At 61.9% G+C, this 56,170-nt stretch carries 55 protein-coding genes, 1 tRNA gene and 2 pseudogenes; 30 read left to right on the top strand and 28 right to left on the bottom strand.

All coding sequences use genetic code 11. From position 1 onward, the window contains the following. The first annotated feature begins 221 nt into the window (after positions 1-221). The gene (locus EFD56_RS28915) at positions 222-1,064 is read left to right on the top strand and encodes a dienelactone hydrolase family protein (protein WP_206513433.1); all 843 of its coding nucleotides are present in this window, start codon (positions 222-224) and stop codon (positions 1,062-1,064) included. Between the two features lie 84 nt (positions 1,065-1,148). Here EFD56_RS28915 and EFD56_RS28910 read toward each other — a convergent pair whose 3' ends face one another. From EFD56_RS28910 to EFD56_RS28895, 4 genes are all read right to left on the bottom strand, one after another. Then, positions 1,149-1,682, bottom strand: coding sequence for a YidB family protein (locus EFD56_RS28910; RefSeq protein WP_064827140.1), 534 nt, complete (start codon positions 1,680-1,682; stop codon positions 1,149-1,151). Between the two features lie 163 nt (positions 1,683-1,845). Continuing rightward, the gene (locus EFD56_RS28905; RefSeq protein WP_004679492.1) at positions 1,846-2,205 is read right to left on the bottom strand and encodes a hypothetical protein; all 360 of its coding nucleotides are present in this window, start codon (positions 2,203-2,205) and stop codon (positions 1,846-1,848) included. A gap of 117 nt (positions 2,206-2,322) precedes the next feature. Beyond that, positions 2,323-3,138: an aminoglycoside 3-N-acetyltransferase gene (gene aac(3) / locus EFD56_RS28900; RefSeq protein ID WP_206513432.1), complete on the bottom strand. Its 816-nt coding sequence runs from the start codon at positions 3,136-3,138 to the stop codon at positions 2,323-2,325. Between the two features lie 176 nt (positions 3,139-3,314). Beyond that, positions 3,315-4,211 carry an alpha/beta fold hydrolase gene (locus EFD56_RS28895; RefSeq protein ID WP_126906930.1) on the bottom strand — a complete coding sequence of 299 codons (897 nt, stop codon included), beginning with the start codon at positions 4,209-4,211 and terminating at the stop codon, positions 3,315-3,317. 262 nt (positions 4,212-4,473) lie between these two features. On the opposite strand from EFD56_RS28895, the gene EFD56_RS28890 reads away from it, so the two are divergent. After that, positions 4,474-5,355: an alpha/beta hydrolase gene (locus EFD56_RS28890; protein ID WP_126906929.1), complete on the top strand. Its 882-nt coding sequence runs from the start codon at positions 4,474-4,476 to the stop codon at positions 5,353-5,355. Here EFD56_RS28890 and EFD56_RS28885 read toward each other — a convergent pair. Beyond that, positions 5,319-5,663 (bottom strand): antibiotic biosynthesis monooxygenase family protein, encoded by a 345-nt coding sequence (locus tag EFD56_RS28885; protein ID WP_126906928.1) that lies wholly within the window; start codon positions 5,661-5,663, stop codon positions 5,319-5,321. The genes EFD56_RS28890 and EFD56_RS28885 overlap by 37 nt on opposite strands. Positions 5,664-6,651: 988 nt before the next feature. Then, complete coding sequence (locus EFD56_RS28880; protein ID WP_037137943.1) at positions 6,652-7,398, bottom strand: glucose 1-dehydrogenase; 747 nt, start codon at positions 7,396-7,398, stop codon at positions 6,652-6,654. Positions 7,399-7,504: 106 nt separating this feature from the next. Here EFD56_RS28880 and EFD56_RS28875 point away from each other — a divergent pair, with 106 nt between their 5' ends. Then, positions 7,505-7,849, top strand: a complete 345-nt coding sequence (locus EFD56_RS28875) for an ArsR/SmtB family transcription factor (RefSeq protein ID WP_126906927.1) — start codon at positions 7,505-7,507, stop codon at positions 7,847-7,849. A gap of 115 nt (positions 7,850-7,964) precedes the next feature. Here the strand turns inward: EFD56_RS28875 and EFD56_RS28870 are convergent, their stop codons facing one another. Then, positions 7,965-9,347: a tetratricopeptide repeat protein gene (locus EFD56_RS28870; protein ID WP_164736878.1), complete on the bottom strand. Its 1,383-nt coding sequence runs from the start codon at positions 9,345-9,347 to the stop codon at positions 7,965-7,967. Between the two features lie 80 nt (positions 9,348-9,427). Between EFD56_RS28870 and EFD56_RS28865 the strand changes: the two genes are divergently transcribed. Further along, positions 9,428-9,703 (top strand): DUF4242 domain-containing protein, encoded by a 276-nt coding sequence (locus tag EFD56_RS28865; protein WP_004676988.1) that lies wholly within the window; start codon positions 9,428-9,430, stop codon positions 9,701-9,703. Positions 9,704-9,924: 221 nt separating this feature from the next. Here the strand turns inward: EFD56_RS28865 and EFD56_RS28860 are convergent, their stop codons facing one another. From EFD56_RS28860 to EFD56_RS28850, 3 genes are all read right to left on the bottom strand, one after another. Beyond that, positions 9,925-10,182 (bottom strand): GlsB/YeaQ/YmgE family stress response membrane protein, encoded by a 258-nt coding sequence (locus EFD56_RS28860; RefSeq protein WP_064817679.1) that lies wholly within the window; start codon positions 10,180-10,182, stop codon positions 9,925-9,927. Between the two features lie 244 nt (positions 10,183-10,426). Continuing rightward, positions 10,427-10,921, bottom strand: coding sequence for a GFA family protein (locus EFD56_RS28855; protein WP_245440652.1), 495 nt, complete (start codon positions 10,919-10,921; stop codon positions 10,427-10,429). Positions 10,922-11,071: 150 nt separating this feature from the next. Beyond that, positions 11,072-11,338 carry a DUF2277 domain-containing protein gene (locus tag EFD56_RS28850; RefSeq protein WP_004676994.1) on the bottom strand — a complete coding sequence of 89 codons (267 nt, stop codon included), beginning with the start codon at positions 11,336-11,338 and terminating at the stop codon, positions 11,072-11,074. 669 nt (positions 11,339-12,007) lie between these two features. Here EFD56_RS28850 and EFD56_RS28845 point away from each other — a divergent pair. Beyond that, positions 12,008-13,162, top strand: a complete 1,155-nt coding sequence (locus EFD56_RS28845; protein ID WP_126906925.1) for an extracellular catalytic domain type 1 short-chain-length polyhydroxyalkanoate depolymerase — start codon at positions 12,008-12,010, stop codon at positions 13,160-13,162. A gap of 74 nt (positions 13,163-13,236) precedes the next feature. On the opposite strand, the gene EFD56_RS28840 is transcribed toward EFD56_RS28845, so the two are convergent. Next, positions 13,237-13,764 carry a c-type cytochrome gene (locus tag EFD56_RS28840; protein WP_126906924.1) on the bottom strand — a complete coding sequence of 176 codons (528 nt, stop codon included), beginning with the start codon at positions 13,762-13,764 and terminating at the stop codon, positions 13,237-13,239. A gap of 636 nt (positions 13,765-14,400) precedes the next feature. Between EFD56_RS28840 and EFD56_RS28830 the strand changes: the two genes are divergently transcribed. From EFD56_RS28830 to EFD56_RS28815, 4 genes are all read left to right on the top strand, one after another. Further along, positions 14,401-15,381: an AraC family transcriptional regulator gene (locus EFD56_RS28830; RefSeq protein ID WP_064827133.1), complete on the top strand. Its 981-nt coding sequence runs from the start codon at positions 14,401-14,403 to the stop codon at positions 15,379-15,381. Positions 15,382-15,440: 59 nt separating this feature from the next. After that, positions 15,441-16,649: an MFS transporter gene (locus tag EFD56_RS28825; RefSeq protein WP_126906923.1), complete on the top strand. Its 1,209-nt coding sequence runs from the start codon at positions 15,441-15,443 to the stop codon at positions 16,647-16,649. A 247-nt stretch (positions 16,650-16,896) separates the two neighbouring features. Then, a complete protein-coding gene (locus tag EFD56_RS28820) occupies positions 16,897-17,238 on the top strand; it encodes an NIPSNAP family protein (protein ID WP_037137388.1) in 342 nt (113 codons plus the stop codon). Positions 17,239-17,261: 23 nt separating this feature from the next. Further along, positions 17,262-17,552, top strand: a complete 291-nt coding sequence (locus EFD56_RS28815) for a CopG family transcriptional regulator (RefSeq protein WP_126906922.1) — start codon at positions 17,262-17,264, stop codon at positions 17,550-17,552. 365 nt (positions 17,553-17,917) lie between these two features. Here the strand turns inward: EFD56_RS28815 and EFD56_RS33300 are convergent. Then, positions 17,918-18,067: pseudogene (locus EFD56_RS33300) on the bottom strand (non-homologous end-joining DNA ligase); the annotation flags it as partial. A gap of 134 nt (positions 18,068-18,201) precedes the next feature. Here EFD56_RS33300 and EFD56_RS28800 point away from each other — a divergent pair. The 6 genes and pseudogenes from EFD56_RS28800 to EFD56_RS28775 all read left to right on the top strand — a co-directional run bounded on the left by EFD56_RS28800 (position 18,202) and on the right by EFD56_RS28775 (position 22,155). Then, the gene (locus EFD56_RS28800) at positions 18,202-18,402 is read left to right on the top strand and encodes a hypothetical protein (protein ID WP_010008245.1); all 201 of its coding nucleotides are present in this window, start codon (positions 18,202-18,204) and stop codon (positions 18,400-18,402) included. Positions 18,403-18,404: 2 nt separating this feature from the next. Further along, complete coding sequence (locus tag EFD56_RS28795; RefSeq protein WP_016735584.1) at positions 18,405-18,725, top strand: hypothetical protein; 321 nt, start codon at positions 18,405-18,407, stop codon at positions 18,723-18,725. Positions 18,726-19,045: 320 nt separating this feature from the next. Then, entirely contained in the window at positions 19,046-19,798 is a 753-nt protein-coding gene (locus EFD56_RS28790) for an SOS response-associated peptidase (RefSeq protein ID WP_126906936.1), read from the top strand. 4 nt (positions 19,799-19,802) lie between these two features. Then, positions 19,803-20,006, top strand: a pseudogene (locus EFD56_RS28785) (hypothetical protein); the annotation flags it as partial. A gap of 211 nt (positions 20,007-20,217) precedes the next feature. Then, entirely contained in the window at positions 20,218-21,339 is a 1,122-nt protein-coding gene (locus tag EFD56_RS28780; RefSeq protein ID WP_126906921.1) for a glycosyltransferase family 2 protein, read from the top strand. Positions 21,340-21,453: 114 nt separating this feature from the next. Next, complete coding sequence (locus tag EFD56_RS28775) at positions 21,454-22,155, top strand: SOS response-associated peptidase (RefSeq protein ID WP_126906920.1); 702 nt, start codon at positions 21,454-21,456, stop codon at positions 22,153-22,155. Between the two features lie 567 nt (positions 22,156-22,722). Here EFD56_RS28775 and EFD56_RS33530 read toward each other — a convergent pair. Beyond that, a complete protein-coding gene (locus tag EFD56_RS33530) occupies positions 22,723-22,929 on the bottom strand; it encodes a DUF1515 family protein (protein WP_281040062.1) in 207 nt (68 codons plus the stop codon). Positions 22,930-23,115: 186 nt separating this feature from the next. Here EFD56_RS33530 and EFD56_RS28765 point away from each other — a divergent pair, with 186 nt between their 5' ends. The 3 genes from EFD56_RS28765 (at position 23,116) to EFD56_RS28755 (ending at position 26,081) form a co-directional block, all read left to right on the top strand. Then, positions 23,116-23,820, top strand: a complete 705-nt coding sequence (locus EFD56_RS28765) for a carbonic anhydrase (RefSeq protein ID WP_126906919.1) — start codon at positions 23,116-23,118, stop codon at positions 23,818-23,820. Positions 23,821-23,824: 4 nt separating this feature from the next. Continuing rightward, positions 23,825-25,354, top strand: a complete 1,530-nt coding sequence (locus EFD56_RS28760) for a SulP family inorganic anion transporter (RefSeq protein ID WP_126906918.1) — start codon at positions 23,825-23,827, stop codon at positions 25,352-25,354. Between the two features lie 199 nt (positions 25,355-25,553). Then, entirely contained in the window at positions 25,554-26,081 is a 528-nt protein-coding gene (locus EFD56_RS28755) for an AAA family ATPase (RefSeq protein WP_126906917.1), read from the top strand. A 139-nt stretch (positions 26,082-26,220) separates the two neighbouring features. Here EFD56_RS28755 and EFD56_RS28750 read toward each other — a convergent pair whose 3' ends face one another. Together EFD56_RS28750 and EFD56_RS28745 are read right to left on the bottom strand one after the other, a co-directional pair. Further along, positions 26,221-27,993 (bottom strand): SLC13 family permease, encoded by a 1,773-nt coding sequence (locus tag EFD56_RS28750; protein WP_126906916.1) that lies wholly within the window; start codon positions 27,991-27,993, stop codon positions 26,221-26,223. 251 nt (positions 27,994-28,244) lie between these two features. After that, on the bottom strand, positions 28,245-28,745 hold the full coding sequence (locus tag EFD56_RS28745; RefSeq protein WP_126906915.1) for a GFA family protein: 501 nt from the start codon (positions 28,743-28,745) through the stop codon (positions 28,245-28,247). A gap of 419 nt (positions 28,746-29,164) precedes the next feature. Here EFD56_RS28745 and EFD56_RS28740 point away from each other — a divergent pair, with 419 nt between their 5' ends. The 3 genes from EFD56_RS28740 to EFD56_RS28730 all read left to right on the top strand — a co-directional run bounded on the left by EFD56_RS28740 (position 29,165) and on the right by EFD56_RS28730 (position 36,293). Beyond that, on the top strand, positions 29,165-34,384 hold the full coding sequence (locus EFD56_RS28740) for a cadherin-like domain-containing protein (RefSeq protein WP_164736877.1): 5,220 nt from the start codon (positions 29,165-29,167) through the stop codon (positions 34,382-34,384). 171 nt (positions 34,385-34,555) lie between these two features. Next, positions 34,556-35,848 carry a YncE family protein gene (locus tag EFD56_RS28735; protein WP_245440651.1) on the top strand — a complete coding sequence of 431 codons (1,293 nt, stop codon included), beginning with the start codon at positions 34,556-34,558 and terminating at the stop codon, positions 35,846-35,848. 7 nt (positions 35,849-35,855) lie between these two features. Next, positions 35,856-36,293, top strand: a complete 438-nt coding sequence (locus tag EFD56_RS28730; RefSeq protein WP_225881789.1) for a hypothetical protein — start codon at positions 35,856-35,858, stop codon at positions 36,291-36,293. Positions 36,294-36,518: 225 nt separating this feature from the next. Here the strand turns inward: EFD56_RS28730 and EFD56_RS28725 are convergent, their stop codons facing one another. The 8 genes from EFD56_RS28725 to EFD56_RS28685 form a co-directional block, all read right to left on the bottom strand. Then, positions 36,519-36,980 (bottom strand): DUF2231 domain-containing protein, encoded by a 462-nt coding sequence (locus EFD56_RS28725; protein ID WP_004675970.1) that lies wholly within the window; start codon positions 36,978-36,980, stop codon positions 36,519-36,521. 875 nt (positions 36,981-37,855) lie between these two features. Continuing rightward, positions 37,856-38,449: a hypothetical protein gene (locus tag EFD56_RS28715; protein ID WP_012483005.1), complete on the bottom strand. Its 594-nt coding sequence runs from the start codon at positions 38,447-38,449 to the stop codon at positions 37,856-37,858. A gap of 12 nt (positions 38,450-38,461) precedes the next feature. Further along, positions 38,462-38,659 carry a response regulator transcription factor gene (locus EFD56_RS28710; protein WP_004678189.1) on the bottom strand — a complete coding sequence of 66 codons (198 nt, stop codon included), beginning with the start codon at positions 38,657-38,659 and terminating at the stop codon, positions 38,462-38,464. Next, a complete protein-coding gene (locus EFD56_RS28705) occupies positions 38,656-38,949 on the bottom strand; it encodes a GcrA family cell cycle regulator (protein WP_016734508.1) in 294 nt (97 codons plus the stop codon). Before EFD56_RS28705 ends, EFD56_RS28710 begins: the two co-directional genes overlap by 4 nt. Further along, positions 38,946-39,344 (bottom strand): hypothetical protein, encoded by a 399-nt coding sequence (locus EFD56_RS28700; RefSeq protein ID WP_041683566.1) that lies wholly within the window; start codon positions 39,342-39,344, stop codon positions 38,946-38,948. Before EFD56_RS28700 ends, EFD56_RS28705 begins: the two co-directional genes overlap by 4 nt. Then, positions 39,310-39,678, bottom strand: a complete 369-nt coding sequence (locus tag EFD56_RS28695) for a hypothetical protein (protein ID WP_097603668.1) — start codon at positions 39,676-39,678, stop codon at positions 39,310-39,312. Before EFD56_RS28695 ends, EFD56_RS28700 begins: the two co-directional genes overlap by 35 nt. A gap of 24 nt (positions 39,679-39,702) precedes the next feature. Beyond that, entirely contained in the window at positions 39,703-39,969 is a 267-nt protein-coding gene (locus EFD56_RS28690; protein ID WP_126906913.1) for a hypothetical protein, read from the bottom strand. Positions 39,970-40,197: 228 nt separating this feature from the next. Then, the gene (locus EFD56_RS28685; RefSeq protein ID WP_097603666.1) at positions 40,198-40,431 is read right to left on the bottom strand and encodes a hypothetical protein; all 234 of its coding nucleotides are present in this window, start codon (positions 40,429-40,431) and stop codon (positions 40,198-40,200) included. Between the two features lie 83 nt (positions 40,432-40,514). On the opposite strand from EFD56_RS28685, the gene EFD56_RS28680 reads away from it, so the two are divergent. From EFD56_RS28680 to EFD56_RS28670, 3 genes are all read left to right on the top strand, one after another. Then, positions 40,515-41,162: a S24 family peptidase gene (locus EFD56_RS28680; RefSeq protein ID WP_126906912.1), complete on the top strand. Its 648-nt coding sequence runs from the start codon at positions 40,515-40,517 to the stop codon at positions 41,160-41,162. Between the two features lie 803 nt (positions 41,163-41,965). Continuing rightward, the gene (locus EFD56_RS28675) at positions 41,966-42,229 is read left to right on the top strand and encodes a hypothetical protein (protein WP_004673750.1); all 264 of its coding nucleotides are present in this window, start codon (positions 41,966-41,968) and stop codon (positions 42,227-42,229) included. An 11-nt stretch (positions 42,230-42,240) separates the two neighbouring features. After that, complete coding sequence (locus tag EFD56_RS28670) at positions 42,241-42,459, top strand: hypothetical protein (RefSeq protein ID WP_126906911.1); 219 nt, start codon at positions 42,241-42,243, stop codon at positions 42,457-42,459. 35 nt (positions 42,460-42,494) lie between these two features. Here EFD56_RS28670 and EFD56_RS28665 read toward each other — a convergent pair whose 3' ends face one another. From EFD56_RS28665 to EFD56_RS28655, 3 genes are all read right to left on the bottom strand, one after another. Continuing rightward, on the bottom strand, positions 42,495-42,734 hold the full coding sequence (locus tag EFD56_RS28665; RefSeq protein ID WP_010033943.1) for a DUF982 domain-containing protein: 240 nt from the start codon (positions 42,732-42,734) through the stop codon (positions 42,495-42,497). Positions 42,735-42,996: 262 nt separating this feature from the next. Continuing rightward, complete coding sequence (locus tag EFD56_RS28660; RefSeq protein ID WP_126906910.1) at positions 42,997-44,208, bottom strand: Fic family protein; 1,212 nt, start codon at positions 44,206-44,208, stop codon at positions 42,997-42,999. A gap of 490 nt (positions 44,209-44,698) precedes the next feature. Next, positions 44,699-44,775: transfer RNA gene (locus EFD56_RS28655), tRNA-Pro, on the bottom strand. 262 nt (positions 44,776-45,037) lie between these two features. On the opposite strand from EFD56_RS28655, the gene EFD56_RS28650 reads away from it, so the two are divergent. Next, positions 45,038-45,445, top strand: a complete 408-nt coding sequence (locus EFD56_RS28650; protein ID WP_004674119.1) for a hypothetical protein — start codon at positions 45,038-45,040, stop codon at positions 45,443-45,445. 379 nt (positions 45,446-45,824) lie between these two features. Here EFD56_RS28650 and EFD56_RS28645 read toward each other — a convergent pair whose 3' ends face one another. Further along, a complete protein-coding gene (locus tag EFD56_RS28645) occupies positions 45,825-48,800 on the bottom strand; it encodes an NAD(P)-dependent oxidoreductase (RefSeq protein ID WP_126906909.1) in 2,976 nt (991 codons plus the stop codon). A 480-nt stretch (positions 48,801-49,280) separates the two neighbouring features. On the opposite strand from EFD56_RS28645, the gene EFD56_RS28640 reads away from it, so the two are divergent. Both EFD56_RS28640 and EFD56_RS28635 read left to right on the top strand, forming a co-directional pair. Next, the gene (locus EFD56_RS28640; protein ID WP_245440650.1) at positions 49,281-49,634 is read left to right on the top strand and encodes a hypothetical protein; all 354 of its coding nucleotides are present in this window, start codon (positions 49,281-49,283) and stop codon (positions 49,632-49,634) included. Positions 49,635-49,932: 298 nt separating this feature from the next. Then, entirely contained in the window at positions 49,933-51,153 is a 1,221-nt protein-coding gene (locus EFD56_RS28635; RefSeq protein WP_342635164.1) for a TCR/Tet family MFS transporter, read from the top strand. A 165-nt stretch (positions 51,154-51,318) separates the two neighbouring features. On the opposite strand, the gene EFD56_RS28630 is transcribed toward EFD56_RS28635, so the two are convergent. Next, positions 51,319-52,257 carry a LysR substrate-binding domain-containing protein gene (locus EFD56_RS28630; RefSeq protein WP_126906907.1) on the bottom strand — a complete coding sequence of 313 codons (939 nt, stop codon included), beginning with the start codon at positions 52,255-52,257 and terminating at the stop codon, positions 51,319-51,321. 242 nt (positions 52,258-52,499) lie between these two features. Here EFD56_RS28630 and EFD56_RS28625 point away from each other — a divergent pair, with 242 nt between their 5' ends. From EFD56_RS28625 to EFD56_RS28615, 3 genes are read left to right on the top strand one after another with little or no spacing between them, the layout of a single operon-like run. Then, positions 52,500-53,627 carry an alcohol dehydrogenase family protein gene (locus EFD56_RS28625; protein WP_126906906.1) on the top strand — a complete coding sequence of 376 codons (1,128 nt, stop codon included), beginning with the start codon at positions 52,500-52,502 and terminating at the stop codon, positions 53,625-53,627. Between the two features lie 10 nt (positions 53,628-53,637). Beyond that, a complete protein-coding gene (locus EFD56_RS28620) occupies positions 53,638-54,753 on the top strand; it encodes a mandelate racemase/muconate lactonizing enzyme family protein (protein WP_126906905.1) in 1,116 nt (371 codons plus the stop codon). A gap of 52 nt (positions 54,754-54,805) precedes the next feature. Continuing rightward, complete coding sequence (locus EFD56_RS28615) at positions 54,806-55,807, top strand: glycine betaine ABC transporter substrate-binding protein (protein WP_126906904.1); 1,002 nt, start codon at positions 54,806-54,808, stop codon at positions 55,805-55,807. Positions 55,808-56,170: the final 363 nt, after the last annotated feature.

The following is a 56,170-nucleotide window of genomic DNA, read 5'->3' as shown; positions in this document are numbered from 1 at the left end:
GCTCATCAGGATTGCAATCACCGCAGCTGCCAGGAAACGCACTCGCCCACCCCAAATCATGCCATCAAATCCCACCGGCACCTTAGTCGGGGCGCAGAAGAAAACAAGGCAGTGAGCTTTGCTGCACAGCTCCTGAAATCAGGACTCGGGCGGCAAGCAATACCATCCATGATGATCGAGGATTATACTGGCAGCCGTCGATCACACGGGTGGAGAAGCCTGTGAAAACCGCGGGACTTTTTCTGTGCTTTGCCGCATTCGCCGTCACCGTGCCCGAGGCCCCGGCCAAGGCCGAGGAATTGGTGCGGTTCGAAAGCGTGCCGGTCAAGCTCAGCCCGTTTCGCATCCGCAAAGCCCGGGAACTGGGGGAAATTCTGCCTCAGCCGCAAGGCACGCCGCTGCTCGGATATTTGTCGCGGCCTCCGGGCGATGGCCCCTTCCCGGCGGTCGTCGTCATGCATGGATGCGACGGCTTGCGTGCGAGCGTCAGGGAGCTTTGGCCGAAACGGCTGGTCTCGTGGGGTTATGTCGTGCTTGTTGTCGACAGCTTTACCAGCCGCAACCTTGCCGACACGTGTCTATGCCGTGTTCCCGATCGCGTCTTCGACGCCTATGGCGCTTTGGATTTCCTGGCGCAATCAGGCTTCGTCGATATCGGGCGCGTCGCCTTGATGGGCTTTGCGGCGGGCGGCACCGCGACGCTGGATGCCACGAAAATCGAAGGCTACGAGCAGCTGGTCGAGCGCAAGTTCAAGGCAGCGATTGCCTATTATCCCGCCTGTGACGCAGACCGCGGCGACGCGACGGTGCCGAGCCTGATTTTAACAGGCGAGCGTGACAATTGGAGCCGGCCCGAACGATGCCAGAAGAGGCTTGCCCGCCTCGGCGACGATAGCCCGCCGATCGAACTCGATATCTACAAGGGCACGTATCACGGTTTCGATGCCCCGGAATTTGCGGTCGGAAAGCGGGTTTTGGGTCATATCGAAAAATACAATCCCGACGCTGCGGGAAAATCGATCCGCAGCGTTTACGCGTTTCTTCGCAGATATCTGGGAAGGTAGAACTCTTGGCGTGCGCGGGGCAGATCAGGGCCGACTGAGGCCATGTCCGCGACCCCGCGTGTCCGGCACCCATGCCTCCCCACACTAAACCCCGCTCGGCCGGCCGGAGCTTGTCGCCTGGCTCGCCGAAGACCGAAACGCCTCCTCGGCGCTCGGCACTTTCCCTTCCGGCGTCAGGTCGTCGACGGCCTTGGGCAGATCGCGGCTCAGCCGCCCGAGGATTTCCTCATGCGACAGGCCGGTGTTCCGGGCGATCTCGTTCAAGACATCGGGGCCGAGCGCTTCGGCGAGCTCGCCGTCATTGATCTCGGCATTCTGGCCGGGGCGCACCCAGGATTCCATCTTGTCGCCGTGGCCGTTCTGCTGGAACGTCTTCAGGAGATCGCCGAGACCGCCGCTGACGATGCCGCCGGAGGTCAGGCCGCCGAGCAGGCCACCCAGGCCGCCGGAACCGCCGAGCCTGCCGAGCATGCCGCCGAGACCGCCCGGCTGCTCGCCTCCCGCGCCGGATGGCTGCGGGTTCTGCAGGCCGCGCAGCAGTTCGCCGATCTTGTCCCTGTTCTGGTAGCCGGCAACGGCAAGAACGGCGAGAAGCGCCTTCAATTGACCACTCATCATGATGCATTCCTCCGGTGATTGTCAGCACGGCTCAGGCGAACCGCTGCATCTGTTGTTCGGCAATTCGGACGAGAAAACCGCCTCGGTCCACGCGGCCAGCCGGCTTTGCACGGAGCAATGCCGCGCCGAAGCGTCCGAGCGGTCGGTTTTATTTTTCGTACAGTCAGATTTCCGGGCAACCGCGCCGGTTGGCGAAGACCATGCGTTCCGGTCCGCGGCGCGTCATCCCCTGGACGACGATGCTGCGCGACGAGATGCGGACGATCTGGGCGCGGCGAAGGCCTTCGCTGCGGGCAATGTCGAGCGCGTCACCGGGATCGCAGCCGCGTGGGCCGCGGCGGTCGTAACGGTCATAGCGGCCGTAACGATCGTAGCGATCGCGGTCGCGGTCGCGGTCGTAGACGCCGACCCCGCCGGGGCCGATGCGCAATTCCATATCCTGCGCGGCGGCAATGGTCGGGGCGATGGTGAGGCCGCTCATGGCGGCCAGCCCGACCAGTATGAAGTGAAGAGACTTATGCATGGTTTCCTCCCATGGTCTTGTGCTTATCGCCATACCAACATCGCCATGGGGAATTTGTTCCGTGAGGAAAGAAGCCGGGGCGGAAGCGAGCGCCGCCGGCCACGGGGTGCCGGCCGCTCAGCGCTCGGGCCGAACATGCTGCTCCAGCCAGGCGACAGCGAAGCGGCAGATCGAAGCCGCATTGACCAGCACCGATGGCGCTTCGCCGACCAGCCCTTGCGCCCCATGCCCGCCGGCCAGGAATTCGGCGACGATGCCGGCGAAATAATCGCTTTCAAGCCCGGCCACAACAGGATCGCCGGTGTCGAATTCCTCCAGCATGCGCCAGACAGTGCCGGCCGGCGTTGCAAAGGGCACCTCATATCGGCGCAGGCGCTTGCCTGGAATTTGCGCGAGATGCTCGGCATGATGGAGCAGGGTCATGGTGTCGAGCGGCGCTCCGACCATCAGCACCTTGCCGCCCGCCTCCACCAGTTTGGCGAGCGGGGAGCCCTCGCCATAGCCATAGTCGAGCGGGTGGTCGGCGGTCAGCCAATCGGCCCCCGCGCCGACTGCCGCAATAGAGGCGCCGGGATTGCCGCTGCGCCGCGCTCCCGGCGTCGTTCGCAGGAATTCTGGGAACACGCCATTGTCGCGAATGGCCCTGGAGAGAGCCGGATCGAAGGGCGCGATATGGGGCCGCCACCCCTCGGGAACCCGTCCATCACCGTCGAGCAATTCGTCATAGGCGCCGTTCCAGTCGGTATAGGCGACGATCGTGCCGGAAAGCCCCACCACGTCGCGCAGCGCATCGATCAGCACGTCGGGGCCGCTCAGCAGAAGCCCGACCTTGCTCATTGCGGCGTGCACCATGACCATGTCGCCGGGGCGCAGGCCGAGCTCATGGAGATCCTGGCCGAGCGAGAGGCGCGTGTGAAAATGCGGGACGGTCATCGGCCGAAGATCATGGCGTCGCCGGCCGGAGTCAATCTCCTTCTCCCACGCGGCGGCAGACCCTTGCCGAAGAAAATCGATTGGTGAGCGGGACCGCATTGCAGCCTGAGTTACGGAGATCGTCGTCGACCCCTTAGGCCGATGGCCAAGGTGCAATTGCGGCGGATCTCCAGGCTCTACGCGACATCCGTCAATGGCCCAGGCTGGGCCGCCGGGAAGGGAGAAGGCTCCTCGACGATCGCGTTCAGCATCCGCACCACCACGGCCGGGGCGACGTGATGCGGCATATGGCCGACCCCTTCAAGGCGTTTCAAAAGAAGGCGGGGATATCGTTGCCGAAGCCAGCCGATGTGCCGGTCGGGATCGACGATAAGATCTTGCGAGCCGAAGAGCACATGGACGGGAAGCTGCCGGGGCTCGCCTGCCAGCAGCGCCATGTCCCGGTTGAAAGCGCGCAACTCGTCGGCCATCGCCTCGATCGCGCTTGCCCGGATCATATGGCCGGCGGGCAACATCTTCAGATGGGCGGGAAGAGCATTGGGCAATGATGATGACCGAAGTCCGTGCCGGAGAAAGAAGGAGGCCCAGCGGGGCATGATGTGGCGGCGGATCGCCGGCCCTATCAACGGCGCAACCGCGGCGCGCAACAAGATCAAGGGCCTCGGGGGAAGCGGACTGCAGCAAGGCGAGATCAACAGCAGCGCTTTTAAAAGCTCAGGTCTGCGGGTAGCCAGATGAAGGGCCGAAGCACTGCCGATCGAATGGGCGACGATCGTTACAGGTCCGGCCTCCAAGGTCTCGAGAAAGCGCTCAAGCCAGAAAGACTGTCCGAGCGGACCCCGTTCCTCAGGCGGCAGCGGGGAACTCAGTCCGTATCCAGGACGATCGATGGCAATCAGCCGGTGATGGCTGTTTTCGAGAGGAAGCAGCACCTCCTGCGCCAGACTGCCACAGCCATGCAGAACAACAACCGGGCTTCCGTTTGGCGAGCCGCTTTCAAGGAAATGAACCTGTTGGTCATCGATGACCTCGATCGTGCCCAGTCTGGGCTGGATGAAGTGCTTCTTCAACATGCGCAGCAAACCCGACAGGCCGGCAAAAGTTCCTGGGACCGATCGCGCAAGCGACTGATAATGTGTGATTTACGGGGTCGCGGGCGGACCCCAGCTCAATGGAAACGTCTGGGTCCTGTTGAGGACGGTGATCGTGTCTCGCCCCTTCTCTATCGGAACGCTTTGTGCCTATATTCGCGCTACGCTAAGTACAACACGCCGCAACGGCCGCGGTTGCTGCAAAGCGTTCGGGGGATTGGCCAACCGGCGGGTATAGTCAGTGGTGAGCGCTACAAGGTACTTGCTGATCTTGCCGCTGATGGCAGTCATCGCCTACATGGCGATCGTGGCTGTGGTCTATTTCTCGCAGCGATCCATGCTGTATCCCGGAGCCGGCGCCGCAGCTCTTCCGGAGCCGGCGAGCTGGGGCGAGACGGTCCACATCAGGACGCCCGACGGAGAGCTGCTGCAGGCACTCTACACCAGGGGCGACAGCGACAGGCCCTGCGTGCTCCTGTTTTTCGGAAACGGTGACCGCGTCGACAATTACGCCTTTCTCGCCCAGGCTCTGTCCGCGCGGAGGATTGGGTTGTTGGCGATTTCCTATCGCGGCTATCCCGGATCGACCGGCTCGCCCGGCGAGCAGGGCCTGCTGACAGACGGCATCGCCGCCTTCGACTGGCTTTCGGCACAGGCAAAAAGCGGGATCGTTGTGCTAGGCCGCTCACTTGGCACTGGCGTTGCGGTGAATACCGCCGGGCAGCGGCCGGCCGCGGGTGTCATTCTCGTCTCTCCTTACCTGTCGGTTCTGTCGGTTGCGCAGACGCGTTATCCGTTCCTTCCGGCCGAGCTCCTGCTCAAGGATCCCTTTCGCTCGGACCTCAGGATAGGCAAAGTCAAACAACCGAAGCTGTTCCTCCACGGCCGGCTCGATGACAGCATCCCGCTTTCATCAGGCGAGGCGCTGTACCGCCTCGCACCCGAGCCCAAGCGGATGGTGATCTATGACGGTGCGGGTCACAACGATATCCTCAACGATCGCATGGTCGGCGAGGTCATCGGTTTCGTGGAAGCGCTCAAAGAAAACCGGCCCCAAGATGCCGTCACGGACGGGACCGGGGGCGACGATCAGCGCAGTGTGACGGATTCGGCTTCGAATCCATAAGCGCGTTGCACGAGCGCGACCCGGATTTCATACCGCCTATACCAGTCCGCCCGGCCGCGGCGTTGCGCTTCGACGTGATCGACAACCGCTTTCCATGCCCGTATGCTGTCCTCGTCGCGCCAATAAGAGTTGATGATCCCGAACCCGTCAGCGCGGCGGGCGCTTTCGAAACCCAGAAATCCGGGCTGCTGCTGTGCCAGCTCCACCATCGCAGCACCGACATCGCCGTAACCGTCTTCGACCTCCGTTCGCTGCGATGAGAAACAGACGACGTAATAGGGTGGTGCAGGTAAGCTCGCGATCGACATGCCAACCTCTCGTTGCTGATAGACGGAGATCTTCGCAACCCGCCGCCGTGCGGTCAATTCCGTAACGTTGATAAGCGGCACCAGGGGACAGCCACCTCGCCGTCTTCCACCCCCAACGCAGTTGCGTCTCTTGCCGATGGCCCCTCCAACCTCCGGCATTTCAGGGCCTCGAACCTGGAATCCATGGCCGCAGCCGAGGAGACCGTCATGGGTCCTCGGGTCAAACCCGAGGACGACGGAGGGTGGGGTGAGCTCCGCGACAAATCCGGCGATGGTGCGAGAATAGCAGCGGCGTTGCAGCCCCTTGCCGATGGCCCTCCCCACCTCCGTCATTCCAGGCCTTGAGCCTGGAATCCATGGCCACAGCCGAGGAGGCCGGCGTGGGTCCTACGGTCAAGCCCGAGGACGACGGAGGGTGGGGCGAGCGCCGCGACAAATCCGGCGATTCTGAGGGAATAGCCCGGCGGAGCGCCTCTTGCCGATGGCCCTCCCTACCTCCGTCATTCCAGGCCTTGAGCCTGGAATCCATGACCACAGCCGACGAGGCCGGCGTGGGGCCTCCGGTCAAGCCCCGGTCAAGCCCGAGGACGACGGAGGGGTGGGGCGAGCTCCGCGACAAATCCAGCGATTGTGGGGGAATAGCCCGGCGTAGCGCCTCTTGCCGATGGCCCTCCCCACCCTCCGTCATTCCAGGCCTTGAGCCTGGAATCCATGGCCACAGCCGACGAGGCCGGCGTGGGTCCTCGGGTCAAGCTCGAGGACGACGGAGGGTGGGGTGAGCTCCGCGACAAATCCGCCGATTGTGAGGGAATAGCCCGGCGTTGCGCCTCTTGCCGATGGCCCTCCCCACCCTCCGTCATTCCAGGCCTTGAGCCTGGAATCCATGGCCGCAATGGACGAGGCCTGCGTAGGTCCTCGGGTCAAGCCGGAGGACGACGGAGGGTGGGGTGAAGCTGGTGCCGCCACGCGATGCGCAGGCGCAAGATTCTCAGCGGAAGCCGCCGCTGGCGGCCAGCCGTTCGCCGGTCATCCAGCGGGCGTCGTCGGAGGCGAGGAAGACGGCGACGCCGGCGATATCGTCCGGCTGGCCGACGCGGCCGAGCGGCGTCTGGCCGACGACGAGCTGCTCCAAATCCGAGCCGATGACGCCTGCCGTGTGCGCCCCCTCGGTCTCGACCATGCCCGGCAGGATGGCGTTGACGCGGATCTTGCGCGGGCCGAGCTCCTTGGCAAGCACGCTGTTGATGCCCTCGAGCGCACCCTTGGTGCCGGTGTAGACGGCACTGGCCGGCGGCGCCATGCTGGTGACCACCGAGGAGATGTTGATGACGCTGCCGCCCTCGCCGAGGTGCTTGACCGCCGCTTGGGTGGTCAGGAGAACGCCGAGAACGTTGACGTCGAAGATGCGGCGGTAATGTTCCTCGGTCACCTCCTCGATCGCGGCGAATTCATAGACGCCGGAGTTGTTGACCAGGACATCGAGTTTGCCGAACTCCTTGACGGCGGTATCGACCAGGCCCTGCGCCTGTTCGGCCTTGGACACATCGCCCTGAACCGCGATGGCCTTGCCGCCGGCCGCACCGATCGCCTCGACGACGGCATCGGCGCCGGCCTTGCTCGAGGCATAATTCACCACCACCTTTGCCCCTTCGGCCGCCAGCGCCTTGGCAATCGCCGCGCCGATCCCCTTGGAGGCCCCCGTGACGACCGCGACCTTTCCGGTGAGTTTTGCCATCTTCATTTCCTTCTGATCAGGACTGCCGCCGTTATTGGCGGCTTGTTCCATAGTTCAGAAATTCGGAACTGTTGATCTCGATGTCAAGGGTCGCTATATAAAATTCATGAGACCGCTGTTTCACCCTGCTTTGGAGGATATACGGCCGGAGGCGATCCTTTATGCGCTGTCCGATCCCGAGCGCGTCGCCATCTTCGCAAAGCTTGCCACCGCCGGCTGCGGCGGCACGTGCTCGGCGCTCGCCGACCTTGGCGACCGCATCATTCCAAAATCGTCGCTGTCGAACCATTTCAAGGTGCTGCGCGAATCCGGGCTGATCCGCAGCGAACGCCAGGGTGTCGAGATGCGCAACCAGACCCGCTGCGCCGAACTGGACGAACGCTTCCCGGGGCTGATCAGATCGATCCTGGTGGCGTATGGACAGCTTCCCGAGCAGCTGGCGACGAATTGATGGCTGAGGCAACAGGGGCATTGAGGCGGCGGCACAGTTGATCGGTTTTTTGCGAGGGCTGTTGAGTGGACAGGACGTCATGGTTCAGGGCCGGTTGCCTCGATTGAGCTTGAGGTCAGCCTGAGAAGAGCTCATTCGCTTTTCGGGCATAGAGATCGGCCTGCTCCTCCTCGCCCATCGCTGCCAGCAGCAGCGCCAGATTCCGATATGTTTGAGGGTCATCAGGACGCAATCTTATCGCCGTCAGGTAATGTGACCTTGCTTCTATGAGAGCGCCTTTCTCATGCAGGAGAACCCCTAGATTATTATGGGCTTCGGCGTACATCGGAAGCGAACTCAGTGCTGCACGATAGTGTGATTCTGCTGCCTCGACGTCTCGTCCCTCGAGAAGCATCGCATAATTGTAGTGGGCTTCGGGGTAATCCGGCCTCAACTGCAGCGCCTGTCGGTAATGCGATTCAGCTGCTTGCGCATCACCGTTCTTCTCGAGGAAGACCCCGAAATTATTGTGGGCTTCGGCAAAGCCCGGTCGAAGCCGCAGGGCCTCCCGGAAGTGATGATGCGCTTCGAACTGATCCCCCCATTCGTCGAAAAGACCAGCCAGACGCAAAAGCGCGTCCACATGATCCGGGCGACACTTCAGAGCCTGCCTGTAATGGGCGGCCGCTTCATCAGGGCGACCGGTTTCCTCGAGGAGAATTGCGAAATTGTAGTGAGCTTCCGGATATTGCGGCCAGAGACGAATGGCATCCAGGTAACGGGCTTGCGCGGCGGTTCTGTCGCCAGCGGCCTTCAAGATGACACCAAGATTATTGTGCGCCTCCGGATAATCCGCCCGTAGCTCCAATGCCTTCTCGTAACAACGTCGTTCCTCAGCCAACTCCTTCTCATCCGCCCCGGCCATTCCCGCCCCCTTCAGGAACCAGTCCTCGGCTGTCATCCGCTCTTCGGACCGTGCAGCAAGCGCTGTGCGGTCGACGGACACGACGCGATAGAGATGTCGTCTCGGCAGGAAGTCGCCTTTGAGTTCGAAGACATCGACCTCCTGGAAGAGATAGACCGGCAAATCGATAAGATCGAGGATTGTTTGGGTGACGAATAGGGTATCCGGCTCGGCACGTGATTCCACCCGCTTGGCGATGTTCAAGGCACGACCGACCCAGGCGTCGTCATCGTGCATTCGCGAACATTCGCCAAAGTGGCAGCCTACCCGGATTGGAAGGTCGTTCGCCTGACCACCCGTCAGGTGACGCCGCCGTTGCTTCCAATAGGCAATCAGTTTCAGCGAGAAATGGACGGCTACATCAGCAGATTCGAATAGATAAAGATGGCCGTCGCCTGTAAAATTCTCATGCCGCCGCCCGTATTGGCTGGCAAGCGTCTGAGACAGGTAACGATATTCCGCAATCGCGCTTGTGATCGTGTCGCGCGAAACCGTGTTCCAGACCGCTGAGTGTCGGACGAGGTCTGTGAATACGGCGGCAAAATAGATGTCCATTCGCAACGGCCGGAAGTTAACAGCGATTGCGCGACATGTCGAAACGCATGCTGTCATCGCTCAACACAAGGACAGTCATCATGCCACAGTACATGGTTGAAAGACACTTGCCGGGAATCACTCCCGATCAACTGAGTGCGGCTGCGTCTCGCGCGAAAAATGTCACTGCTGAGATGACCAGGCAAGGTAAGCCGGTGCGCTATCTTCGCTCGACATTTGTCCCGGCCGAGGAGCGATCATTCTGCCTGTTCGACGCCTCCTCGGAACAGGATGTGAAGGAGGCAAACGAACGCGCCGAAATCCCACTGGTGAGAATTACCGAAGTCAGACATATCTCGGCCGAGGACGTGGTCTAGGCCATCCAAAGCCTGCAAAGCGCGAACATTGCAACGACCGAGTCTGGCCGTCCGGGAAATGATCAAGAGATCGACCTCCGGCCGCCATCGGGTCAATCCCTCGGACGACGGAGTGTGGGGCGCTTTTGGCGGGCGCCGTGAACACGAGACGACCACACCTCAAGCCAGCTGGTGCGCGGCAGGAGGTCATGATGAAGGCCGGTTTGGCGCCTCCTGTTTCGTCAGGCCGGACGTCTGATCATTCTTGCAACAGCGATCAGGAGGCAGGCTCCGATGAAGCCCGCGATCAGATAACCCAGCCATCCGCCAAGGGTGACGCCGAAGAGGGACAGGATAAAGTTGGCGATGATGGCGCCGACAATACCGAGAAGAACGTTCATCAGCACGCCCATGTTGCTCTTCATGAACATCTCGGCGAGCCAGCCGGCGATGCCGCCGATGATGATTGCGGCGATCCAGCCGATACCTGCATTTTCCATGGCATTTCCCCATCGTGAATTATTGAGTAGCCGGCGCGCGCCATCGGTTTCGCGGGTCGAGCTAAACCGATGGCCAAGCGACATGACTATAACCTTCCGCCACGCGAGTTGGTTCCGTAAGGCCCCGCGCGCCCAAGGCGATGCGTGCTCTTGTCGATCTGGTTCAGCTCACTTGTCGGCCGCAGGCCAATCGTTCGCCGGCCCTCTATCACGGCAGCGTCGTCCGTCCGCACCGTCCGTCGCCTCATGCCGCTGGCCCTCCCCCACCCTCCGTCATTCCAGGCGGTGAGCCTGGAATCCACGGCCGCGGCCGCTCGGACGCCTCCCCCCACACGTTCAACCCATGACGCTCGATCGCCTCGGCGAGATCGATCCAGTGCGGGCGGTTGTTCCACCAGTGGACATGATCCGGCGCGGGAAAGGACGGATCGGCGAAGGTGCCGCCGGCGATGATGAGCGAGCCGGGAAAATAGTCGCCGGATTTCGAAAATCCGCCGCCGCCGCAGATCCGGCAGAAGGCTTTCATCACATCGGGCCTGTTTTCGCCTTGCGGAAACCAGGTCGAATAGTCCCCGGAAAGAACCCGGACATCTTCCTCGCGGAACCAGACATTGTGCGACAGCGCGCTGCCGGATGCACGTTGGCAACGCGTGCAGGTGCAGAGGTGGTTGTGCAAAGGATCGCCATCGACCTCCAGGCAAAGCGCGCCGCAGGGACACTTGGCATGAAAGATGGACATGTGGATCCTCCCGTGCTGACAAATCCTTGTCGATCTGGCCGCCTTGCAATCGATGGTTCCCGCAGAAATTTCTAAGACTCTCGAATGCGAGACTGCCAGAACAGCCCGCCGCCGCGACACGGGAGGGTGATTTTCGGTGATCGAGCTTTCCTACGCAAAGCGCATCGCTGATCGCGCCCGCGCCTTTGCAGCGACTTCAGCACGGTCGCGCGGCGGCTGCGAGGTCTCGAGCGAATGCAGCAGCTCGTGGGCGCATTGTGCGATCGCATTGACCGCCTGCTCGAATGCCGCCTCATTGCGCTTCGAGGGCTTGTTGGTTCCGCTCAGCTTGCGCACGAACTGCAGCGCGGCGTCATGGATCTCCGCGTCCGTCGCTGGCGGATCGAAATTGAAGAGAGGCTTGATATTTCGGCACATGACTTGCTCCCGGTCGTCTCCCCTCCCATCCAGGAGGATGATTGCTTCCCATAATCTAGTCGCGTGAGCGTAAATGACAAACGGGCTGGTCGTCAGCAACGCAATCCGCAAACAGCGCGGCAAGGCGAAGGTTGGCAGCAACAGCACCCCGCCCTCGATGCGGAGGAAATCGATACCGGCCGCCACGGCGTCGATGTCGTGCCGAATCTCGCGATGCAGGCTGCAGCGCTCGAAAACATCCTCACTGCCACCCGCGAGCAGGAGCAGCGCCATGAGCTGAAGGGCTCGACGGGGCCATATCCCCGAAATAGAAAAGCCTGCCGCGGGAGGAGGTGCGGCAGGCTTTCCTAAAAGAACCGAACAGCGACTTGGGAGGAGGAGTGCCGCTGTTCCAACAGACGTCCCTTCGGGAGGAGGAGTGGGCCATCTGAATCTCGAAGCGGTGCGGGAGGAGGAGCATCGCTTCGAATGAGATAATCATACTCGCGCCAGCGCCATCTGCCAGCCTCTATGTTGCACTGCAGCTATGCACTCGCCGCAACGATCCGCTGGACAGCTGGGCATTCCATACCCCTTATTTGTCGGCTTTCTGCCGCTCCTGATCGAATTTTCAGCGCCTCTAAAGGCTCACACAAATGTGCGCGGACGAATTAACCTTGGAATTCCATTGTGCGGCGCAGCAATCGTCCCCATATCAAGAGTTCAGACCGATTGGCGGCCAAGGAGACGACATTGCTCGACAAGCCCCCACAAAATCACAACTTGGTCGAAATTGGGAGGTTCGGCTCCAATCCGGGATCCTTAAAGGCGTGGTTGTATGCGCCTTCGATCATGGCCCCCGGGGCCCCGCTGGTCGTTGCGCTGCATGGCTGCACACAGACGGCAGAGGGCTACGCCGCAGGTTCCGGCTGGTCCCAACTCGCCGAGCGGCGCGGATTTGCGGTGCTTTATCCCGAGCAACAGCGGTCGAACAATGCCAATCTCTGCTTCAACTGGTTCGAGCCCGGCGACATCAGCCGGGATGCGGGTGAGGCATTGTCCATCCGGCAGATGATCGGCCATCTCGTCCAGTCGCAGGGCATCGATCCCAAGCGCATCTTTATCACAGGCCTGTCGGCAGGCGGTGCGATGGCGAACGTCATGCTGTCGACCTACCCTGAGATATTTGCAGGCGGCGCAATCATCGGCGGACTGCCCTATGGCGTGGCAGGCAGCGTGGCAGAGGCTTTCGAGCGCATGCAAGGCCGCAATCCGCCGACTGTCTCCAAGCTCCAATCGGCGCTCAAGCGCGCATCGAACCACCGCGGGCCCTGGCCGACGATTTCGATCTGGCACGGCACGCATGACCAGACGGTCAGGGCCAGGAATGCCGATCAGATCGCCCAGCAATGGAGCGGCGTGCACTCCCTTGCCATCGAGCCAACGCGGAGCGAGTTGATACGCGGCCATAACCGCAAAGTCTGGCTCGACGCGAAAGGCATGGAGGTCATCGAGATCTATCTCGTCAAGGGCATGGGCCACGGCGTTCCCCTGGCGACGGGCAGCGATCGCGCGATCGGCAGAGCCGGCCCGCATATGCTCGAGGCAGCGATTTCCTCGACCGTTCGTATCGCGCATGCATGGAATCTGGCGACCGAGGCAGACGTCGAGGAGGCTGAGTCAGCCGGAAGTTTTGTCCGTCGCGAAGAGCCCGACGTGGCTCCATCCACGATAGAAAGAGCATTGTCCTACGCCAGGTCGCGCGCCAACGTCGCTAGCGCCCCCGACGGCAAGATCGCCAAGGTCATAAACGATGCGCTTCGCGCGGCGGGGCTGATGCGATAGCCAGACATCTCCCCAAGCGGGAATGATCACCTATCAGTGCGAGAAAGACGCTGGCTGCCGTAGGGCCCACAGTGCTAGTTTGGCGCGGCAGCGGCGGTTTCGCCCGGCGGCAAGATCCGGAACATGAAGGTTGAAACCTTCTCCCCCGGCTGGAAAGGTCCGGGGACCTGATTGCTGACCGGTTTCAGGCTTTGCAGGAAGACGGCAATTGCTGTCACGTCTTCTTCCGTGAGTTGCGCCAGTGCATGCCACGGCATGATCGGCGCCAGCTGGCGGCCATCCGGCCGCTGCCCGGCCTGAAGCGCCGTCACAATCTGTTCCCGGGTCCAGCTGCCGATGCCGGTCTCCTTGTCAGGCGTAATATTGCGGCCGACGAAAACTCCCTGCCCCGGGATCTCGAAGCCGACATCCGATCCACCCAGAAATCGGGCGCTGTCCGGTTTGCCGAAGAAATATCCCGGCGTGTGGCAGTCGTTGCAGCCGCCGATGGTGACGAGATATTCGCCGCGCGCAACCTGCGCATCGTCGGCCGCTGCCATACTGGATTGCAACGCCAATGCTGACGCGGCCAGAAATGCCAACCGAACGCTCAATCGAAACATCGTTCCCCTCCAAGATACAGAAGCTCGCAACGGCCAGCGACCTGAATATCACCATTAACCCCCTCGATATATTAGCCATTCTGAATTAACGAGGATGGCGGAGAGGATAACCGTCGGACGGCCGGCAGCGCGCGCAGGCTCTGCACAATGGTAGGCTTCGGTGTTTTCACGAGGGCTCGCGGCGATTATTGCCTCATATTATTCTTTGGTTCCAAACTCACTGCTTTGAATGATGCGCAAAGGCTTGCGACAGCAGCCGCACGGCTCCGACAAGCGGGGCCTGTCTGGCCATTGCTTTGAAGCCTGGCCAAGGAAAAGGCAAAGGGCACATGAGGCCTGCGGAGACTCAGTCTAGTCCATCTTCTTTGCCGCGCGCTTTGCCCACAAGATCGCGCTCACCGGTCTCGTGAGTGGCCGTCATCGTCATATGTGTGATTTTCCATCTCTCGACAGATTTCTCCAGCCCGTAGCGATAAACGCCTTTGCTATCGCGCCATTCAGCTTCTCGATCAGCACGCGCCGAGCAAGCGTTCTTACCTCAGTCTTAAGGGCAGTCGTTGCATTCCCATTGATGACCTCCGAGCCTGACACTGATGCCCACTTGCAGTCCGGACGGTCGGCATATAAATTGACGCAATGCTTGATCGTTCATCCCAGTCTCCGACGCAAATTCCTACGGACGCACTCAGCGAAATTCTACGGGACTTTCGCCTGAGTGGAGTCAACTACGGCCGCTGCGAGCTACGTCATCCATGGAGCATCGCCTTCGCGCAGCAACCGCTGCTTCGCTTTCATTTCGTCAGCGAGGGTCCATGCTGGATCCATACCGAAGCCCAGGGATGGCAGGAGTTGCAGGACGGCGATCTGGTGTTGTTGCCACAAGGTGTCGAACACCGGCTGGCCAGCAAGCCCGATGTTGTCGGCGACTCGCTCAAGAGCTGCCAGGTCACCAAGCTGGGGGGCAATGTCTGCGACGTGGTGCAGGAAGGAACAGGAGCGACGAGCACCTTGTTCTGCGGTTCCATGGCTTTGGGTGCGAATGCCCTCAATCCGTTGATTGCTTTGATGCCACCGATCATCAAGGGTTGTGATGTTGCCGGCAATGATCCGATCGTCGGCCCCCTCCTCGCCGCCATGACGGCAGAGGCGTCGCAGCCGCAGATCGGCAGCGCCACGGTCTTGTCACGCATGGCGGATGTACTCGTCGCGCGGCTCATTCGCTGCTGGGTCAATTGCAGCGGCGCCTCGACCAGCGGCTGGCTCGCCGCGATCCGTGATCCGCATATCGGCCGTGCGCTGGCAGCCATGCACCGAGATCCCGGCCATGACTGGACGCTTGAGACCCTTGCCGGCGTGGCAGGTCAATCGCGCTCGATCTTCGCGGAACGCTTCAGCGCCATCTTGGGGGAAGGCGCGGCACGCTATCTCGCCCGTCTGCGCATGCAGCTTGCACGAGAGCTGCTCAGTCAAAACATGTCGGTTGCCGCGGTCGCTTCGCAACTGGGCTATGAATCTGAAGCTTCTTTCGCTCGCGCCTTCAAGCGCATCACCAGCGTCTCGCCTGGCGTTGTGCGTCGCACCATTTCCGGACGAACGGATATGGAATTCGGACTTTAGGACACATATCATCCTGAAAAACTCCGCTATTAAGACCTCCAAACCTTGGAGGTACTTCAATGACGGACACAACATCACAGCTTGACGGCGCCGCGATCGGCCTCGATTCTACCGTTCCGAGTTCATGGAGCCCAACAACCTGGTTTGCCGTTATTTCCATGGCAGCCACAAGCTTTGCGCTCGTCTCAGCTGAATTTCTGCCGGCAGGTCTGTTGACGCCAATGGCGCGTGACCTTGGCGTCAGCGAGGGAACCGCCGGCCAGGTTGTCACCGCCACCGCATCTGTTGGCGCGGTGACGGCCTTGTTGAGCAATGTTCTCATCGGCAAACTGAACCGGAAGACTGTCCTGGTCGGCCTAAGCGCCTTGGCTATCGGCTCCAATCTCCTGGCCGCGCTGGCGACGGATTTTTGGCTGTTGTTGTTGGGCCGGGCCGGGCTGGGCGTCGCGCTCAGTGGTTTCTGGGCGCTTTCGGTTGCCGTCGTGGCGAGACTGGTTGGCACCAATGCGACAGGTCGCGGTATGGCCATCGTCACCCTCGGTGTCTCGCTTGCCACCATAGCTGCACCATCCATGGGTGCCTTGATCAGCGATTGGCTGGGCTGGCGTGCCGCCACCGCCATGACCGCAGGGCTCGCAGCGATTGCGATGCTGCTGCAGATACTCAGCTTGCCGACGCTACCTGCAAGCACAAGCAATCGTCTTTCCGACGTCTTCCGGCTGACGAAACGGCGCACTGTGCAACTCGGAATGCTTGCCATCCTCTTGCTGATGACGGGGCATTTTGCCGGCTCGGTCTATGTGCGACCCTTCCTCGAACAGGTGACGCTGCTTGGCACCGGGCCGATTGCCCTGGCGCTCCTCGGGTTTGGCATCGCCTCTGTGATCGGCAATGTCGCCGGCGGCCGACTGGCAGACGCGAATATCCACGTGGCGCTCGCTGTCACCGGCGTATTGATGGCGTTTTCGGCGCTTGCTCTCGTCCTCTGGGGTGCACAGAGCGGCATCGCGTTTGCCCTGGTGACACTTTGGGGTTTCGCTTTCGGGATGGCTCCTGTTGTACTGCCCACCAACTTGTCCCGGGGCGCGACAGACGCCTTGGAGGCTGCCGGCAGCCTGATGGTCGTTTCGTTCCAGGTCGCCATCAGCATCGGTGCGCTGTTCGGCGGCTATGTGGTCGATCACTTCGGTGCCTCAGCGCCATTGACATTTACAGCCGTCCTGGCGGCATCGACTATCGTTCTGGCGTTGCTTCAGCCCCGCAGCTGACTTTTGGAGCTCAAGGTGAGCAGATCGCCCGATTTCAAAAAAGGACATAGCTATCACGCGACCAGGGGCCCTCGGCGAAGGGCCCCGCATGCCACAAACTATCGGATAGAACTGAAGCTCAACGCCCCCCGGCGGCAATTTTGATACGCATGGGAATAGATGTGGAGCAAATCGGCAGATCTATCGCGCTCTCTCGATATGAGGATATGATCTCCCTTAAAAGGGCATCCGGCATGAGGAGCATCCGATGATCCACGAATTGCGCGTCTATACATGTCTGCCGGAGAGGCTGCCGGCACTGCAACAGCGTTTCGAGACCGCGACGCTGGCGATCTGGGAACGCCTCGGCATCCGCTCACTCGGCTTCTGGACGACGATGATCGGTTCTTCCAGCAACGATCTGACCTACCTGATCGAATGGCGGTCGCTGGCGGAGCGCGAGCAGAAATGGGCCGAGTTCATCGCCGATCCGGAGTGGCAGGAAGCGAAGGCGAAGAGCGAGGCGGATGGGCCGATCGTCGCCAACATCGTCAGTTCGCTGCTGAAGCCGACACGCTTCTACCGCGGCTTCTCCAACCTGTCGGAATAACGGTTACGGCCGGCCGAGACCCCATGACCATGCCCGACACCGCCGCCCTCCTTGAAGACGCCGCCGATCGCATCGCCGACATTTCCCGGGCAGATCTGCAGATCATGCGGCGCCGCGCCGCGCTGCTGTTGCGGAACTCCGGGTCGATCGCATTCGAAGACGAAATTGAAGAAGCTCTTCGGGATCTGTCCGGCGAGTTCGGCAAGACGCGCAACGATACCGTCAGGCTGATCGTCCGGGAGTGGATGGAGAAGAACACCTATCTGCCGGTGCGTGAATTGGATGAAGATGGCGATACGGATGGGGAAGCTTGATTGAGTGACGATCGAATTCAGCTATGGATTGCCCTGTGCATCGTGGGCCCCTTTTGCGCCTACTACTGGTATTGGTTCATCAGGTCGATCATCTTCTACAGTAGAAACGGCTTCAATTTCACCGAAGAGTTCGGGCCTGAGGCCTACTGGGCCGATCGCGGAGGTGATGATGATTGCGTGTTGATGAAGCCAAAAAGAAGTTCTTTATTGCCGGGCCAACTTTCGTGTTATTGACCTCTGTCATGTTGATTTTCTTAGTTTTAGCTTTGATGGGAATTATTTAGCCTTGCGTCGTTTTCAGACCTAGCTCTTAAACATCATTCGATCTCATAAACCGCCGCATTATCAGCTGCGTCACGTAGCCCCAGAGCGGGGCACGGATCCACCCGGGCCGGCATGGGGTCGAAGGGAAGGTTCGGCTGGGCAGGGTCTCGCTTCTTTCGCGGCCGGCTGCGGAGCGGCGCGTCGGCGTCACCGAGCAGCGGCTGAGCAGGCTTGCGGGGCGGCTTTGTCATGCCGGCAGTTCAGCAGCAGCACCTTAAAAAGCAATTGACCAAGATTGATTATTGACTCATCAGACCATGAGAACATAATAAGAACATCGGCGAGGCGGCCGCCAATCTGAAAACTGAAGGAATGGAGCACGGTTATGCGCGAGCAGCCGATCGGCGAAGCTATGGTTGATGACGAGATTGCGGAGGTGCTCGCCTATCACCGGGGCGATGCACAAGCAGCGATCGGAACCCTCCTGAATGACATCCGCCATCTTCGCTGGCAGCTAGTTTTGACAGAAGGCGCAATGGGCCGAGGGATCACCCGGGGGTGGCGGCCGAGATACGACCGAGACTGACAATGCCGGAAATGAATTATGCCAAGAAGCTGCGCGGCTGGAGCTTGAGCGACGCAGCCGACGCCGGCCAGTTGCTGGAAGTCACCTGTCAGTTTTGCAGAAGGACGCACCGATACTTTCCGCACGATCTTCTGAAGCTGACCGAGAACGTCAGCCTCGATCGAATGGCAAGCCGCTTCCATTGCCAGCGCTGCGATCGGTCGGACTATATGGTCCTCAAGGTTGTTCAATTGTGGGGCTCTGAATACGGCAAGCTCGAGGTGCGGCGTCTGATCAAGGTCACCACGCTCAAGAAGCCGATCTGGGAAGATGGAGTTCTTTAATGGCCGATCGACGCGATAATCCCCTCGCCCGCTGGCGCCTGAACGCCCTCCTGCCCCATCACGTGATTATCTTTTGGGGCAATTATCAAGCCGGCGAACATGCTCACCACTTCCGCCAGCGAGGCGAGATAATCAGCTCTGCGACCGCCATAGACCAGGCTTCCAAGTTCTATTCCGCTTCGGTCGAATGGGATCAGTATCTTGTTTTCTGTTTCGGAAGTCGCGAAGCTGCGGCGCAATTCAGGGACCGTTGGAACGGTCAATTCATCGATACGGACGAAGTGAGCAGAAAAGGCGTGTGGACGCCGAGGGAGGGTGATGTGTGCAATTTATACCGGATGATGAGCAACCAGCAGGCCATCCGAGCGATCACGCGGGCGATGATCGACAGCACCGGCAACATGGAGCCGCAGCAAGAGATCTGGCCGGACAGAATGGCGCCGATCGTCCGCAACACCCGCGACGGGCGGGAACTCGCCAACGTCCGCTGGGGGCTTCCGAGCTCTTCGAAGGCTCTATTCGATGCAGCGACCAAACGCGCTGACGGGCTGCGCAAAAAGGGAAAGCCAGTCGATTTCGACGAACTTTTGAGGATGGAACCAGACGGCGGCACGACGAATGTCCGCAATGTGAGCAGCAAGCATTGGAAGCGCTGGCTCGGCGTCGAGAACCGGTGCGTGGTCCCGTTCACCTGCTTTGCCGAACCTGATCCGGCGAATAAGCCTGACGGCGGCAGGATGCCGAATGCCTGGTTTGGCGCGCCCGACGAGAGCCTAATGTTCTTCGCTGGGCTATGGGTGCCGCAATGGACGTGCGTGCGGAAGATCAAGGAAGGACTGATCACGACCGACCTGTTCGGCTTTCTCACCACTGAGCCCAACGCGATCGTGGCGCCGGTCCATCAAAAGGCTATGCCTGTCATCCTTGGAAGCCAGGAAGATATCGAGACGTGGCTCAGTGCCCCATGGGAAGAGGCAAGCAGTCTGCAGCGACCGCTGGCGGATGACAGGGTAGTCCTGCTGCCGTCCGCGGAGCCATTGACCGCAGCAAACCCGCAACTCGCTTTGATTTGAGCAAATGAGCATCACAAACCACTCGACCGCGCCCGGTGCCAATGTTCACTTCGAGCACTATTGCGAGGAGGCCGGCTGCAAGAAGTGGGGCGGCTTCGGTCACAGCCCATCCAGGGCGATCCCCGTCCGCTGGTGGTGCTGGGAGCATTTCCCGTACAAAAGCTATGAGCAAGAGCAGGCGCTCAGAAGAAAGCTCGAGGCTGCAGAGCGTAACGCCGCACACGGCGATGATGAAGGAGCGCCGGCGCCCCTATCACGCACCGGACTAAAGTCTCTTTCACGTCGCCCGCAACAACGCTATCTTGCTCCGCTGCTGCCCTATTGCGCGCTAAACGGTGGTGCCCTGATGGACTGTGCGAAGAGTTTACCGTCTTCTCTCTGCAGCGTCTGGGTACATGGCAACAACCTAGAGATCTTGTATGGCTTCTTGTTCAGCTGAAGATCGCGGGGAAACTGTCCACCTGAGCGCGCCACTAGTGTCGGTGGTTGTCCCCGCTTTCAACGCTTCACCATACATCGAGCGAACACTTCGATCCGCAGTGCAACAGACTTATGCGAATCTCGAGATCATCGTCGTCAATGATGGCTCTACGGACGATACGGCAAGATTGGTCGAGAAAATGGCCGCGGTGGATCCTCGAATTCGCCTCCTGTCCACGTCAAATCGAGGCGTCGCGGCGGCGAGAAATACCGGCATCGAAGCATCATCAGGCCCATATGTGGCGTTTCTCGACGCGGACGATCTCTGGCACCCGACGAAAATCGAGAAGCAGGTAAATGCGCTCCACAGGTTATCCCAGGAGTGGGCTGCTGTTTATGTGTTGCACCATATAATCAATCGAGACGATGAGATCGTTTGCTCCTACGGCTCCCATGTTGCGAGAGGGTATATCTACGCCCGGCATCTCACCTTCAAATACGTTGGCAATGGAAGCGCGCTTCTTGTTCGTCGGGGTGTTGCCATTGAGATTGGCGGGTTTGATTCCTCATATGCAGTAGCAGGAATTGGCGGCTGCGAAGACCTCGATTTCGAACTTAGGCTGGCCGCGCGCTATCTTGTCGAAGTCATCCCGGAACGCCTGGTTGGGTACCGTCAGTACCCTGGTAACATGTCATCAAATCACCTGCAGATGGGTAAGGGCGCCCTGGAAGTTGTCAGGCGTTCGCTCGCCGCAAATCCTCATCTGCCCCACTACGCTGCCCGAAGTGCGATGAACGCCACTCGGAAATATGCCTACTGGCAGTTCCGCCGAGCCAAGTGTTCATCATTGTCGGTCATGCTTCTTTGGTCGATGCTACGAAGCGAACCGTTTTTCGTAGTTCAGCGTATCCTCAAAAAGGGGCTGCGCTGCCTACAACAGGAGTCTGGCTCCGCGACGATAACGGGAAGCGATCAATATTCAGATCCACCGGTTAGGTCGAAATTCGACCTGCAGATCATTCCGCAGGTTGAGCCCCCTGACGAGAGCCGGCGATCAAGACGCAACCTGGTTCGGCTGGCAGCGGTGGATGCCAAGCTGCGTTTATTTCCCGAGCCTTGAGCAAAAGGGTTGCTAGGCAGCGGGGGGACGACGGGCAATGCCTTGTTTTGGTCGATATTGATTGAGATTCATTAACGCCACTTATCGAAGGTCGATCCCATACGAGACCAGCGCATGTGTCGTCGCGTCTACATAAGTCAGTCTTTTGACGAACTCGCGGAAAGTTTCAGCTTTGCTGAGCGGGATAAGGTCGATGACCTCGGTGATCGCCTCCCTCGTTACAATGGCGCTCCGGCCGAAGTTTACCACATCATCATCCAAGATGGATCGAGCCCAGCTTTCGCTATCGCCCGCTGGGGCTTCATGCCGACGTGGATGGACCCACGCCGACAAGCGCCGGCAATCGTACGCGTCGACACGATAGCCACTCATCACATGTTCCGGGAAGCTTACCGGTCGCGCCGCTGTCTGGTACCGGTCAGTGGCTTTATTGACTGGAGCGAGAGCAACCAGCCGCACGCTGTCGCTTTGAAGGACCGGTCGACTTTCGCCCTAGCAGGCATTTGGGAAGTTTGGCGCCATCCGGTCGGCATCGATATCCGTACCTTCGCCATCGCAACCTGTGCACCGAACGGCATGATCTCGACAATCCACAATCGAATGCCGGTCGTGCTTCGTCCCGAGGATTATGAGCGTTGGCTGTCCGCAGACCCCGACCCACGCGACCTGCTGCAGCCGTTCGATGCCGAAGTGATGACGATGTGGCCGATTGCGCGCCGCATAAGCAATGTCAGAAACGGTGGACCTGAGGTCTTAAGTCGAGTTGATGTCGACGGAGAACAGGCTCCGCAGCGCCAGTCATCAGGGAGGTTTTGACTGGAGTTCAGCAACATTGCTAAAACCTCCCTGATGTTCCTTTCAACAAGGACTAAAAAAACCTAAGCCGCATCGCGCCCACCGAAAAGCCGGACCTAGGTCTGACTGGCCGCCGCAAGGCGCAGTAGGATTAGCAAATACAGGTAAATTGACGATTTTCCGGACTGTGCCACTCTTATGATCGGCCGCTCCCCTCGCTGCGGCAGCATAGCTGATAGGGCTGGTATCAGCTTATACAAAATGCCCCGTCCTGGCGGGGCATTTTGCTGTCCGGACCTTCGGCGGGAGGTCTCGCAAGGACGACCTAGCTCGGGCGCGAGGCAGCGGCATCGCACGGTGTTACTTCCTGTGCTATTCCTCACGACTTTCAGAACCATTGCAGCCTTAAATGCGATCAGCAGTTGAATTAATAAGTTAAGGTGAATTGATCATTTTGAGAACTATGTCATCCTTCTTTACGCCGCGTGCCCCTCGGTTCGCGGTGCCGGATGTACGGTAAAACTCAATTGCCCCGCCCTCTGGTGGGGCTTTTTTATTATCCTGAACCCTTGCACCAGTAATGATCAGTCACCGGCTGGTTGCCCAGGCAATCATCGCGGCGCCGAACTTTGTGACGATGAAGGTGATAGCCGACGCCCCTATCCCGACGATTGCGAGCGCCCCGATCCCCCGTTGCCTCCACATTTTCACGGCGTCAGTTTCCGGGCGAAGGCAAAGATCGCCTGTGGCCGACGTGAGGACGCATTGCTCACCTTGCGTTCCAGCCGGAAGAATGGCCAGCCCTCGTCGGATCTCGGTACCCTCCTCACGTGTTGTTGATCACGATCTCGCAGCGGCTGGTTGCACCGCACACTCTTTGCTGTTCTTTTCGCACCTGCGAACGAATCGCTTCTGTAACCCGCCGGACAAGAGACACTCCTCCTGCCAGTCCGACGTCCGGCCAGAAAGAGGATCCGAACAATGGGTGATCTCCTGAAAGGTATCTCCAGTTTTCGCGGCGCGGTTTTTCCCAACCAGTCGGCGCTTTACCGCAAGCTGGCGAGGGAAGGCCAGCAACCACAGGCTCTGATGATATCCTGCGCCGACAGCCGGGTGATGCCCGAAACCATCACGCAGGCCGGTCCGGGCGATCTCTTCGTCTGCCGCAATGCCGGCAACATCGTGCCGCCGTTCTCGACGCTCAATGGCGGGGTTTCATCCGCCATCGAATATGCGATCCTGGCGCTCGGCGTCAGCGACATCGTCGTCTGCGGCCATTCGGATTGCGGCGCAATGAAGGGCCTGTGCACTCCGGAGCTGCTGCAGCCGATGCCGAATGTCGCAGCCTGGCTGCGCCACAGCCATGCCGCCTATTCGATCGTCTGCCGGGCCTATCCGGACGATCTTTCCGAAAGTGATCGCGTGCGCGCCGTGGCGATGGAAAACGTCGTCGTTCAGCTCGATCACCTGAAGACGCATCCTTCCGTGGCCGCGAAACTCGCCACCAGCGAGATCACCCTGCATGGCTGGTTCTTCGACATCGAGACTGGCGAAGTCCAGGTCTATGACGGGGCAACAGCGACCTTCATGGTGCCGCAGGAGGGAGAGCCGCTGCCGGTTGCGATCACCGGCCGCGATCGGCCGCATGTCATGGCGCAAATCGCAGCAACGCTTGCCGCGGAGTAACGCCATGACAGCAGTGAGCTCCAGTTTTTCGCGCGACCTCGCCTCCTCGCTGGTCGTCTTCCTCGTCGCCATTCCACTGTGCCTGGGGATCGCAATCGCCTCCGGCGTGCCGGCCTCGATGGGCCTGATCTCCGGGATCATCGGCGGCATCGTCGTCGGCTTCCTGTCGGGCTCGCCGCTGCAGGTCTCCGGACCGGCAGCCGGACTTGCCGTCATCGTCTTCGGCTTCGTCGAGGACTATGGCGTCGCCATGCTCGCTCCCGTCCTGATCGCCGTCGGTTTCCTGCAGATCGCCGGCGGGTTCCTGCGGGTCGGCTCCTGGTTCCGGGCGATCTCGCCGGCCGTCGTTCACGGCATGCTCGCCGGTATCGGAATCCTGATCATCCTGGGGCAGATTCATGTACTGATGGATGCCAAGCCTGCTGCCGGCGGCATGGAGAACGTCGCGGCGATCGAGGACAGTTTCGCCCGTCTCTGGGGGACTGGCCTGACGAGCGAGGCAACCGCCCTGAAGATCGGGCTCATATCTCTCCTGGCCATGGTGTGCTGGGAGAAGTGCCGCCCGAAATCCCTTGCGCTGGTTCCGGGAGCGCTGGTCGGAGTCGCCGCGGCGACGGTCCTTGCCGCCGCGTTGCAGCTGCCGATCGCGCGTGTCGAGGTCCCCGCCTCGCTCGTCGACAGCATCACACTGCCGACCGCGGAAAACTTCGCCCGCTTGCTGGAGCCCGGCGTCATTCTCATGGCGGTGATGATTGCCGTCATCGCGAGTGCCGAAACGCTTCTTTCGGCCGCCGCCGTCGACCGGATGCATGACGGCGTGCGCACCGGGTTCAACAAGGAGCTGTTTGCCCAGGGCGTCGGCAACGGCCTCTGCGGCCTGCTCGGCGGATTGCCGATCACCGGCGTCATCGTCCGTTCCTCGGCCAACATTCAGGCCGGCGCGCGCACGCGGGCCTCCGCCATCCTGCACGGTACCTGGATACTGGGCCTGGTGGCGCTGGCGCCAAGCCTGTTGACCCTGGTGCCTTTGTCGGCCCTCGCCGCAGTCCTGCTCGTCACCGGATGGCGGTTGATCAGCCTGCGCCATGTCCGCCACCTGTTCGAGCATCATGGACTGGTTCCGGTCGGCATCTGGGCGGCGACCGTTGCCATGGTCGTCCTGCAGGACCTGCTGGTCGGCGTCGCGCTGGGCCTGGCGCTGTCGCTCATCGAGATCGTGCCCTACCTCAGGCGAAAACTCGCGATCAGGCACGCGGAGATCGACGAGGAGATCCATCTCCGGCTCGGCGGCGCAGCCACCTGCAAGGATGTGCCCATTCTGCTCAACACGCTCGAGCAGCTGCCCGAGGGCCGCAAGGTCAAGATTGTCGGCGAGGACCTCCATTACATGGATCACACCAGCGCCGAAACCATCAGCGAATGGCTGCGACGCGAGGCGAAGTCCGGCCGGGCGATCGAAATTCATCCGCCGCCGGCCGCACGCCACCCCCGCCTGAAACCGCTGTTTCAGCGTTTCGCGACCGAGGTCGCCTGATCAAATCCGGGGAGGGCAAACGCCCTCCCCGGGCGCTTCCTGTCCATGCGTTTTCAAACAAGCGGTTTGAGTGCAGGATCGGCCAGACCGGGCATCCACCAGCTCTTTCCGACCGCGGCATCCCATGCTCGAGCGATCTTCAAGTCTCTCAATGTGATGATAGGACATCGACAGCCGTCTAGAAGTTATCGAGGACACCATGCCCGCAGTTATATTGATTGGAGCGTCTGGTTCCGGCAAAACAACCATCGCTCAGGCAATCGCCGAGCGCTCTCCCGACAATACGGATGTTCTCTTCTTTGACACGATAGGCGTGCCGAGCGCTGAGGAGATGATAAGGGAGTACGGATCAGGGGAAGCCTGGCAGTTTGCCAAGACGGTCGAATGGATGAAGAGGATCGCCGAAATTACCAAGACAGGACGAAGGATCGTCTTTGAAGGCCAGACACGGCTTTCGTTCTTGGCTGAAGGGGCGGTCGCCGCAGCTTGGCAGGACTATGTTCCGATACTTGTCGACTGCAATGATAGCACAAGAGCAACTCGGCTGATTGTCGACCGGCGACAGCCCGAACTCGCCAATCCCGAGATGATGAACTGGGCGAATTATCTCAGAGAGGAGGCGCGAGCGCGTGGATGCGAGATTTTAGACACCTCTGCCATGTCGGTAGAGCAAGCCGTCTCTCGTGTCCTGAGCCTGACAATCCCATCCCCCGCTGCCCAGCGTTAGAGCCGTTCCGGGTTAGATTGAAGCATTCTGCCGGAGCAGGATCTCGCCTTATCCTGGCTAGGGATGCCAGCCCTTCGGTTTGACCGGGGAAGGCGGCAATCGGATCCAAATCCGTCCCCGCGGCTGCCGTCCCAGCGGTCTATTTCACCGGCCAGACGAAGAGCAGCGCGGGCACGCTGACCAGGATGATCAATGCCGACAGCGGCAGGCCGAGACGTGGGTAATCGGAGAATTTGTAACCGCCGGGGCCGAAGACAAGCGTGTTGCATTGATGGCCGACCGGGGTCAGGAAGTCGCAGCCCGCGCCAATTGCCACGGCCATCAGGAAGGCTTCCGGCCTGAAGCCGAGACCGGTTGCAAAACTGGCGGCGATCGGCGCCATGACGAGAACGGTCGCGGCATTGTTGAGGAAGGGTGTAACAGCCATGGCGCTGACCAGGATCAGGCCGAGCGCAGCCCATACCGGCAGATTCATCGCCACCGCACCCAGCCAGCCGGCAATCAGGTCGCTGCCGCCGGAGGTGCGCAAGGAATCCGAGACGGGAATAAGGGCGGCGAGCATGACCAGGATCGGCCCGTCGACCGCTTTATAGATATCCGTCAGCGGAATGGCCCGGAAGACAACCATGCCCAGCGCCGCTGCAAAGAAGGCCACGGCAACCGGCGCCAGGCCGACGGCGGTCGTTGCCATGGCGAGCGCCAGCATCAGAAGCGGAATGAAGGCGCGGCGCCGGGTGCCGAGCATCACCTCGCGCTGAGCGAGCGGCAACAGGCCAAAATCCTGCAGAAGCGCGGCCAGGCTTGCCCGGCTGCCCTGCAGAAGGAGGACATCGCCGACGCCGAGGGTCAAGCTGCCCAACCGTTCCTTGAGGCGCTCCCCGCGCCGGCTGATCGCCAGAATGTTGACCCCGCGCGTGTAGGAAAGCGCCAGCTCCTTGGCAGAAAGACCGGCGAGGGACGAGTCCTGGCTGACGATCGCCTCGAGCGAAATAATATGAGTGTCCGGCTGGCCCTCTTTCGTCAGCGGCTTGCCGGACAGCTTCAATTTGCCTTGTGATACGATGCGGTCCATCGCCGCCGAGGGACCTTCCAGCATCACAATATCGTCCAAGCGGAGCGTGAGATCAGGAAAGGGCGCCATCCTGGTGCCGCCGCGCAGCACGGCCGTGGCGATGACCTCGCCATCGCCTGCTTTCACCAGGTCGCTCAATGCCCGCTCGAGCAGCGTCGACTGGCCGGTGATTGCGACTTCGCTGGTGTAATTCTTGATCTCCACGACATCTTCGATGGCGTGGTCCTGCTTGGTGCGGCTTGGCACCAACCAGTGGAAGAACAAGAGAAAGGTGATGCCAACCACCGTCAGGATTGCGCCGATCGGCGTGAAGTCGAACATGGTGAAGGACGTTCCCGTCATCTCCTCCCGCAGCCGGGATACGACGATGTTCGGGGACGTGCCGACCTGCGTCATCAGTCCGCCGAGCAGGGCGGCGAATGACATCGGCATCAGGTATTTCGAGGGAGAAGCGCCGGATTTCCTGGCGAACTGAAAGGCGACCGGCATCATGATGGCGAGCGCGCCGATATTCTTGATGAAGGCAGACAGCAACGCCACGACGATCGTCAGCAGCGCGAGCTGGGTGGGAAACGTGTTGAGGTTTGGGAAAAATCGCTTGATGGCGGCATCGACGATGCCCGACCGGGCCACGCCCGCGCTCACGATCAGGGCGCTGCCAACGATGATGACGATGTCGTCCGAAAAGCCGGAGAAGGCTTTTTCCGGTGGGACGATTCCCGTCGCGACCGCCAGAACGAGCGCGCAACAGGCAACGACATCGTAGCGGAAGCGATCCCAGATGAAGACTGCCATCATCAGCCCGATGACAGAAAATGCGATGATCTGCTGTGTCGTCATACGGACCTGAAAGAGGCTGGGATGTCGCCGACAACCGAGCGGAACAAGATATCCAGGGAACGCCGTTACCACCCGCGAGTTCCCTGCCCCGCTAATCTAGCGCCTGTCAGCCGCCTGACCAGCGTATGCGTGCGCGAATAGATAGAGGGCATGCCGGCGAGCCTGTTCCGCCGGCCATCGAAGCAACGTGTCACTGCAGGCCCGAGCAAACGCGGACAATGACACGCCGCGGCGGCAGCGGCCTTCGGAATTCAGCCGTCACGCCCCCGCACCGCCCAGGAAGCGGTATCGTGATCGGGGTGCTGGTTGTTGCTCGCCTTGATCGCCGCGGCCCAATCGGCGCCGTTGGTTTCGGTCGCCCCGGTATTTTCCAGTCCCGTGATCGTCTCAAACCAGGTCACCATGTTCTCGGTGCAGGTATTGGCCAGCGGCGGGAAGGCGTTGGGATCGTCGAGCGAACCGATCATCAGGTTGGTGCGGCCGTTTTCGAGGTGATGGAAAAACAACGGCGTGCCGCAATTGGCGCAGAAGCCGCGCTCGACCAGCTCCGAGCTTTTCCACACGCTCGGCTTGCCGCGTGTCCAGGTGAGCGCATCATCGGGCGCGGCGACGAGCGCGGCAAAGATGCTGCCCGAAGCTTTCTGACACATGCGGCAATGGCAGAGATGTGAATTGTCGAACATGACGCTTGCGTGGTAGCGCACGGCGCCGCACTGGCAGCCGCCGCTCACGTCTCCCTCGATGCGTTTCATTTTCTTCTCCTGCAAGAGGTGGAATGGGCCTCATCCCTTTTAGGTAGTGGTGTTTCGATCGTCCAGCGCCCATCGCCGCGTCGACACGGATAGTCCCCCAGACCCTCGCATCCTTCCCCGTTTACATCCTCCAAGAGTTGAGCCGCGCTGCGGAACCAAGTGCAGGTTGACGTTATTGCACGCACAAGTAATCGCATGCATTGGTGGATCAATATATCCACAAGCAAATTAACTCTATTGTATAGTTGACGGCATTATATGTATTTCATGACTTACAGTTGGTAAAAATATAATATACCTTCCAGACTGGCATGTTTATCACGCGATTGCGTCGGGGGACGCGTGGGCGCGCCCGCGTAACAATAACGATTGGCGGCGAACATCTCCGTCGTTCGCAGTATCACTGGGGGGAGTTTGTAATGGCGACTACGACAGTTTCAGGCACGACCGTCACGTTTTCGAATTCAGGCGCGGCAGCCGATCTGACGCAATCCGGCACCGAGGACGGCAGCCTTCAGTTCACGTTCGACGTTCTGGCCGCAAGCGGCGGCGGCGTGAAGACGACGATCTATTCGGTGGATGACGGCGTCAAGAACGACGACGGAGGGGCAGCGATCACCGTTACCAACAAGGCGTTCGTCGATTACAACAAGGACCTGCTGATCCAGGACGGCGTGGGCATCAGCTTCAGCCAAACCAGCCAGATGGGAGCAACATTCTGGATCGGCAATGACAACAAGATCCACTATGACGCAGGCGGTCTGAGCGCGCAGATCAACGCGCTCGATGCGGGAGAAACCTTCAAGGACACGATCCAGTACACGATCAAGATGTCGAACGGCACGCTCAGCGTCGGCACGCTGACGGTTGTGATCAACGGCATCAACGACGCCCCGGTCCTCAGCGGCAATGCCGCGACGCTGGCAGGCAGCGAGGACACCCCCTACACGATCAGCACCGCCGACCTGCTGGCCGGCTTCAGCGATGTCGATGGCGACCAGCTGTCGGTTTCCGGCCTGACCGCCAATCATGGCGCCCTGGTCAACAACAACAACGGCACCTGGACCTTCACCCCGGATGCCAACTACAACGGCCCGGTCAGCCTCAGCTACACCGTCACCGACGGCCATGGCGGCAGTGTGCCGGCAACCCAGACCTTGACGCTGGCGGCCGTCAACGACGCCCCCGTCCTCAGCGGCAATGCAGCGACACTTTCGGCCGGCACCGAGGACACCCCCTACACGATCAGCGCCGCCGATCTGCTGGCCGGCTTTACCGATGTCGACGGCGACCAGCTGTCGGTCTCCGGCCTGACTGCCAATCACGGCGCCCTGGTCAACAACAATAACGGCACCTGGACCTTTACGCCTGACGCCAACTACAACGGCCCGGTCAGCCTCAGCTACACCGTCATCGACGGCCATGGCGGCAGTGTGCCGGCGACCCAGAGCTTCACGCTCGATGCGGTCAACGATGCCCCCGTCCTCAGCGGCAGTGCGGCGACGCTGGCGGCCGGCAGCGAGGACACGCCCTACACCATCAGCGCCGCCGATCTGCTGGCCGGCTTCAGCGATGTCGACGGCGACCAGCTGTCGGTCGCCGGCCTCACCGCCAATCACGGCGCCCTGGTCAACAACAACAACGGCACCTGGACGTTTACGCCTGACGCCAACTACAACGGCCCGGTCAGCCTCAGCTACGCCGTCGTCGATGGCCATGGCGGCAGTGTGCCGGCGACGCAGAGCTTCACGCTGGCTGCGGTCAATGACGCCCCCGTCCTCAGCGGCAGTGCAGCGACGCTGGTCGCAGGCACCGAGGACACCCCCTACACGATCAGCGCCGCCGACCTGCTGGCCGGCTTTACCGATGTCGACGGCGACCAGCTGTCGGTTTCCGGCCTGACCGCCAATCATGGCGCCCTGGTCGACAACAACAACGGCACCTGGACCTTCACCCCTGACGCCAACTACAACGGTGCGGTCAGCCTCAGCTACTCCGTCATCGATGGCCATGGCGGCAGTGTGCCGGCAACCCAGACCTTCACGCTGGCGGCCGTCAACGACGCCCCGGCTCTCAGCGGCAATGCGGCGACGCTCGTCGCAGGCACCGAGGACACGCCCTACACGATCAGCGCCGCCGATCTGCTGGCCGGCTTCACCGATGTCGACGGCGATCCGCTGTCGGTCTCCGGCCTGACCGCCAATCATGGCGCGCTGGTCAACAACAACGACGGCAGCTGGACCTTCACGCCGGATGCCAACTACAACGGCCCGGTCAGCCTGAGCTACGCCGTCATCGACGGCCATGGCGGCAGTGTGCCGGCAAGCCAGAGCTTCACGCTGGATGCCGTCAACGACGCCCCGGTCCTCAGCGGCAGTGCCGCGACACTTTCGGCCGGCAGCGAGGACACGCCCTATACGATCAGCGCCGCCGACCTGCTGGCCGGCTTCAGCGATGTCGATGGCGACCAGCTGTCGGTCGCCGGCCTGACTGCCAATCACGGCGCCCTGGTCAACAACAATAACGGCACCTGGACGTTTACGCCTGACGCCAACTACAACGGCCCGGTCAGCCTCAGCTACGCCGTCATCGACGGCCATGGCGGCAGTGTGCCGGCAAGCCAGAGCTTCACGCTCGATGCAGTCAACGACGCCCCCGTCCTCAGCGGCAGTGCAGCGACGCTGGTCGCAGGCACCGAGGACACGCCCTACACCATCAGCGCCGCCGATCTGCTGGCCGGCTTCAGCGATGTCGATGGCGACCAGCTGTCGGTCGCCGGCCTGACCGCCAATCATGGCGCCCTGGTCAACAACAATGACGGCACCTGGACCTTCACGCCTGACGCCAACTACAACGGTGCGGTCAGCCTCAGCTATACCGTCATCGACGGCCATGGCGGCAGTGTGCCGGCGACGCAGAGCTTCACGCTCGATGCGGTCAATGACGCCCCCGTCCTCAGCGGCAGTGCAGCGACGCTGGTCGCAGGCACCGAGGACACCCCCTACACGATCAGCGCCGCCGATCTGCTGGCCGGTTTCTCCGATGTCGACGGCGACCAGCTGTCGGTTTCCGGCCTGACCGCCAATCATGGCGCCCTGGTCGACAACAACAACGGCACCTGGACCTTCACCCCTGACGCCAACTACAACGGTGCGGTCAGCCTCAGCTACTCCGTCATCGATGGCCATGGCGGCAGTGTGCCGGCAACCCAGACCTTCACGCTGGCGGCCGTCAACGACGCCCCGGCTCTCAGCGGCAATGCGGCGACGCTCGTCGCAGGCACCGAGGACACGCCCTACACGATCAGCGCCGCCGATCTGCTGGCCGGCTTCACCGATGTCGACGGCGATCCGCTGTCGGTCTCCGGCCTGACCGCCAATCATGGCGCGCTGGTCAACAACAACGACGGCAGCTGGACCTTCACGCCGGATGCCAACTACAACGGCCCGGTCAGCCTGAGCTACGCCGTCATCGACGGCCATGGCGGCAGTGTGCCGGCAAGCCAGAGCTTCACGCTGGATGCCGTCAACGACGCCCCGGTCCTCAGCGGCAGTGCCGCGACACTTTCGGCCGGCAGCGAGGACACGCCCTATACGATCAGCGCCGCCGACCTGCTGGCCGGCTTCAGCGATGTCGATGGCGACCAGCTGTCGGTCGCCGGCCTGACCGCCAATCATGGCGCCCTGGTCAACAACAACAACGGCACCTGGACCTTCACCCCGGATGCCAACTACAACGGCCCGGTCAGCCTCAGCTACACCGTCACCGACGGCCATGGCGGCAGTGTGCCGGCAACCCAGACCTTGACGCTGGCGGCCGTCAACGACGCCCCCGTCCTCAGCGGCAATGCAGCGACACTTTCGGCCGGCACCGAGGACACCCCCTACACGATCAGCGCCGCCGATCTGCTGGCCGGCTTTACCGATGTCGACGGCGACCAGCTGTCGGTCTCCGGCCTGACTGCCAATCACGGCGCCCTGGTCAACAACAATGATGGCACCTGGACGTTTACGCCTGACGCCAACTACAACGGCCCGGTCAGCCTCAGCTACTCCGTCATCGACGGCCATGGCGGCAGTGTCCCGGCAAGCCAGACCTTCACGCTGGCGGCGGTCAACGATGCCCCCGTCCTCAGCGGCAGTGCGGCGACGCTGGCGGCCGGCAGCGAGGACACGCCCTACACCATCAGCGCCGCCGACCTGCTGGCCGGCTTCTCCGATGTCGACGGCGACCAGCTGTCGGTCTCCGGTCTGACCGCCAACCATGGCGCCCTGGTCGACAACAATGACGGCACCTGGACCTTCACGCCGGATGCCAACTACAACGGCCCGGTCAGCCTCAGCTATACCGTAACCGACGGAAACGGCGGCAGCCTGCCGGCAAGCCAGAGCTTGACGCTGGCGGCGGTCAACGACGCTCCCGTCCTCAGCGGCAGTGCGGCGACGCTCGCCGCAGGCAGCGAGGACACCCCCTACACCATCAGCGCCGCCGATCTGCTGGCCGGCTTCAGCGATGTCGATGGCGACCAGCTGTCGGTCGCCGGCCTGACCGCCAATCACGGCGCCCTGGTCAACAACAATAACGGCACCTGGACCTTTACGCCTGACGCCAACTACAACGGCCCGGTCAGCCTCAGCTACACCGTCATCGATGGCCATGGCGGCAATGTGCCGGCCAGCCAGAGCTTGACGCTGGCGGCGGTCAACGACGCGCCGACGGCGGTTGTGTTGTCGAACACCGTCACGTCGACGCCCGAAAATGGGGGCGTGATCAAAGTTGCCGATATTGCGGTGACGGATGTCGATTCCGGAAACAACGTATTGTCGCTGTCTGGCAGTGACTCCGCGTCATTCACCATCTTGAACGGCGCGCTGTACTTCAACGGCGGCGCGAACTTCGAAGCGAAGGCCGGCTACGACGTGACCGTGAACGTGAATGATGCAACGGTCGGCGGCACGCCGGATGCCTCGCATAACTTCCATCTCGGCATCACCGACGTGCTCGAAAGCGACAGCGATACGAGCAATGACCATGATACCGACACAGCGACCGCGACTACGACAAACTGGGGCGAAACCAACGGTGTCGATATCAAGGTCGGAAATGCGGCGGACAACACCATCAGCGGCGGCAACTCTGGCGATACGCTCTACGGCCAGGCAGGCAACGACACGCTGAATGGAAACAACGGGGCCGATGCGCTCTACGGCCAGGCGGGCAACGACATACTGATCGGAAGCCAGGGCTTGGACACGTTGTATGGTGGCTCCGGCAACGACACGCTCAATGGCAGCGCCGAGCAGGATAGCCTTTGGGGTGGCTCCGGCAATGACACATTTGTGTTTACGACCGGCGACAGCACGTCCGGCGCCCCGGACACGATCTTTGACTTCCACCATGGGTTTGACAAGATCGATGTGAGCGGGGTCGACGCGTACACGGCCAACCCCAACACCCCCGGTGATCAAGCCTTCGCCTGGAGTGGAACGACGGCGACGGCTCACAGTGCCTGGTACACGGAAAGCGGCGGCAACACGATCCTTCACTTCGATAGCAACGGAGACACGAATACCGACGAAACGACGATCGTCTTGACAGGCACAAACCTGGGCTTGACGAGTTCGGATTTCATCCTCTGATCAAAACGGCGGCCGCTTTCCGGCCATGCCGCCACCGCGGCGGTTTCATCGCGGTGGCGGGCCCACAGTCGATCTTTTCCGATCGGCACGACGAAAGCACGGGTTGCGATCCTTGATCGTCCGGCCGCGCCGGAACGGGTGCAATTCTGGTGTGGTGGCTGGTTATATCGAATGCAACCAGCGCGTTTTACATTCCCTTATGGCTTTGCAGGTATGATCCCGTCCAGCGAGATCGGAGAGCAGGCCTTGTTCATATCCACCCTGCTGGCGGCGCTCAGCATAAGCTTTGCTTCAGCCGCGATGGCTTCTCATGAATTGATCGGCTGCACAGGCGACTGGACGAAGACCATCGAGTCGCTCGAGCCCAGACCTGCCGGGCCAATGAATTTGTCGGCCATACGCTGCCTTCCGATCTTCCACGACGGCTACCCGGTTTACCTGTCCCCCGATGGAAGCAAGGCCTTTACCTCTCACGCTATCAAAGGGCTGTGGGTCGGCAGCATTGATCGGGCCGGTGCCAACTACACATTCCCGATGCATGGGTTCAGCTCCCTCTGGACGCCGATCGTGCCCTTCGAATGGCTGCCCGACTCGTCTGCGGTCCTCGGCGTCGCCCAAGACAAAGACCGTTCGGGCTTCGCGCTCGGAGGCCTGCAACCGTACCTGTTCACCGAGACCGGCGGCCAAACGCCTTTGCCTGTTCTCACCCATCCGAATGGACCGCTGGACGAAATCTTTTGGATCGGCGGCACCGGCCTGGCCTTCACAACATTCGGCACCCGGGGTTCCTACTACAATCCCGAACATGAAGACCCGCACCCGACGATCGCTCTCGTCGACGCCAAGGCGGGTCGCGTCCTGGATGCCGTTGAACTTGCGACGATCCCAACGCCGCCTGACTATAGGCGCTTTGTCGCGGCGTCTTCCCGGATCGACCGGAGCGGCCGGCTACGTGTGCTGACCGCCTGGCGTCCGGACATCTGGATGCTCTGGGATCAAGGCAAAAAGCCAAGGATTTTGCCGATCCACAACAAGATAATGCATCCGCGCTACGCGCTTTCCATGGACGGAAACAATGTGCTGATCATGGGGAACCTCAGCGCAACCGGTTTGATTTGCGAGTTCGGAAACCCCTGTCCGCCGCCGACGCCGCAGTCGGGAATGATCGCAGAGCTAAGGGAGGTGGTCTCGGGTCGGCTGATTTGGTCGATAACCGGGAAAGCCGATGACTTCTCCATCAGTCGTGTCCCCGCCATCAGCCCCGATAACCGCTACGCTCTCATAACGATGCAAAGCGAAAAGGAATACGTGACCCTTGTATCGATGACGGATGGTTCCGTTCTTCAGCGCTTTGAAATGCCCGGCTGGGCCAGCCCGACGCTCGGCTTCTCCCCGGACGGCAAAGAAGCCTGGATCACAGGCGGGTCGGTGATGGCGACCTTCACGATCGGAACACAACAATGAAACGGTGGTGGCATCCGGCTTTCCGCTCGATAGCGTCTGCGACCCGGCAGCCCCTCGCATCCGTTTTTCCGCAGGCCTTCCGCCTGTCGACGACGCGTTTCCTTTTCTTCTCGCTGGTGAAAGCATGACGTGGAAAGTGAAAATACCTCTGCTCATTCTGGGCTGTTTCTTGGCGATGTCGGGTGTCCTGTTCCGGTCGTTCTGGCTGTCCGAATGGGGGATGCCCACCTTCATCGTCCTGGTGTGGCTCATCATGAGCATCGCTTTTGGATGGGGAGGAAACGGCAAGCCCTATTCGCTCCGCTTCGGCTTCATTTGCGGCAGCGGCATCGCGCTGGTTTTTCTGGCGACCGGCTATATCCACCGCTATGCCGGCTTCGCCCTGATGTTTGCTCTTCTCTCGCTCGGTATCAAGACGAAGTTCTTTGAACGCCGCTGGAGGTGAACGGCTGCTATCTGCGCCTGACGCGGCTGATCAAATATTTGATCGGCGCGGGAACAAGATGCCCCGCCGATCGTAAGGATTATGGGCCGTGCGGAGGTGCTAACAACACAGCCATGCACTTCGATACTCTGTGCGGCCCACTCTTATCCCATCAAGACGGCACATCGACTCCGGCAGCCATGACAGCTGCCGCGGCGGCGTGAGGCCGCTCCATCCTGAATTCCCTCACCGCGTCGAATTGCCGGTCTCGTCCTTGACGCCGACCCGGTGGCGGTAGACCATTTCCCAACCCTTCCAGCCGTTGAACAAAAGAAGCGCAACGGCGAGCAGAGACAGCACCAGCCCGGTCGGGACGATGAAATCCGGGCCCTGTACGAGCCGGCGCCAGAGGCTGACGGCCTCGATCAGAACGACGACCACGTTGCCGATCATGTGGAGCCAGGCATCCCGCAGGGCGCGAATGCGATCATCGCCCAAAAAGTCGGTCAGTCCGGCGAGCGCTGCCAGCGCCGCCATGACGAGACCGGCCCCGAGCATCCAGTTCGACGCCGCCGGCCAGAATGGATTATCGGATTGGCTGTGGACGATATCGGTGACCAGCGTTCCGACGAAGAAGGCGACCGGAAACGGAATCAACATCGGGTGGATCGGATGGCCGGCAATGCTCAAGGTGCTTTTCGGGTTCATGGATGCCTCCGGCGATTTCAGTTGTGCGCTTCCTAACAATCGAAGGGCATCGTCGGTTCCCGCCTGCCGCGGGTTCGCAGGCGCTGCGTCCTGATGACAGCCCTCCCGAGCCTGGAATCCATCGCCCCAGTCGGCGAGGCCGGCATGGGAGATCGGCGAGACCTGCCCCTCATCCGGCTGCCGCCACCTTCTCCCCGCGCGCGGGGAGAAGGGGACAAGTCGCGACCTCTCCGTCTCTCGCCAGCCTCTCGCAGGGCACGTCCCCTCTCCCCGTCAGAACGGGGAGAGGGTTAGGGTGAGGGGCCAATCTGAGGACGACGGTGGGGTGAGCTCCGTGACAAATCCAGCAATGGTGCGAGAACAGCAGCAGCGTCGCGCCTCCCGCCGATGCCCCTCCCCGCCCTCCGTCATCCCAGGCCTTGAGCCTGGAATCCATGGCCACAGGCGGCGAGGCCGGCATGGGTCCGCGGGTCAAGCCCGAGGACGACGGAGCGTGGGGTGAGCTCCGTGACAAATCCAGCGATGGTGCGAGAACAGCAGCAGCGTTGCGCCTCTTGCCGATGCCCCTCCCCGCCCTCCGTCATTCCAGGCCTTGAGCCTGGAATCCATGGCCACAGGCGGCGAGGCCGGCATGGGTCCGCGGGTCAAGCCCGAGGACGACGGAGCGTGGGGTGAGCTCCGAGGCAAATCCAGCGATGGTGCGAGAACAGCAGCAGCGTTGCGCCTCTTGCCGATGCCCCTCCCCACCCTCCGTCATTCCAGGCCTTGAGCGTGGAATCCAGGACCGCCGGCGGCGAGGCCGGCATGGGTCCTCTGTCAAGCCCGAGGACGGGTGTGGGGGCCGGTGCGATACCGCCCCACGTGCAGAAGAACGCTCACCCACCCTTCGACTTCCGCAGCGCGATCAGCCCGCGCCGCAGCCACAGCAATTGCTGCGGCGGCATGTGGCGCAGATGTTCGTAGTCCATCACCGCGACGTTATAGACGGTGCTCCGCACCTGCGGGCCGTCCTCGCAGGCAAGCAGGATCGCCTGCAGCGCCATCATCCGGTTGCTCGCCTTGCGGGCGCGCTCGGCGAGGCTTTCGGTCACCTCGCCTTCATGGCCCTTGACGGCAAAGAGCGATTGCGCCCTCGGGCTCGGCGCCGGGATGCCCGTCGTCTTGTGGTAGCGGGCCATGGCCTCGGCATAGTCGTCGCCGGCCTGGCGCTGCTCGTCGGTGATGGCGCCATCGAGGAACATGCGGCCGAGGGTGTAGCCGGCATAGGGGCTCCTGACCGTCTCGTCATCAACCGTCCTGGTGAAGCCGTGGATGCGGCGGCGGGCGGCGACCGCCACGCTGACATTGTCCTTCTCGGTCTCGAAGGGCTTGATCTTGCCGCAGGGAAACCGCTCGACATTTGTCTTGCGCGGCCGGCCGGCGCCCTTGTTTACCCGCTGTATCTTCACCTTGGTGGCCTTGCCGCCCATCTGATGTCCTTCCTATCGAATGATGCCGTTTCTGAGCGCTTCGGCGACCAGGGCGGTCTCCTTGAAGACGCCGAGCTTCGCCTTGGCATTGGCGATGTGGGTGTTGACGGTGATCGGCGAGATGGCGAGGATGGCGCCGATCTCGGCGGCGGTCTTGCCCGCCGCCATCCAGCCGATGATTTCGCGCTCGCGCGGGGTGACGGCGCTCATGGCGCCGGCCCGTCGATGGTCGGCACGCGCGGCATCGTCACATGGGCGCCCGACAGCGTCACCCGTGTCACCCGGTCGGGATGGCGGATCGGCGCGGCAGCCGCAATGCCGGGCGGCGGCCTCAGCGCATCCTGGCGCGCGGGAAACCGGTCGCGGTTGCGATGCGCCATGTTGATGACCGTGTTCTTCTTCGAGCCGAACAGCTCGGCGATCTCGCGCGCCGAAAAGCCCGCCTGCCAGAATTTCTGCGCCTCGGCGATCTTGTCTTCCGTCCAGAACAGCTCTCTCATCCCACCGTCTCCTGTGCGTCTCGTGCGGCCTTGGCGATGACCGGGTTGTCGGGAAACATGCTGGCGAGCTGCCGCCTGGCGTTGAGGCTGCCGTTCGCCGCCTGCCTCAGCAGCTGCATCTTGTAGGCCGCGACCTTCGGCTGCGGCGGTTCGGGCCGCCTTTCGATCGGCGGCCGGTTTTCTCTCGTGATCACCGCCTGCTGCTGGCGGGCCGCTTCGGCAAAGCTCGCGGCACTCGGGGCGAAGGCGCGGTTATGGTCCCTGACCTTGCCTGACAGGAACAGTTTGGCGGCGCGCCAGACCGCCTCGGCCGGAATGCCGTCGATGGCGACGAGATAGGCGCGGATCTGCATGTCCGGATCAGTGCCGGCGGAGGCCGGAAAGCCCGAAAGCATCCCCGCTATGATCGTCACCGGAGAGGAAATCTCTTGCGGCATCGACCAATGTCCTTCTGCCCGTGTTTGCATCGGCCGATCCCGCTTCCCTCGCCTTCTCATTGAAATACCAGTCGGATTTGATCGCCCGCCAGCCGCGCAGGATCTGCATCTCGGCGGCGTCGACGGGGTTGCCGGTCTTCAGATATTCCTTGACCTGGATCTTCGCCGCATAAGCCGTCAGCGGCTTCTTCAGCGTGCGGCTGCGATGCTCGATGATCGCCGCCGCCAGCTCCTGCCCCAGCACCGGGCTCAAGATCTCCATGATGTCCTTGTCCATTATTTCCTTTTCCATGCGCATCCCTTTCCGCTCACCCACTCAGACCCGCAGCCTGCGCCGCGCGCCGGCGAAATTGACCGGGGCGCCCGGCCGGGCGGGGCGGCGGGCAAACCGCCGGACCTTGCCGGCGGCGTAATCCTCTTGGGCCGTGTCGCCCTTCTCGGCGCTGCGCAGCCGGTGGATCTGCGTTTCCACTTCAGGCACCGACATGCCGAGAATGGCTGAGATCTCGATATAGTCGCGGCCGGTGCGGAAGAGCGCGAGGGCGCTCATCTCAATGCCCTGACGGGCTGGGGCGATGTTCATCGCGTGATCCTCTTTCCCCAGGACGCGGCCGGATGCTCCCGGCAAAGCCGGCCCCGGCCGTCCTTGATTTTTCTTGTTCGTTGCTGACATCAGGAGCCCGCTCTGTTGCGGGAGCAAGGGCTCCGGTCGTCGTCTCCCAGGGCTGCCGCCCTGTGGCCGCGACGCGTCGCGTCCTGGAGATGCCGGCGCCGCCGAGGGAGGAGCGGCGACGCCGGCGACCGATAGCCGTCAGGGAGGAGTGAGGCTGTCGGATATGATGATCGGCAAGGAACGGGCGAGGTTCACGGCCTGCCGCATCTCCTCCGGGTCGGTCTGCCGACCGCAATCTTCGCAATGGCGCTCGATCACCTCGGCGATCGACAGCGCCCTGCCGCAGTTCGGGCAGCCGGTGTAGCGGGCGCCCCGGTGATCGGCAAAGCCCGAAGGCCTCGGCCTGACGTTGATGCTGTATGTCTGTGTCATGGTGATAAGGGTATATAAAATACCTCGCACGTCAAGCAAATTAGGGCATTACATGTACCTTTTTTTAGGGTATAATTTATATCATGTTGAAAGATCAGGAACAATTTGAGCGCGAAGAACGCGCAAAGCGTCTGGTCATGGCCAGGAAGAACGCCGGCTTTGCCGGGCCGAAGGTGATCGTCGATCGGTTCGGCTGGAACGCCAATGTCTACAAGGCGCATGAGTCGGGCCGGAACGGCTTCGGCATTGCCGACGCGAAGAAATATGCCAAGGCGTTCAAGGTCAATCTCAACTGGCTGCAGTTCGGCATCGGCGATGCGCTCGATCCGGAAGAGCGGCCGGTCTCCGTTGCCGACGTGCCGAAGATCTCCTGGGTCAGCGCCGGCCAGCTGACCGAGCAGGCACCGATCACCGACTTCTCGGAATTCGCGACCGTCGCCGCGCTCGATCTGCCGGACGGCGACTGGATCGCCCTCGAGGTCGAAGGCAATTCGATGAACAAGATCTCGCCGCCGGGCTCGATCATTTTCGTCAATCGCCGCGACAAGCGCCTGGCGCCGAACGCGCTTTACGTCGTCGCCGACGAGACCGGCGCTGCGACCTACAAGCGCTACCGCCCGAACGACAATCCGCCCTTCCAGCCCGCCTCCTACGAGGAGGTGCCGCCGCCACAATTCCAGGGCGCCGTCACCATTGTCGGGCGCGTCCGCCGCTCGGTGATCGAGATGTGAGAGCCTCGACTTCTCTCGAAACATCAATAAATTCCTGGATATAACTTTCAGCTTTCCAGCAAAACGCCAAGCCCTTCCGAAAAAGATTCAAGATGATCCGTCCTTCCTCAGGCGCCGGCAGAATTTGGTTCTACATCGTCACACTCGCCGTGCTGCTCATCGCTTTCGGCGCCGCGCGGGGGATGCTGCATTGAGCTGAGCTTCGCCTCGAAAAGCGAAGGGCATCGGACGCCTTGCCGGCGCTCCAATTACCGCGCGCAAAGTTCTGCGGCGCGCTCGCGACACCGTCGCGCCTGGAACCAAGCCTTCGAGCGCCGGCATCGAAACCGAAAGACCGCGACCCGCCACAGAGCGGATCATCGCCGCCGCCGCGCGCGCCTGGTATCCTGATCTCTCTTGCTCCTTTTCTCTTCCATCTCTTTCCCGTTCCTGAAGGCTGGTGAGGGAGGGTTCCGGCCAAAGCTTCCCCCTACCCCATGAGCAAAGCCCATGAAGCCGGGAGAGCATTGGCCATGTCCTGAAGGCCGGAGCCGGGATGGGACACGTGCCAGAGGGGCCATTCGCTTCGCCCTCGTCCTGATTTTCTGACAGCGCACTTAAGGACTTTCGCTTCCCGCGCCGCTGGGCTTCGTCAGCTCGGGAGTTGCACCCGGTCGCCCAATCACTGCGCTCACCCATACGCCTACGAATAGTACCTCGTCAATCCGTGAGGTATTTTTTATACCCAACGCGATTGACGCATTGAGGTATTAAATATACCTTTCTTCACGCCGCTGATCAGACAGCGCAGAGAGGGCAAAGCGATGCAGCATTTCCGCAAGATCGAGACCGAGCAGAGCCTAAGGGACGCCCGCTGGAATGCCGCCCGCCGGCTCGACGACTGCGCCGCCTATATGGCCAATGAAGCCCAGCGCATGGGGGCGCTCGGCTTTGCCTATCTCCGCCGCCCCGAACATTCGGTCCGCGGCCCGTCCTGGCTGCGCGGCGCCACATCAAGTGTGGCGGCGCATTACCGCTATGCCCGCGAGATCATGGGCATCACCGACCGCGATCAGCTTTACGCCTGAGGGAGATGGCCATGTCTGCCGACTGCATCATCCAAGCCTTTTCCGGCTGCCCCTGCCCGCCCGGCCACTGCGCCGAAAGGCCCGTCGCCCCGGCGCCCGTCACCTTCGTCTCCTGGCGGATCCAGACCCTCACCTGCCTCGCCTTCGGCTTCCTCGCCGCAATCGTCTCGGCCGCCTGGATGGAGCCGCAGCTGAAGCACCGTGATCTCGCAAATCAGGAGCAGACATAATGGAAGTGCGCGAAGGCCTTTGCCAATACCGCCGGTCAGGAACTGAACTTGATGTCGCTCGCCTTGGCCGCCGTTATGAAGGCGCGGCGCACCTGCTCGGGCCCGGCGGCGTCGTTGAAGACGTCAAGCACAAGCAGCTCGGCAGCCTTGGCCGCCGGCGTCTGCTCCGGCCAGTCGCTCAGCAGCATATTGCCGGCCTGGACGACGTTATAAACGGTCCTGGTCTTGCCATTGATGGTGATCTTCACTGGTTTGAAGCTTCGCCGCTTGCTCATGATGCAGCCCCCCAACACGGAACACGCGACTCAACGAATCACTTTGGGACTCGTTCCGGTCGTCGCGTTTTTCTCATCCCGCGTCCCTGATTATAGCTTTTTGGTATGAAAATTATAACTGGGGGCGGGAGCAGCGGCGGACTGTCGTTGTTGCGACCCGCGCTCCACGCACAATGATATCCACCCCCGCCGCAAGGCATGGCGGAAATTGCTGGCGGTGCCGAGCGTGTTTATACCGGAGCACGAAGATACGAGGTCGACACTAATTTCCCCGCGACGATTTCGAGGGCGCTTGGCCCTGCCCAGCAGTTTTGCTCTGGATAGGATCTGGCCTACTCACCGTCATGATGGAGGGTGAATAATACGCCTTCGGGTACAACCCAGGAAGCTCCTCAACAATGCCCAGTTCGATGAGCTTCTCAATTGTCCCTCTGGCGGCAGCGTATGTCACGCTAAGCTTATCGGCAGCTTCTCCAACGGTAATTACGGGCCTCTCGAACAGGTAATCAATTATTGTAAGGGGATTTGACGATCTGCCGGAGCTTGAGGCTCGGTTTCTGAGATTCTCATGCAAAGTAATAATTCTATCGATCGCGACGATAACGCTAGAGCATGTCTCGCAAATCCGGTCGCAGAAGAATTTGATCCATTCAGCCCATTCGCCTTTGGTAGAGACGTTGTACATCCTGTCGATATATTCGTCCTTATGGTGCTCCATAGCCGGACTTATGTACAGGATCGGCATATCGAGAAGACCATTATGAACCGCCATGAGCGATATTAACATGCGGCCCATACGGCCGTTCCCGTCAGCAAAGGGATGTATCGCTTCTATCTGATAGTGAACTAAAGCTAGATCGATGAGCCTGCTGAATGCAGATGTCTCTGCTTCTCGGTTAAGGTATCGTTCCAGAGCATCCATACATTCTTGAGTTTCAGCCGGCGGAGGAGGCACGTAGCGAGCCCCCTCGATTGTCCGGCCGCCGATCCAATTTTGGTCTCGCTTGTACTCCCCAGGGCGCTTCTGCGCACCTCTCATCGAACTCAGTCCGCTGAGGAGAATTTCGTGTCCCTTTTTGAGAACCCGATGAGAAATCGGTAGTTCTCGAAGCATCTCGAGGGAGGCGTTGAGCGCGTTCAGATAATTTACGACTTCGCGTGTGGAATCGTCACTGTCTGTGTCGAGACCGGCCTCCGCCAACAACAAGTGGCTGTCAGTTGTGAAGGTCCCTTCCATAGCAGATGAAGTTAAGGCTTCATTACGCTGAAGAGGGCGCACCAAAATATACGGATTGGTGAGTCGCCGACATGCCCCCTTTAACTCGCCAAGTTTCTGAAGTGCCTCACCTACACATGTCGCTATATCAGCCAACTCTAACTTTGGTGGGAGTGGTGATGGGATAAAAGCAAATTGATTGTCGATCGTTGCGACCAACGTACCGGTATCGGGGGCGATAAATTCAGAACGCTGCATGATAGCTTCCTATAAAGTGACAGCGAACCTTATAGCAAAGCCGACTTTAGCTATAAAGTTCGCCACCACTTTATAGATGCCACATCAACATAATTTGCCACGCAAAAGCACGCCTCATCATCTTGCGCATAGCACGTGACACGAGTGAAGGGAGAAATTGGGGCGAATGTAGTCATCGCCCGAGCATCAATCAGCCCGGATCGCCTCACGCCTTGGAGCTCGAGTCCTGCCGTCACGCGCTTTGCAATACGAATCAAGCCGGGCGCTGCCGTAATAGTCGTCGCGAGTGTCGGCGATCATCCTTTTGAGGCGCGCTCGCACGCGACGCAGTAGCGCTACGCCGTCGACCTCGTTCGACAAGCGAATGTCACCCTCTCCGAGAGCTCACGCCAGATCAATCGGTCCGCAAATTGATCCGCCGACCTAAGAATGACTTTCGCAGAGAACTCAGTTCGGAAACGAAAAACCCCGCCGAAGCGGGGTTTCTAGCTGGTCGGAGTGGAGTGATTCGAACACTCGACCCCCACGTCCCGAACGTGGTGCGCTACCAGACTGCGCTACACTCCGTGACCAGCGGCGCTTCTATAGAACAGCCTATCTGGTTGCACAAGCGCCAATTTTCAAAAATCCGAGGGAATTTTTGACGGGTTGATGACAGGGGCTGGAATGGGCCGTTGCTGCAAAAAGACACACCCCGCGCAAATTAAACGGAAGTGCAAAAGGGGCAATTTTCTTTTGCCGGGTTCCGCGCTAAAGGGCTCGGCGGGACAGGCGAAACCGCCGCGACGGCGGCTTCGCAGCCAATGCGCCAGAGATCAGGGACGACACGATGAAACTCCGCACCATCACCGCGGCCGGGCTTGCAATTGCGCTTGCCGGATGCACGACCATTCCTTCCGCCGGCAATCCGATCGAGGCCCGCTGGGTCGGTAAATCGGCCGGCATCTTCTTTGCCGCCTTCGGTCCGCCGATCAGCGACCGCGAGGAAGGTTCGAGCACCATCTATACCTGGCGCGGCGGCTATAAGACCGTGCGCATTCCGGCCAAATATGCCGAGGGCGCCGATGGCAAGCGCGGCAAGCAGATCGCCGCCGCCCGCACCGCCTACCTGCGCTGCCAGGCCGAAATCACCACCAATTCCGACTATACGATCCGCGACATCCGCACCGTCGCCGACATTCCCGGCGTCAACGGCCCGTCCTATTGCGCCGAGTTCCTGGCGCCCGAACAGAAGTAACGGGTTACCCGAAGACACGAAAACAGGCGGCCGATGTGCCGCCTGTTTTGTTTTGGGCTGCTGCGGATCGTTACAGGCTAGCGGCCTCGGACGCGGATCACGGAACGAATGATGATGCGAGGTTGTGCCGTGCGGCCCCCTCATCCGACCCTGCGGGCCACCTTCTCCCCGCTGGGGAGAAGAGGGAGCAAGTTGCTCCGGCACCGGCAAACGAATCCGCCTGCTTATAGGCACTTCATCCAATGGGATTGATGGGCAAGCGCCACTCTCCCTCTTCTCCCCAGCGGGGAGAAGGTGGCCCGAAGGGTCGGATGAGGGGGCTGCGCGGCACGGCGTCAGCGACAAAAGACCGTCGCCACTCGCCGTGCCGTCAATGGTCTCACCCCTCCGCCGGCCCATAGAGGCCGAGTTGGTCGAGAAGCGCGCGCTGTCGGTCTGCGCTTTCGACCAGGAGCGCGGTGTAGCGCTCGACGATGCGCTGCTGGTGTCCCCGGTCGGAGACGGCCGACAGCGCGCCGGTGATGGCGGCGATCTTTTCCGAGACCTGGCGCAGTTCTTCCAGCAGCTCAGCCTTGCCACTGGCCTCGGCGACGACCTGCTTCGTCACCTTGCCGATGCCGGCCGGCGTGCGGCTGCCGCCGGAGACGTAGCCTTCCGGCAGGTCGCCCTTGAGATTGACGACGGATTTGAAGCGGATGACGTCGAAGATCTGGTCGACCGCCTGCTTGGCGCCGGTCACCCGCGAGGGGTGGTCGGTGTCGGCGGCGGCGTGCGGCAGGAGCTCCAGTTTGCCCTTGTGGCGCGCTTCGAGCGGCAGGTAGGGCAGCATCGGGCCGCTCAGCGCGCCGGTCGCGGCATCCCTGAAGAGGTCGGCGTCGATCGCCGCATGGGCGATCTTGCCCGAGGCAAGCGCTGCATCGAGGGCGCCGGCATCGACGACTTCGCCGCGGTCGTAATTGACCAGCACCGCGCCGTCCTTCATGGCGCCGAGCACCTGCGCATTCACCGTGCCGGCATTGGAATAGGTGCCAGTCGCGGCATCCAGGCGGCCGAGGCCGATATGGACGGAGAGCACGTCGGCGCCGCTTGCCGCTTCGACCGGGCTTGCGGCATAGTCGAAGCCCTCGGCCTCGATCCAGCGCTTGTGATGTTCGCGGGCATAGATCGCCACCGTCATGCCGAAGGCCTTGGCGAGCTTGGCGACTTCACGGCCGATATTGCCGTAGCCGAGAACGGCGAGCTTGCGGCCCTCGAGCTTGGCCGTCGGGAAATCCTTGAGCTGGCGGCCGGTATCGAAATCACCGCCGGCGACCATCCGGTGCAGCCGGTCGACCGGCAGGTCGGGCACGACCTTCAGGATCGCCTTGAAAGCCATCTGGGCGGTCGCGCGGCTGTTGATGCCGGGCGTATTCATCAGCGGCGCCTCGCCGCCCTCGCCATTGCCGCCGCCCCAGGAGGCCGAGCCCATATTGCCGGTGCCGGCGCCGATGCGCACGCCGCCGAGCGGGAAGACCGAGCCCTTCGGAATGAAGGTCGCCGCCGCGATCAGCGCATCATACTGGCCCTTGTCGGTCTGCGGCAGGATCTCCGCCTCGGTGCTGAGGTTCGGCTGATAGAAGAAATGGATGCGGCCCTTTTCCAGGCCTGCGCGATCACCGAGCGGGCCGAGATGGAAGCTGCCGCCCTTCTCCTCGATATAGGCCTTGACCTCGCTGTAATCGGGCTCGCCACCGGCGCCGAAGCGCAAGCCGACGAGATCGGCGATCAGCACCGTATAGGCGCGGTTCGGATCGTCCTTGCGCACGGCGCCATCGGCCTTGGCGGGCGCCTCGAAGGTCACGCCGTGTTTGGCGAGCTCCTCCTCGAGCACGACGATCTTGGCGCGGAGATAGGCATATTGCAGGTTTTCCAACAGCGCCACGACATCCTCGGGCTCGCGGATGCCGCCGACCCAGGCGCGATAATCGCCGGGTGTGCCGGGGAAGGCGTTGACATAGCGGGCCGCATCGAGGCCGGGCTCATATTCGCCGTTCGGATGGGTGATGCCCTCATAACCGAGCAGCTGCTTGGAGCGGGCGATGATGCGGGCGTGGATGCCGGCATCGGTGATGCCGACGTCCTCGACCTTCAGCAGCGTCACGGCGGCGCCGCGGCGCTCGGCATCGGTGACGGTCAGTGACAGCAGCGGGTGCGACTTGACCCATTCGTCGATCACGGCGCGGTTGGCGGCCGAGCGGCGGTTGAGCTCGACGACGGAGCCGACCCGGGCTTCCGACTGCAGCAGGCCGAAGGTGGTTTCGGCAAAGGCGAGCGCGCTGTAGGTATTGATGACGCCGCCGAGCATGCGGTCTTCGGCCGGATCGTAGAACGGCCCGGCATCGACCGAGCGCTTGGCCGAAAACGGCTGCCGCGGATCGATCGGCGGGGCGATCTTCAGCTGCCGCGGGATTGCCCAGGCCGGATCCTGCTGATTCTCTTCGATCAGCGCCAGCGCATGCGGGGTGAAGGAGGCGACGAAATAGCCGGAGATGCCGCCGATCGCCTTCTGGAACGGCATGAACAGGCAGCACTTCGCCATCACGGCGCTGACGAGCTCGGGCTCCCAGGGCATGGCGCCGAGCATCGAGGTGGCGTCGAACACCGCATGGCGGTTGGCCGGGTCGCCGTCGAGCCAGCTCAGCAGCTCGCGGATCTCGGCGCTGGTATAGGCGTTCGCCCCCGTCGTTTCGTGGCCGACGCCGACGAAGATCGACACGCCGAGCGCCGACAGTTCGGCCGCCGTCGGGATCACGCCTTCGGAGGCGGCGAAATGGATGCGGCTCTCGCAGCCCTTTTCGGCGAAACGCTGCATTTCGATCAGCTGCGTCGCCCAGGACTGGCGGAAGAAGCCGGCGGCCTTGGACGGATCGCTCTCCGGCCGCGGCGTATCGACATAGACGCGCTGGCCGGCATCGTTGGCATTCATCAGGTGCTGGATGCAGACGGTGAAGCCGCTATGGCCGCCGCCGAGCCCGACCGCCATGCGGTTGGTCTTGGGGAAACCGAAATAGCGATGGATCGCCCGCATCATATCGGTCAGGATCTTGTCGGCCGGATAACCGCGATGCATGCTGCGGGAAATCTCGGCCGTAGTGAAGCCGCCGATATCGTTGCCCCGGTCGTCGAACTTACGATAGGTCTTCTCGATCCAGGCGTCGAAAGCGATGCGCCGCAGGCGGCTATCCACTTCATCGGTCGTCGCATCGGTGATCGGCCCGACGCCGAAGAACGGGTTGGACGGCAGTTTCGGCGCACCCGACGCGGTCTGTCGAAGGGCGTTCAATCGCTGTTCCTGCATCTGCGCGATATCTGTCATAGCCTGCCTGTCTGTTTTTCGGAGCTGAAGTTCTCATAATGGTGGGGCCACTGCTCCGGCAAAACTACCTCATATGCGCCGAACGACAGGCGAAACGCGTCATTGGTGGTGCTGGGGTGATGATATCCCCGCGAAGCCCACCCGCCATCTACCCCTCTCGACCCCCAGGGCCGATGTGGCCGGTCTTTCGATCCCCCAAGTGACAGGCACAACGATGAGCTCCCATCCTAAGGCGGCAGGCAAAACGATCAGTCCTCATCCTGAGCTCCGGCAGAGGGGGCGGCCACGGCGCTCGGCAGAGAGCTTGGCAGGCGACACGCACAACGATCAGCCCTCATCCTGAGGTGCCCCGCAGGGGCCTCGAAGGACGAGGGCGGGTGGCTGCGGTGGCCAGCCCCGTCCTTCGAGGCTTCGCCCTCTGGGCTACGCGCCTCAGGATGAGGCTGGAGAGAGGGCGCGCCATGAGGCTGGAGCGAGGGTGTGCCGGGCCGCACGAACGGTGCAGAGGCGTTTACCATCTCTTCCCTTCGATACTCCGCCCCGTTGATGATGCCCCTAAAAATTGCAATGCTTCAATGTGGCAGGGAAGCGCTCGAGAAGGTTGGTTTGGCCGAGGCGGAAAAAAGACGAACGATGGGGCGGCGCTTGATCTCGCTCGTCAAGATCGTTTGGACAGTTTCGATCGTCATGACGGCAACGGCCCTGGGGGCCCATTACGGCTGGGAGAGCCACGGAATTGCTGGGGCGCTGGGGCTCGGCTTCGTTGGTCTCGTGGCGGGAGGCTTTCTGAGTTCACCTTCCATTCTGTTGGAGGTCCTCATCGGTCTCACCTGAAACACGGCAGAGAATTGATCGACGGCGCCACAAAACCTCACACCCGCAACTATCCTCCACAAAAAAACAGGCTTGCCCTACTCAACCATCCGGCGTATGTCTTGCCCGTCGCGAAAAGCGACTGCCTCCCTTGATCCGCTCAGTGGCGGAGTAAACAGGTGGACGAATGGGTCGTCCAGGCGGTCGAGCACAGGCCCGCCATGCGCATCAGCCATGGTTCGGCCAGCACCTCCCTGAAACCAGTGCCTGACCAGATCAGGCCTCATCGTGAGCCATCGGCGCACTCTGTCGGCGCTGCCTGCTCGCGTCGACCCGGAACGCACCCATGACCAGATCTCTTATCGTCATCTTCACCGCCATTGTCCTCGATGCCGTCGGCATCGGGCTGATTTTCCCGATCCTGCCGTCGCTGCTTGAGGATATCACCCATGCCGCAGACGTCGCGCCCTATATCGGCACGATGACCGCGCTCTATGCGCTGATGCAGTTCATCTTCGCCCCGGTGCTCGGGGCGCTGAGCGATCGGCTCGGCCGCCGGCCGGTGCTGCTGATTTCGCTAGCCGGTGCGGCCGTCAACTACCTCTTCCTCGCCTTGGCGCCCAATCTGACCCTGCTGTTCATCGGCCGGGCGATCGCCGGGCTGACCAGCGCCAATATCTCGGTCGCCACCGCCTATATCACCGACATCTCGCCGGAGGAGAAACGCGCCCGCCGCTTCGGCCTGTTCAACGCCATGTTCGGCCTCGGCTTCATCATCGGCCCGGTTCTCGGTGGCGTGCTCGGCGACCATTGGCTGCGGCTGCCCTTCCTCGCCGCGGCGGTGCTGAATGGCGCCAACCTGCTGCTCGCCGTCTTCGTCCTGCCGGAATCACGCCCGGGCCGCCGCGAGACGATCGACCTGGCGGCGCTCAATCCGCTGAAACCGCTGCGCGCGGTGCTGGCGGTCAAAAGCTTGCTGCCGATCGTCATCCTGTTCTTCATCTTCAGCGCCACCGGCGAGGCCTACGGCACCTGCTGGGCGCTGTGGGGCAGCGACGCCTTTCACTGGAACGGGCTGTCGATCGGCCTTTCGCTGGGCGCCTTCGGCATCTGCCAGACGTTTGCCCAGGCCTTGCTGCCCGGGCCGGCCGTGAAACTGCTCGGCGAACGCGCGGCGATCCTCGTGGGTGTTGCCGGCGTCTCGCTCGCGCTCACCGTCATGGCCTTTGCCGGCCAGGGCTGGATGATCTTCGCGATCATGCCGGTTTTCACCCTCGGCGGCATCGGCGTGCCGGCGCTGCAATCGCTGGCGACCCGGCAGGTCGACGAGAACAGCCAGGGCCAGTTCCAGGGCGTGCTGGCGTCCGCCGTCAGCCTCGCCTCGATCGCAGCGCCGCTCGGCTTTTCCAGCCTCTATTTCCTCTTCCGGGAGGAATGGCCGGGCGCCATCTGGCTATCGGTCGTCGCCGTCTACGCGCTTGCCGTGCCGCTGGTGCTCGATCTCCGGCTGAACAAGCCGGAGGCGGAAGTGGCGGGGTGAGATTGCTGGGGCACGAGGGCACTCCACTTGAACTTGTGGCCGCCGCTTTGTCAGAAACGAGGTGCCCAACCGCGTGGGTCCTCGAGTCAAGCCCGAGGGCGACGGAGAATGGGGAGCGCCGGCGGCAAGGGCCACCAAATGCCCAAAGCGACCGTCAGGACGGTTTCAGGGTGCCCCGCGCGCCAAAGGCATCGGCGCGCGTCTTTCCTCTTCGGCAAGCATCCTGATCCAGTCGCGCAGCGATAGCGCCGCGGCGGGAAGCGCGCGGGTGTTGTTCCAGGTGAGGTAATAGGCTCCCGGATCGGGAACGACCAGATCGGTGAAGCGCACCAGATCGCCCTTTTCGACCAGCGGCCCGACCAGGCGGTGCCAGCCGACGACCAGGCCCTGGTCGGCCATCGCCGCCTGCAGCGCCACGCTGAACTTGCCGAACCGTCTGCCGCTGACGGCGCGATAGGGCACGCCGGCGCGCAGCAGCACCTCTTCCCAGCCGGTCCAGCCGGGCTCGACCCATTCGACGTTCAACAGCGGCAGATCGGCGAGATCGGCGGCGGTGGCGCCGGCGTGTTTTTCGGCGAATCCGGGGCTGCAGACCGGATAGAGACAATCGTCGAATAGCAATTCCGCCGTCTCGTCGATCCATTTGCCCGATCCGTAGCGGATGCGCAGCTCCAGTTCCGATCGGCGGAAGACCTTGAAGTTGTCGCCGATCAGGTGATCGACCGAGATATCGGTGAAGCGCCGCCAGAAATCCGGCATGCGGGGAATGAGCCACATCGAGCCGAACACTTCGCTGCAGGCAATGGTGACGTTGCGGGCGCTGTTTCCCTGCTTGATCGAATTGACCACCTCGGAGGCCTTGGCGAAGCCGCTGGCGAGCGCCCGATACAATTCCTCGGCCGGTGCCGTCAGCATCACCCCCTTGCCGGTGCGCACGAACAGGGGAACGCCGAGTTCCTGCTCGATCGACTTGATCTGCCGGCTGACGGCGCCCGTGGTGACATTGAGCTCGGCCGCCGCGAGGGTGAAATTGCCGTGCCGGGCGGAGGCCTCGAAGGTGGCAAGGGCAGTCAGCGACGGCAGACCATAGAAACGACGGACCATCGATGCTCTCCCATCTATTCCCAGCGCCCGTGGACGCGGGGTTGATATTTCCGCCATGATAACGCGCGCATACTGCTCTGTCTTGAGTTCAACTCAACACAATCAGGATTTTTATGAGTCTTGTCTTCAGGCCCTGCCTGCCGTTTTCATAGGACCCACAAACAGCATGTCGCGAGGAAAAGACGCCCGTCCGGTGCCCGGCCGCGCGTTGGGCGACGCTATTTTCGAGGTCCCGAACAGGCATGAACATCGAGACATCAAGGTCGAAACCGGCCGCGCAAGGGCTGCCCGAGCGGATGAAGGGCGTTCTCCTCACCGGCCATGGCGGCTTCGAGAAACTCGAATATCGCGAGGACATTCCGCTTCCCCGGGTCAAGGCCGGCGAGGTGCTGATCCGCGTCGCCGCAGCCGGCGTCAACAACACCGATATCAATACCCGCATCGGCTGGTATTCCAAGGCGGTGACAACAGGCACGGAAAGCGGCGGGGCGACAGGTTTCCAGTCGGCAGAGGACGCCGACGCCAGCTGGTCGGGCGTGCCGCTCGCCTTTCCGCGCATCCAGGGGGCCGATTGCTGCGGGCGCATCGTCGCTGTCGGCGACGGTGTCGATCCCATCAGGATCGGCGAGCGGGTGCTGGTGCGCAATATGCTGCGCTCCCATGTCGATTATCGCCCCTTCGAATGCTGGACCTTCGGCTCGGAATGTGACGGCGGCTTTGCCCAATATGCGGTGGCGCCGGCGCGCGAGACATACAGGGTCGACTGCGATTGGAGCGATGTCGAGCTGGCGTCGCTGCCCTGCGCCTATTCCACCGCCGAGGGCATGCTGCACCGCTCAGCCGTCGGCGCCGGCGAGCACGTCCTGATCGCCGGCGCCTCCGGCGGCGTCGGCTCGGCGGCGATCCAGCTGGCGAAGCGCCGGGGTGCCACCGTCACGGCGATCTCAAGCCCCGACAAGGCGGCGCAATTGCTGGCGATCGGCGCCGACCGCGTCGTTGCGCGCGGCGACAGCATCGTCGCCGGGCTCGGCAGGGAGACGGTCGACGTCGTCCTCGATGTCGCCGCCGGTCCCTCCTTCGGCGAGCTGCTCGACGTTCTGAAAAAGGGCGGGCGATACGCCGTTGCCGGCGCCATCGCCGGACCGATCGTCGAGCTCGACGTCAGGACGCTCTATCTCAAGGACCTGACCTTCTTCGGCTGCACCTTCCAGGAGGACGTCGTCTTCGAAAACCTCGTCTCCTATGTCGAGCGCGGCGAAATCAGGCCGCTCGTCGGCAAGAGCTATCCCTTGAGCGAGATCGTCGAGGCGCAGCGGGATTTCCTGTCGAAGCGCATCGCCGGCAAGCTCGTTCTCGTCATCCCCGAATAGAAGAGCCACAATGAGCGAACTCAAAATCGAAAAAATCGATGTCTTCAAAGTCGACCTGCCCTATCGGGGCGGCGTCTACCGGCTGTCGGGCGGGCGCGAATATCGAAGCTTCGATGCGACGATCGTCAGGATCACGACGCAGAACGGGCTGGAAGGCTGGGGCGAGAGTACCCCGTTCGGCTCGACCTATATCGCCTCGCATGCGCTCGGCGTGCGCGCCGGCATTGCGGAAATCGCGCCTGGTCTGATCGGGCTCGATCCCCGCCGCGTCGACCGCATCAACGACGCCATGGACCAGGCGCTGGTCGGGCATCTGCATGCCAAGACGGCGCTCGACGTCGCCTGCTGGGATCTGTTCGGCAAATCGGTCGGCCTGCCCGTCTGCGAGCTGCTCGGCGGGCGCACCGATGTCGAGATGCCTGTCATTTCGTCGATCTATATGGGCGATCCGGACGATATGCGCCGGCGCGTGGCCGAGCATCGCCAGCTCGGTTACATCGCCCATTCGGTCAAGATCGGCGACGAGCCGGCCGTCGATGCTGCCCGGATTGCCGCCTCGCTCGCCGACAAGCGGCCGGGCGAATTCTTCATCGTCGATGCCAATGGCGGCATGACCGTCGAAACCGCGCTGCGCATGCTGCGGCTGTTGCCGGCCGGGCTCGATTTCGTGCTCGAAGCACCCTGCGCGACCTGGCGCGAATGCATGTCGCTGCGCCGACGCACGGATGTGCCGATCATCTTCGACGAACTCGCCACCGACGATGCGGCAATCGCCCAGCTTCTCGGTGACGACGCCGCCGAAGGCATCGGCCTGAAGATCTCCAAGAATGGCGGGCTGACCCGCGGCCGCCGGCATCGCGATATCTCGGTCGCCGCCGGCTACACCGTCAGCGTCCAGGAAACGACCGGCTCGGACATCGCCTTCGCGGCCATCGTCCATCTCGGCCAGACGGTGCCGGAAAAGAACCTGCGCTGCGTGCTCGAATGCCGCGACATCGTCGCCATCAAGACCGCCGACGGCGATTTTGCCGTGCGCGACGGCCGCGTCACCGCACCGGCCGCCCCCGGCCTCGGGATCACGCCGCGCCTCGAAGTGCTCGGAGAGCCGGTGGCCAGCTATTTCTAAACAGGGACGCGGCGCCCTGGCTTACCGACGCCGCAAAACAGAGGGAACGACAATGAAAAAACTGCTTGCATCCACATGTCTGCTGGCCGGCCTTGCCGGCGGCGCATCGCTTTCCCACGCGGCCGAATGCGGCGACGTGGTGCTGGCCGTGCACAATGCCCAAAGCGCCGAAGTCCTGACCTTCGTCGACAAGTTCATCCTCGAGAACGGTTACGGCTGCAACGTCGAGACCGTTCCCGGCGACACGGTGCCGACCACCACATCGATGGTGGAAAAGAGCGAGCCCGACGTCTCCTCCGAAACCTGGGTCGACCTGCTGCCCGAGATCGTTCCGCGCGGCGTCCAGGAAGGCAAGATCGTCTTCGGCGCTCCGGCCCTTCCCGATGGCGGCATTCAGGGCTGGTGGATCCCGAAATATATCGCCGACGCCCATCCCGAGATCAAGACCGTCGAGGACGCGCTTGCCCATCCCGACCTCTTCCCCGATCAGGAAGACCCGAGCAAGGGCGTGGTCTTCAACGGCGCCGAAGGCTGGGGCGCGACCGTTGTCACGACGCAGCTGTTCAAGGCCTACAAGGCGGCCGACAAGGGCTTCACGCTGATGAACCCGGGCTCGGCGGCCGGCCTCGATGGCGCGATCGGCAAGGCCTATGAACGCAAGCAGGGCTTCATCACCTATTACTGGGCGCCGACGGCGCTGCTCGGCAAATATCAGCTGGTGAAGCTCAAGCAGAACGGTGCGGCCGATCCGGTCGAATGGAAGCGCTGCATCACCAACCTCGCCTGCCCCGATCCGAAGGTTGCCGACTGGCCGGTCGACAAGGTGATGACCGTTCTGACCAAGAAATTCGCCGACCGCACCAGCCCGGAGGTCATGGCCTATTTCAACAAGCGCGGCTGGAGCAACGACACGGTCGGCCAGATCATGGCCTGGGAAACCGAAAACCAGGGCACCGGCGAAGACGGCGCCAAGCGCTTCCTGCAGCAGGACGAAAGCGTCTGGTCGCAATGGGTCCCGGCCGACGTCGCCGAGAAAATCAAGGCGGCACTTTGACGGATAGGAGGACGGCGGCAGCCCTGATCCGGCTGCCGCCGCCATCTCCAGGGGAGAAGGGACATGCCGCGATCCCTCTATTCGCAAGGTGTGTTTCTTCTCCTCGTTCTTCGGCGGACGCTTTTTAGCTTGCATGGCGCCGGGGGCGCCTGCTGTCCTGCCGGACCCGCAAGGGAGGAGAGGGCAGCCCGCCCAACGATCAGCCCTCACCCGGGGCGGCACGCACAACGACCAGCCCTCATCCTTGTACGTTGCCGCTGCTGTATAATGCGGCTGTGCGACGGAGATGCGTGTCATCCCGGGGTTTTGAACTCGTGCCTCAGCAAGCATCTCCGTCGCCATGTCTTCGCTCGAACGGTTGAT

It is taken from the genome of Rhizobium phaseoli (assembly GCF_003985125.1).
In the GTDB taxonomy this organism is placed as follows: Bacteria; Pseudomonadota; Alphaproteobacteria; order Rhizobiales; family Rhizobiaceae; genus Rhizobium; species Rhizobium phaseoli.
Note: the sequence above shows the minus strand (reverse complement) of the source record. Positions and strands in the feature narration are given on the sequence as shown.

Coding starts and splice junctions, on each gene's coding strand:
- EFD56_RS28665 (WP_010033943.1), bottom strand. CDS start 42,734: ATGAGCAAGCGGCGAAGCTTCAAACCAGTGAAGATCACCATCAATGGC.
- EFD56_RS28715 (WP_012483005.1), bottom strand. CDS start 38,449: ATGGGCGGCAAGGCCACCAAGGTGAAGATACAGCGGGTAAACAAGGGC.
- EFD56_RS28745 (WP_126906915.1), bottom strand. CDS start 28,745: ATGAAACGCATCGAGGGAGACGTGAGCGGCGGCTGCCAGTGCGGCGCC.
- EFD56_RS28670 (WP_126906911.1), top strand. CDS start 42,241: ATGTCTGCCGACTGCATCATCCAAGCCTTTTCCGGCTGCCCCTGCCCG.
- EFD56_RS28620 (WP_126906905.1), top strand. CDS start 53,638: ATGAGCGAACTCAAAATCGAAAAAATCGATGTCTTCAAAGTCGACCTG.
- EFD56_RS28735 (WP_245440651.1), top strand. CDS start 34,556: ATGCAACCAGCGCGTTTTACATTCCCTTATGGCTTTGCAGGTATGATC.
- EFD56_RS28860 (WP_064817679.1), bottom strand. CDS start 10,182: ATGGAAAATGCAGGTATCGGCTGGATCGCCGCAATCATCATCGGCGGC.
- EFD56_RS28840 (WP_126906924.1), bottom strand. CDS start 13,764: ATGTTTCGATTGAGCGTTCGGTTGGCATTTCTGGCCGCGTCAGCATTG.
- EFD56_RS28800 (WP_010008245.1), top strand. CDS start 18,202: ATGCGCGAGCAGCCGATCGGCGAAGCTATGGTTGATGACGAGATTGCG.
- EFD56_RS28850 (WP_004676994.1), bottom strand. CDS start 11,338: ATGTGCCGAAATATCAAGCCTCTCTTCAATTTCGATCCGCCAGCGACG.
- EFD56_RS28705 (WP_016734508.1), bottom strand. CDS start 38,949: ATGAGAGAGCTGTTCTGGACGGAAGACAAGATCGCCGAGGCGCAGAAA.
- EFD56_RS28695 (WP_097603668.1), bottom strand. CDS start 39,678: ATGGAAAAGGAAATAATGGACAAGGACATCATGGAGATCTTGAGCCCG.
- EFD56_RS28855 (WP_245440652.1), bottom strand. CDS start 10,921: ATGTCCATCTTTCATGCCAAGTGTCCCTGCGGCGCGCTTTGCCTGGAG.
- EFD56_RS28885 (WP_126906928.1), bottom strand. CDS start 5,663: ATGTCGATCGCGAGCTTACCTGCACCACCCTATTACGTCGTCTGTTTC.
- EFD56_RS28815 (WP_126906922.1), top strand. CDS start 17,262: ATGACCATGCCCGACACCGCCGCCCTCCTTGAAGACGCCGCCGATCGC.
- EFD56_RS28750 (WP_126906916.1), bottom strand. CDS start 27,993: ATGACGACACAGCAGATCATCGCATTTTCTGTCATCGGGCTGATGATG.
- EFD56_RS28830 (WP_064827133.1), top strand. CDS start 14,401: ATGCTTGATCGTTCATCCCAGTCTCCGACGCAAATTCCTACGGACGCA.
- EFD56_RS28905 (WP_004679492.1), bottom strand. CDS start 2,205: ATGCATAAGTCTCTTCACTTCATACTGGTCGGGCTGGCCGCCATGAGC.
- EFD56_RS28700 (WP_041683566.1), bottom strand. CDS start 39,344: ATGCTTTCGGGCTTTCCGGCCTCCGCCGGCACTGATCCGGACATGCAG.
- EFD56_RS28630 (WP_126906907.1), bottom strand. CDS start 52,257: ATGGTCCGTCGTTTCTATGGTCTGCCGTCGCTGACTGCCCTTGCCACC.
- EFD56_RS28780 (WP_126906921.1), top strand. CDS start 20,218: ATGGCTTCTTGTTCAGCTGAAGATCGCGGGGAAACTGTCCACCTGAGC.
- EFD56_RS28870 (WP_164736878.1), bottom strand. CDS start 9,347: ATGGACATCTATTTTGCCGCCGTATTCACAGACCTCGTCCGACACTCA.
- EFD56_RS28765 (WP_126906919.1), top strand. CDS start 23,116: ATGGGTGATCTCCTGAAAGGTATCTCCAGTTTTCGCGGCGCGGTTTTT.
- EFD56_RS28615 (WP_126906904.1), top strand. CDS start 54,806: ATGAAAAAACTGCTTGCATCCACATGTCTGCTGGCCGGCCTTGCCGGC.
- EFD56_RS28795 (WP_016735584.1), top strand. CDS start 18,405: ATGCCGGAAATGAATTATGCCAAGAAGCTGCGCGGCTGGAGCTTGAGC.
- EFD56_RS28675 (WP_004673750.1), top strand. CDS start 41,966: ATGCAGCATTTCCGCAAGATCGAGACCGAGCAGAGCCTAAGGGACGCC.
- EFD56_RS28895 (WP_126906930.1), bottom strand. CDS start 4,211: ATGTTGAAGAAGCACTTCATCCAGCCCAGACTGGGCACGATCGAGGTC.
- EFD56_RS28755 (WP_126906917.1), top strand. CDS start 25,554: ATGCCCGCAGTTATATTGATTGGAGCGTCTGGTTCCGGCAAAACAACC.
- EFD56_RS28710 (WP_004678189.1), bottom strand. CDS start 38,659: ATGAGCGCCGTCACCCCGCGCGAGCGCGAAATCATCGGCTGGATGGCG.
- EFD56_RS28725 (WP_004675970.1), bottom strand. CDS start 36,980: ATGAACCCGAAAAGCACCTTGAGCATTGCCGGCCATCCGATCCACCCG.
- EFD56_RS28690 (WP_126906913.1), bottom strand. CDS start 39,969: ATGAACATCGCCCCAGCCCGTCAGGGCATTGAGATGAGCGCCCTCGCG.
- EFD56_RS28685 (WP_097603666.1), bottom strand. CDS start 40,431: ATGACACAGACATACAGCATCAACGTCAGGCCGAGGCCTTCGGGCTTT.
- EFD56_RS28650 (WP_004674119.1), top strand. CDS start 45,038: ATGAAACTCCGCACCATCACCGCGGCCGGGCTTGCAATTGCGCTTGCC.
- EFD56_RS28660 (WP_126906910.1), bottom strand. CDS start 44,208: ATGCAGCGTTCTGAATTTATCGCCCCCGATACCGGTACGTTGGTCGCA.
- EFD56_RS28820 (WP_037137388.1), top strand. CDS start 16,897: ATGATCCACGAATTGCGCGTCTATACATGTCTGCCGGAGAGGCTGCCG.
- EFD56_RS28875 (WP_126906927.1), top strand. CDS start 7,505: ATGAGACCGCTGTTTCACCCTGCTTTGGAGGATATACGGCCGGAGGCG.
- EFD56_RS28910 (WP_064827140.1), bottom strand. CDS start 1,682: ATGATGAGTGGTCAATTGAAGGCGCTTCTCGCCGTTCTTGCCGTTGCC.
- EFD56_RS28775 (WP_126906920.1), top strand. CDS start 21,454: ATGTGTCGTCGCGTCTACATAAGTCAGTCTTTTGACGAACTCGCGGAA.
- EFD56_RS28865 (WP_004676988.1), top strand. CDS start 9,428: ATGCCACAGTACATGGTTGAAAGACACTTGCCGGGAATCACTCCCGAT.
- EFD56_RS28680 (WP_126906912.1), top strand. CDS start 40,515: ATGTTGAAAGATCAGGAACAATTTGAGCGCGAAGAACGCGCAAAGCGT.
- EFD56_RS28740 (WP_164736877.1), top strand. CDS start 29,165: ATGGCGACTACGACAGTTTCAGGCACGACCGTCACGTTTTCGAATTCA.
- EFD56_RS28880 (WP_037137943.1), bottom strand. CDS start 7,398: ATGGCAAAACTCACCGGAAAGGTCGCGGTCGTCACGGGGGCCTCCAAG.
- EFD56_RS28760 (WP_126906918.1), top strand. CDS start 23,825: ATGACAGCAGTGAGCTCCAGTTTTTCGCGCGACCTCGCCTCCTCGCTG.
- EFD56_RS28625 (WP_126906906.1), top strand. CDS start 52,500: ATGAACATCGAGACATCAAGGTCGAAACCGGCCGCGCAAGGGCTGCCC.
- EFD56_RS28825 (WP_126906923.1), top strand. CDS start 15,441: ATGACGGACACAACATCACAGCTTGACGGCGCCGCGATCGGCCTCGAT.
- EFD56_RS28645 (WP_126906909.1), bottom strand. CDS start 48,800: ATGACAGATATCGCGCAGATGCAGGAACAGCGATTGAACGCCCTTCGA.